Below are 44448 nucleotides of genomic sequence, written 5' to 3' on the forward strand. Positions count from 1 at the left end.
AGGTTCAGTTCATCTGCTGCAGCATGAAAACTCTCCGCACGCGCGGCCGCTTCGAAAACCGAAATTCCACGTAAAACTCAGACATAGTACCTCGCTGTACACCATTCAGCGTATTCAACTTGAGACGCCAAAGATGGTTGAAAGTGGTGGCCTCAGCAAGGCGTGATATGGCTCCAACCACAATGGTCTGATTTACGGCGAGAAGTTTCACCCATCTCGTATCTCCCAAGATTTCTGATCGGCGTGCGGCCGTCCAAGAGCCATACGCCATCAACCAAGTAATCGAAATTATTGTCGGACAAAAACCACAAGGATAGGCATTTCAATGCGTATTGCACGCAATTCGCAAATATTAGTGGATTGACAAGTCAATTTTGGTCCGACAATAATCGTGGCTCTAGGATGACGCCCATGAATAAAGCTCTCCCCTCCGCTACCTCTGTGAAAGCGAGCCCTGCGGGTCTGAATTTGCTTCCTGTCAAGCGCAGCGTTCCGTTGGATACCGCGTTGCTCACTGCCGAACTTGAAGCGCACAACTTGGCGATCGACACCGAATTTACGCCTCGGCAGTTTGCAGGCGGGCTCGCCAATCTGAACTACCTCATCCGGCTAGAGGATGGCTGGGCGGTGCTCCGTCGCCCTCCTAGCGGCCCGCTACCGCCTGGCGCAAACGACATGGCTCGCGAGCACCGGATACTTTCGAACCTTTGGCGCGTGCTACCCTTGGCACCGCGTAGTCTGCATCTTTGCACCGACGCCGCAATAATCGGTGTCCCCTTCCAGATTCTCGAATTCCGTAGCGGCCAGGCCATACGCGGCGATAGGCTGTTATTTCTGCCTGAGACCGCCGATACCGGCCGTGCGCTTTCGGCCCTTCTGATCGACACTCTCGCCCTCATTCATGAGGTAATTCCTGAAGCGGTCGGACTGGAGACGTTGGGACGCCCGGAGGGCTTCTTTATGCGTCAAGTGACCGGCTGGGTGCGCCGCGCCAATTATGTTTGCGGAGACATGCTTCCAACCGCAGCGGCCGAAGTGGCGAACTGGTTGATAGGCAGTGTCCCACCGCCAGAAGACGCAACCGTGCTGCTGCACTGCGATTTCAAGCTGGACAACATCCTGCTCGACTCCGCCACCCTTAAACCCGGCACTATTGTCGACTGGGACATGGGCACGCGAGGTCCGGCGCTCTTTGATTTGGCGACTATGTTGTCTTACTGGACTGAGGTCGGCGATCCAGACTGCATGCATCGCCTCGCCCAGATGCCGACTGCAAAAGCGGGATTTCTATCGCGGGCTGAGGCGGCCCATGCCTACGCGCGGCGCACCGGTCGGTCGATTAGCGCGATACAGTCCTATCGTGTGCTTACGATCTTCAAGCTGGCGGTCGTCTTTTTGCAACTTCACCGACGCCACCTCACCGGCGAAACAAGCGACCCCCGCTACGTCAGCTTCGGCTCGCTTGGCGAGGAACTCTTCATCTTCGCCCTGGATGTCGCGCGCGGCCGCCTGTTTTAAAGGAAACGACAATGGATTTCGCCCTCCCACCTCACCTTTCCGCGCTTGAGATGCGAACACGCAGTTTTATCCAAGAGCGGATCATGCCGTTCGAGAAGGATAAGCGCCGCGGACCGCACGGCCCGGAAGAATCCCTGCGCAACGACCTCATCGCCCTTGCCCGGGATGAAGGACTGCTCAACCCGCAGGTTTCTCGCCACTTCGGCGGGATGGGTCTCAGCCATCTCGGAAAGGCGGTAGTGCTGGAAGCATCGGGCTATTCCATGCTCGGCCCTGTCGCCATGAATTGCGCGGCACCCGACGAGGGCAACATGCATCTTGTGGAGCAGGTCGCCACCGATGCGCAAAAGGAACACTGGCTGCGCCCTATGACCGAGGGGCGCACGCGCTCGTGTTTCTGCATGACTGAGCCTGCTCCAGGCGCCGGCTCAGACCCATCTGCGCTTCGCACAACAGCGCAAAAGCGTGGCGACCATTTCGTGATCAATGGACGGAAATGGCTCATCACAGGCGTCGAAGGTGCTGCTTACGCAATCATCATGGCGAAAACCATCGTCGACGGGGAAGATGTCGGCGCGACGATGTTCCTGGTCGACCTGCCTGCGAAGGGGTTCACCATATCGCGCATACTCGACACCATGGATTCAAGCTTTTCTGGCGGCCACGCGGTTGTCGAAATCGAGGACCTTGAAGTGCCGGAAACCGACGTGCTTGGCACAGTCGGCAAAGGCTTCCAATATGCCCAGGTACGCCTCGTGCCGGCCCGCCTTACCCACTGCATGCGCTGGCTGGGCGCGGCCCACCGCGCGCACGATATCGCCACCGAATATGCTGCCCGGCGCGAGGCTTTCGGCGTGCCGCTTGCCCAGCATGAAGGCGTGGGCTTCATGCTGGCCGACAACGAGATTGACCTGCATATGACGCGGCTCGGCATACGACATTGTGCCTGGCTGCTCGACCAGGGCGAACGTGGTTCGGCAGAAAGCAGCATGATCAAGGTGCAGGCTTCGGAGGCTGTGTTCCGCATCGCCGACAGGGCGGTGCAAATCCTCGGGGGCATGGGCGTGACCCAAGAGACCGAAGTCGAACGCATCTTCCGTGACGTACGGGCATTCAGGATCTACGATGGTCCTTCCGAGGTGCATCGCTGGACAATCGCTCGCAGGCTGGTGAGGAGGTTGTCATGACGTCCTCCCCGCTTCGAAAGGGGCTCGATGCCTTATCGGGCAAGACGGTGATCGTGACCGGGGGCGGACGCGGATTGGGCCAGGCGATCGCCGCCGGCTTCGCCGCTGAAGGTTGCAACGTCGCCATCGTTGGCCGGAATTCTGCCACGCTGGAGAAAGCCGCATCGGCGATGCCTGGCAACGTCCGCGGGTTCACTGCGGATGTTGCCAGCGAGATCGAAATCGAGGCCATGTGTGCCGCCGTGACAGACGCTTTCGGTACAATCGATGTGTTGGTCAACAATGCCGGCATCAATCCGTTCTACAAGCGGCCCGAAGAAACCACGCTCGCCGAATGGCAACAAATCATCGATGTGAACCTGACCGGCGTTTTTCTCGCTTGCAAGCATGCCGGGCGCGTGATGCTGGCCAAGGGCTCGGGCGCCATCATCAATGTCAGTTCGGTCGCAGGACATGTCGGCCTCGCGCGAACCACCGCCTATTGTGCGGCCAAGGCCGGCGTCGAGCTGATTACGCGGCAGCTGGCAATGGACTGGGCACCACGCGGCCTGCGCGTAAACTCAGTAGGCCCCGGCTATTTTTCCACCGAACTGACGGCGGGCCTACGCGCGAACGAAAGGCTTTCAGACCATGTCACGGCACGCACCCCGTTGGGCCGCTTTGGCGCCCCAGACGAATTGGTCGGCGCATGTCTCTTTCTCGCGTCGGACGCGGCCAGCTATGTGACCGGACACTCGTTGATGGTCGATGGAGGATGGACCGCATGCTAGCGCAGCAGATGGCGCTGGACGGCATCAACGTCCTGGATCTGACCCGGCTTTTGCCTGGCGCCTTCGCCACGCAGATTCTGGCGGATATGGGAGCAGACGTCCTCAAGATCGAGCAACCGGATGGCGGCGACTATAACCGGGCCTTTCCACCGATCGCCAAGTCGGAATCGGGCTCCTTCCTGCTCCTGAACCGCAACAAGAAGAGCCTCACCCTCAATCTAAAGACTGCCGAGGGCAAGGAGGTTCTCCGCGCGCTCGCTCGCGACGCGGATGTGCTGATAGAGGGTTTTCGGCCGGGCGTGATGGAGCGTCTGGGTCTCTCCTACCAAAGCCTGGCGAAAGAGAACCCGGGGCTCATCTACTGCGCGATCTCCGGCTACGGCCAGACCGGACCGTGGCGGCTCAAGCCCGGGCACGACATGAATTATCTGGCGGAAGCCGGTGCGCTGCAGCTGTTCGGCAAAGCAGGCGAAGGTCCGATCGTGCCGGGGCTTTCCATCGCCGATGTCGGTGGAGGCTCGCTTATGGCCACGACAGGTATTCTTGCAGCGCTCCTGTCCCGCGCAAGGACCGGAAAAGGCCAGTTCATAGATATTTCCATGCATGACGGAGCCATATCGTGGCTCGCGCTCCATGCAGCAGACGCACTCTTTGCCGGCATCGAGCCCAAAGGTGGCGAGCGTCCCTTTATCGGCCAGGCGCCTTGCTACAATGTTTATACTTGCAGTGATGGCGGGTATGTAGCCCTCGGTGCGATCGAGGAACATTTCTGGCACCGCTTCTGTGACGCTTTCGGAACGCCGCAGTTCCGCAATCGCCAGTGGCCGGAAGGCGAAGAGGCAGAAGTCCAGAAGGCTGCGCTGCAGGAGCGCTTCATGATGCAGACCCGCGATGAGTGGGTTGCCGAGCTGGAAGCTGTCGATATCCCATTCGGACCGGTTCTCGGGATTCGAGAGGCTTTGGAAACGGACCACGCGCAGGCGCGCGGAATGCTCTCCCAGGTCGATCACCCGGTTGAAGGGGCCGTGCCGCAGCTCGGCTTCCCGATCAAGATGTCGGGCACGCCATGTGCCATCCGCTCGGCACCACCGCGACTTGGTGAGCATTCCGAACAGGTCCTCAGGGGCCTCGGCTACGATGACGAAGGAATTCGTGACCTGCGAAAAGCCGGCGCCATCTGAGGCGAATTGGACGGTCGAGGGGAGGAAGACCATGCCACGCAACATGCACGACTACGAAACGACGCGAGCGGCCTTCCGCTGGGCGGTGCCCGAACGGTTCAACTTCGCCACGGACGTGGTCGATCGATTTGCGCGCGATTCCGACGGCCCGGCGCTGATCTGGACGAATGCACAAGGCCTACACGAGACGTACCGCTTCTCGGAAATCTCTATGCTCTCGCGACGTTGCGCATCAGCCCTTGCCGCACGCGGCATCGGCAAGGGCGATATGGTTCTGGTGATGACGCCGCGCATTCCTCAATGGCAGATCGCCATGGTAGCCTGCCTGCGCCTTGGCGCCGTGCCGATACCATGCATCGAGATGCTGACGGCCAAGGATTTGGCCTACAGGATAGATCATGCCGGCGTGAAGGGCGTGATCTGCCGCGGCGAGCACGCTGGAAAGTTCGATCATCTGCTCGCAGGCGTGACAGCGCGGCTTGCCATTGGTGGCGCGCCTGGCTTTGACGATTGGGATGTCGCCTTGGAGGCAGGGGATCCGGATCGTCCTGCGGCGGACGTCATGGCCGAGGACCCGGCGATCCTCTACTACACGTCAGGGTCGACCGGCTTACCGAAGGGGGTTCTGCATGCTTCGCGAGCGCTTTATTCCTGGCGCGGATCTGCGGAGTTCTGGCTCGACCTCGGCCCGGGGGACATCATCTGGTGTACCGCCGATGTTGGTTGGTCGAAGGCCGGCACCTCAATTCTCTTCGGCCCGTGGAGCATGGGAGCCTGTTCATTCTTCTATGACGGTCCCTTTGATCCGATAAAAAGGCTGCGGCTTCTGTCGCAGCATCACGTAACTGTCTACTGCGCGCCTGCAACCGAGCTCTTTCGCGTCTCAGATCAGGACATAGCGGCTTATGATCTCGCCGCTCTACGTCACACCGTTTCCGCCGGAGAAACGCTGAATGCCGCCGTCGCGCAGAAATGGCGAGACAGAACCGGCATTCCAGTTCTTGAAGCCTACGGTCAGACCGAGACGCTGATGACGCTCTTGAACTATCGTTGCACGGAGGTGCGAGATGGTTCGATGGGATTGCCGCTGCCTGGCCTCGACCTTGATGTGATCGATGAAAGCGGACGGCCATTGCCACCCGACACCGAAGGTGACATCGCCTTGCGCGCGCCAGCGCCTCAGCTCATGCTTGGCTACCTCAAGGACCAGGCGCTCACGGACGAGTGCTTTTTGGATAGCCCGGACGGGCGGTGGTTCGTGACGGGCGATCGAGGCGTACGGGATGCGGACGGCTACTTCTACTACAGGGGCCGTCGCGACGACGTCATCAACTCCGCCGGCTATCGCATTGGACCGACCGAGGTCGAGAATGCCCTGCTTGAGCATCCCGCAGTGCTGGAATGCGCGGTGATCGGCAAGCCCGATCGGGAGCGAGGGGAGATCGTTAAGGCGTTCGTGGTCACCCGTGCTGTCGTGGCGGACCCAGCAGTGCTGGCACGCGACATCCAGGATCATGTAAAGAAGGTCACTGCCCCTTACAAATATCCTCGCGAGGTAGAGTTCATTTCCGAGCTGCCCAAGACCCTGACCGGAAAAATCCAACGCAAGTCGTTGCGGGATATGGAACGGGCGCGCCTCACCGAACCCGAAAGTCGATCCAACGATGCAAGTGCAGTTTGAACCTTTACAGACGGAGCCGGCTTTTCGCCTTGTTGCCCGCGCGATCGAGGCGAAAATTCTCAGCCGCGAAATTCAGCCGGGGGACACCCTGCCCTCCGAGGCAAAGCTGGCCGAAAGCCTGGGTGTAAACCGCTCAACCATCAGAGAGGCAATCCGCGCCCTGGAGCAGAACGGCTTTGTGCGGCGTGAGACTGGGCGCAAGAAACTGTTTGCAACGTTTCCCCAGTCAGTCGACATATCTCGACGCCTGAAGGCAGCCATGGTGCTCGACCAGGTGACCTTCGAGGAATTGTGGGAGGCTATGTTTGCCCTGGAGCCCGCGGCCGCGCGCTTGGCTTCCCAACGCCGCACCGATGAAGATCTTGAGGCGTTGGAAGCCAATCTCGCACATACGCGCCTTGCACTGGCCGACTCCCAAGCGCTGACGGAGCTGGATATCGACTTCCACCGCCTCGTCGCGCTTGCAACCGGAAATCGTGCGATCCAGGCGGCCCGCCTGCCCATCAGTGAGCTGTTCTATCCACCTTTTTTAACAGTCATGTCGCGTCTGAACGCCGCCGAACGCCTGCTGCTTGCACATGAGAAAATCGTAGAATCGATCCGAAATCGCGATGACCGCCTGGCCCAGGAGTGGATGGAAAAGCACATCCAGGATTTCCGCCGAGGCTACGAGCTGGCGAATCTCGATATGGGAGCGCCCGCAGCTCTACCGCAGCCGAGGACGTGATGAACAATGCCGTAAATGTACCGCCGATGGCGGGCATGACTGTGTGTCGGACTGACGATCGGCTCATGGGTGCGGCACTCCGCACGTCAAGGTACCTTTAGCTCACTCCGGTCGGCGCGGCATTTCACGCGGCGCGCCTTTCCGTGGCTGGACTGAGCCAAGCCCTGTCCGACGCCCTTGCAGGCGACAGCAAAACCGTTGCACCGAAGCCTTGGACAAACCTCTGATGCGGTGGGAAACCTCGCGTATCGCTGCTGGATAGTGGTCGGCGATGGAATCATCCGGCGCGTTCGCGAGTGCCATCGGGCAAGAAAAACCGGACCTTTAAGATATCATATATTGGACTTTTTTTGCTGGTTATTTTTTAAAAAGTTATGTTATGTTCGAAATCAAGGAACACGGTGAGCAGGCTCGAGACCGAAAATCGGCAGGGTTGCTACAGAACTGGAGAACGCATTGCAGCGCATCGGCAAAACCCCCGAAGAGTATTTCAGGGCGTGGCAGGTGTCGTCGTCGCTCAAACCGTTCGGTTTAGGCAGACGCGTCGCGCTGGTTAATGTCGACCTCCAGCGCCGCTATACGGATACCGCGACTTTCGCCACTGCCTATGAAGGCGACCCGCAGCAACTTCAAAAGGTGAACGCATTGGCGCGGGCCGTTCGCGCGCTCGACATGCCGGTGGTGTGGACCTACGTGGCCTATCGCCCCGACGGTAAAGATTGCGGTCGTTGGGGCCAGCGCAACTCCTCGCCCACAGCAATCCATACTGTTGGCCACGACTCCCCACACGCCGAACTGGATGCCCGGCTCGATGTCAACCGCGAGCTCGATCTCATCCTGCACAAACGCATGGCTTCGGCTTTCTTCGAGACGCATCTCCAGTCCTATCTGGTCTTCCACGGGATCGACAGCGTGATCGTGACGGGCGGTGCCACATCGGGATGCGTCAGGGCGACGGTCGTCGATGCGATGTCGCTGGGCTACCGGGTAACGGTACCGGAGGACTGCGTCGCCGACCGTGAGGAAGAGCCCCACTTCGCCAACCTATACGACATTGCAACCAAGTATGCCGACGTTCGACACGCCTCCGAGGTGATGGAGATGGTGGCCGCGCTCGCCGGCGGGAAAGCCTGACCATGAAGCCAAGCGAACCCTTCAACTATGACTATGCACCCTATGTCGGGCGTCCGAAGATCGTTTGGCCCGATGGCAAGCGCCTTGCGTTCTGGGTCGCTCCCAACATCGAATTCTACGAATACGCGCCGCCGCCGAGCGATGCACGCGCCGTATGGTACCGGCCGGAGCCGGATATCCTCAACTACTCGATGCGCGATTACGGCAACCGCGTCGGCTTCGACCGCATGGCCGACGTGATGTTGCGCTACGGTGTACGTGGCAGTGTCTCGCTCAATGTCGCTTTGTGCGACCATTTCCCGGAAATCATCGAACGCTGCTGCGAACTCGACTGGGAGCTGTTCAGCCACGGTGTCTACAACACCCGCTACCTCTACGATATGACGGAGGACCAGCAGCGCGAGATCATCCGAGACAGCCGAGACACCATCAAACGCGTGTCGGGCCAGAGCCTCGACGGCTGGCTGTCCCCGGCGATTTCCAATGAAGCGACCACGCAGGATCTGCTCGCTGAGGAAGGCCTGCTCTACACGCTCGATCTATTCCACGACGACCAACCGATGCCAGTCAAGACACGCTTGGGCAAGCGTTTCGTCAGTGTGCCTTATATGATGGACGTCAACGACGTTCCGGTGCTCAACTTCCGCAACATCTCGCCACAGGACTACCTGCAACTGATCAAGGATCATTTCGACCAGCTCTACGAGGAGGGCTCGGAAAGCGGGACCGTCATGTGCCTGCCGCTACATCCCTATCTGATCGGCCAGCCGCACCGGCTTTGGCTGCTGGACGAGGCGCTCAAATACATCACCGCTCATGATGGCGTCTGGCTCGCCACCGGCCGTGAAATCGCCACGTGGTATCGCGACAATCACTACGACGAAGCTTCTGCCTTCATCGCCGGCGTGAAGGGCAATGCAGCATGACCATTCAAAACAGCTATTTCGATTATCCGCACCGTGGCCCTGGCATGGACCAGGACCGCTACGGCTATCGACGGCTTGCGAAGTCCGCGCCGGTGGCATGGACAGACGGCTCCAAGCTGCTTTTGTGGGTGATGGTGCATCTCGAGCATTTCCCGATGGATATGCCTGCCAGGCCATTCATCCCCACAGGCGGCATGAACCGTCCGGGCATCAGCGTTTGGGACTATACCCAGCGCGATTACGGCAACCGCGTCGGCATTTTCCGGCTAATGAAGCTGTTCGACAAATACGGCATCGTGCCGACGGTCGCGATGAATTCGCAAGTCGCGGTGCGGTATCCTTTTCTGCTCGACGCGATGATCGAGCGGAACTGGGAGATAGCGGCCAGCGGCGTCGACATGAGCCACCTGCACTATGGCGGCATGCCGGAAGACAAGGAACGCGAACAGGTCGAAAAGTCCTTCGCCGATCTGCGTCGCCTCTCCGGCCAGGCCGTAACCGGCTGGCACTCGCCATCGCATTCCCAGTCGCAGCTGACGCCGGATCTTGTCGAGGAAGCCGGTGGCCGCTATATCGCCGACTGGATCAATGACGACATGCCCTACGCGTTCAAGACGCGGTCGGGCAGCCTGACGCAGATGCCGCTGTCCTACGATCTTTCCGACAAAAAAATCCTTTACCAGCAGTCGCTGCCATCCGCGGTCTATGCGCACCAGACCGATATGGCGCGCCAGTGTCTGCGCGACGAGGCCGATACCAAGGGCGCCCGCATACTGTCGCTCTCGCTTAGCCCCTGGGTGGCCGGCCAACCGGCGCAGATCAAGACTCTCGACCGCGTTCTCGGAGCCGTCATGGAGACGCCCGATACGCGCTCCGCAACCGGCGCCGAGATCGTCGCCCAGTGGAAAGGTCAATCGCAATGATGATGGAGCAGAACATCGCTCAGGCCGCACAGAAGGGCGAGCTGATCCGCGCCAACGGCCTGCGTAAAGTTTACACCACCGACACCGGCGATAAGGTTCTTGCGCTGAAGGAAGTCGATTTCTCGATCCGCGATGGCGAGTTCATCTCCATCGTTGGCCCCAGCGGTTGCGGCAAGTCCACCCTGCTCAAGATCATGGCCGGTCTGCTCGGCTACAGTGCGGGCAACATCTCCATTTCCGGCCGGAGCATCAAGGGACCGCACCACGATGTCGGCGTCGTCTTCCAGGCGCCCGTGCTGCTGCCGTGGCGCACCATTCTGCAGAATGTGCTGCTGCCATCGGAATTCCGCGGCCGCGTTGACAAGAAGGTGCAAGCGCGCGCCCGCGAGCTTCTCGCCCTGGTCGGCTTGTCCGGCTTCGAGAACCGTTATCCGCACGAGCTTTCGGGCGGCATGCAGCAGCGCGCCTCCATCGTGCGTGCGCTGGTGCAGGACCCAAAGCTGCTTTTGATGGACGAGCCCTTCGGCGCGCTCGACGCACTGACCCGCGACCAGATGAATGTCGAACTGCTGAAGCTGTGGAGCCACAGCCCCAAGACGATCATCTTCATCACCCATTCCATCGCGGAAGCCGTCTTCCTCTCAGACCGGGTGTTCGTCATGACCCCGCGTCCGGGCAAGCTCGATGAGATCATCGAGGTCGACCTGCCGCGTCCGCGCGCCCTGTCCATGGTCAACACCGACGCCTTCGGCGTCTACGCCGGGCGCATTCGCAAACTTCTCCACGCCAGCGAGGACATCGCAGGATGACCGAGATCACCAACACCGCAATCGACGCCGACCTGATCCCGACACCGCCCAAAAAGCAGCTTATCAGCACCGAGCGCCTGCTGACCTTCGCCGTTCTCATCGGCCTGCTGCTTGCCTGGCAGGCGACTACGACATGGGGCGGCGTTCCGGAATTCGTGCTGCCGCAGCCGATGTCAGTGCTCAACTGGCTGATCGTCGGGTTCTCCTATCCACCGACCAACCCTGCCAGCCTCTGGTATCATCTTGGCATTACCGCCTATGAAGCCTTCCTCGGCTTCGCCATCGGCACCACGCTCGGCATCATTCTCGGCATGACTCTGGCGCGTTACCGCATGGCCGAACGCGTCTTCTATCCCTTCATCGTCGCTTTCCAGTCGTTGCCGAAGATCGCGATTGCGCCGCTGCTCGTGGTCTGGTTCGGCTTCGGGCTCGAGCCTAAGATCATCATCGTCGTCGTGTTGACCTTCTTCCCGCTGCTGGTCAACTCGATCACCGGCTACCACTCGGTCGATCCCGACCGCATCAATCTCGCCCGCGCCTGCAACGCCTCCGGCGCGCAGATTTTCTGGAAGATCATTCTGCCCAGCGCCCTGCCCTACATCTTCGCAGGCCTGCACATGGCGGTCGTACTCTGCTTCCTTGGCGCGCTCGTCGGCGAATTCGTCGGCGCTCAGGCAGGCCTTGGAATGCTTCTGCTTCAATACAACAACAACATGCAGGTGGCGGGTGTCTTCGCCATTCTGATCGTACTCGGAGTCATCGGTTTTGCTCTCAACATGCTCATGCGTGCGCTGGAGAACTACTTCTGCTTCTGGGCGCGCCGCAGTGCGGTGGCTGCCGACGGCGCGAAGTGAAGACATGGGGACCGGTCTGACCCGGTGTGGCGGACCTACATAAAAACAACATCACCAAAGGGGTAACAAAAATGAAGTCTCTCATCTGCCTGCTGGGTGGCGTGGCCACCTTCGCGCTGGCCAGCACGGCCTCCGCCCAGGAAAAGCCAATTACCATTGTGCTGTCGCACGCCAACATGGCCGTCGGCGAAGAGGTGTTCCTCTACGCCGTGCCGAAGGCGCTCGGCTACTTCAAGGACGAAGGTCTCGACGTCACCATTCAGGGTGCTTCCGGCGGCGTGCAGGCGGGCCAGGTCATGGCCAGCGGCAATGCGCAGTTCATCACCACACTCGCCGAAGGAGTGATGCAGATGCGCGAACAGGGCGCCGACCCGGTCGCGATCCTGTCGCTGAAAAACTATAATGGTTATTCCGTTAGCACCCTGCCGGATTCCGGCATCAAATCGCTCGCCGATCTCACAGGCAAGACGATCGGTTTCCCGGTTGCCGGCGGCGGTACGGTCATGATGCTGGACGAGAGCCTCAAGGCTGCAGGCCTCAAGCCAGAATACACTGCCATCGTCATCGGCACCGGTCCGGGTGCGGCTGCAGCCGTCGAGCAGAAGCGCGTCGAAGCCGCCGTTCTGTGGGACGCCAATTACGGCCTGATCGAAAACCTTGGCTACAAGCTGAACTATATCGACCTGCCGATCCAGAACGAGATCGCCGGCTTCACCCTGTCGACCAGCGACAAGATGGTGAAAGACGACCCGAAGTCAGTCGAAGGCTTCTGCCGCGCAGTGCTCAAGGGCCTGACCTACACGCTCGCCAACAAGGAAGCCGCAGTCGACCTGTTCTTCAAGGAGTTCCCGACCACCAAGGCCGCCAACGTTTCTGACGAGGAAGCTACCAAGGGTGCTGTCAATGTGCTCAACAAGTGGCTCGACAGCGCACTTAAGGGCGTGACTGACGTTTCCAAGCTCGGCTCATTCGACAAGGCAAAGTGGGAGAAGTCCAAGGAACTTTATGCCGCCGCCGGAACGCTGAAAGGCACAATTCCGGTCGATCAGGCGTTCACCAACCAGTTCATTGACGGTTGCAACAACTTCGATCACGAGGCCGTCAAGGCCCAGGCGATGGCAGCCAAGTAAAGGCTGCAATCGCGATCGACACTACGAAGGGCGCCGCATCGTGTGGCGCCCTTTTCATCAAGGGCACCGGAAATGACCGACTTGACGAGGCTGACGGCAAGCGAAGCCGCTGCACGCATCAGGAAGAAGGATCTGACCAGCACCGAGCTGGTCACCGCACTTCTCGACCGCGTCGCCGCACGCGATCACGTCGTCCACGCCTGGACATGGCTTAAGCCCGAAGCAGTGCTGGAAGCAGCCAGGAAAGCGGATGCATCGCCGGCTGTCGGCCCGCTGCATGGTGTGCCGGTCGGCATCAAGGACATCATCTACACTGCCGATATGCCGACGCAGATGAACTCGGCACTTTATGAAGATTTCTTCCCCAGGCTCGATGCGCCCTGTATCTCCGTGCTGCGTTCGGCAGGTGCTATCGTAATGGGCAAGCTCGATACGGTCGAGTTCGCAGTCGACGGACGGCGCGCCAGAACCACCAATCCGCACGAGCCCGAACGCACGCCCGGCGGCTCGTCGAGCGGTTCGGCGGCCGCTGTCGCCGATTTCCAGGTGCCCCTGTCGCTCGGCACGCAGACTGGCGGTTCCGTCATTCGGCCAGCCTCGTTCTGCGGCACGTTTGCCATCAAGCCAACCTGGAACACGGTTTCGCATGAGGGCTTCAAGGTTTGTGCAGCCAGCATGGACACGCTGGGCTGGTATGGCCGCAGCGTCAAAGACCTGATGCTGCTTGCCGACGTTTACCGCCTCAGGCTCGACGGGCGCGCGGCGCCGACTTCGCTGAAGGGGGCAAAGATTGGCATCTGCCGTTCGCCGGTGTGGGAGCAGGCCTTGCCGGAGACGCATAAGGCGTTGAACGATGCCTGCGCCATGCTCAAGGCCGAAGGCGCGGAACTCTCCGATACGGAACTGCCAGGGGACTGCGCCGGCCTGACCGAGGCGCATCGCATCATCATGCAGGCCGAGATGCAGGTATCGTTCCTGGCTGATTCCATCCGCTTCCCCGATCTCTATCCGGCTATGCAGGAAACGGTGAAAAACGCCGCGGGCTATTCGACGGCCGATCTCGCCGCCGCCCATGATCTGGCTGCCCGCTGCCGCGGTATTATGGACAGGCTGTTCGGGGGGTTCGACGCGGTGCTGACGCCGAGTGCGCCCGGTTACGCGCCGATCGGGCCGCAGGACACCGGCAAGGCGGTGTTCAACCGTATCTGGACGCTCACGCACATGCCGTCGGTCAATCTGCCGCTTTATGCCGATCCGTTGCCGGTGGGGCTGACGTTGACGGGGCCGCGCTATTGCGACCGTCGCATTCTCGATATGGCGAAGCTGATCGCGCAGGCCGCCGGAATCTAGAGCTTCGGCGGGCTGATCAGGCCTTGCGCTTCAAGGAGCGGCAAGGTGCCGCCCGCCTGCATCGTCTCAAGCAGATTGGCCGGAACCGCATGCCCTTTCAGGGTTTTTCCGCTCAACAGATTTTCGACGCGGCCGCTTGCCGGATCGGCGCGCAGGACATCGCCTTCGCAGCACAGGTCGAGAATGCCGGGACAGTTCATAGCGACCAGCCCGTAGCTGACACAGCCGCGAAAGAAGAGTGCGTTGAGGCTCTCGGCAATGACCAATGAAACGCCCACATTGACGAAGGACCGAGCCGCCGGACGGCTCGACCCCAACCCGAAATCACGACCGGCCACTACGATGTCGCCCGCTGCCACCTGGTCGACCCAATTCGGTCGCAGATCACGAAACAGGGCCTTGGTCTGGACAGCCTCAGTGCCATAAAGCACGTCGCCCGGCATCATGACGTCGGTGTTGAGGTCGTGGCCGAAGACCCAGGCCCGTCCCTTGATCATAGCCCCGCCTCCATCAATTGCGCAGGTCCGACGATGCGTCCCGCCACAGCCGACGCCGCAACCACGGCCGGGGAGCCGAGCCAGATTCGTGCGGTGGGGTCGCCCATCCTGCCTTTGAAGTTGCGCGTGCTGCTGGCGATGCATCGGTCGCCGGGACCTAGCACACCCATATGCCCACCGGCGCAGGCGCCGCAGGTCGCCGGTGTGACGATAGCGCCGGCGTCTACTAACAATTCGACATAACCGGCCTTGAGTGCGTCGCGATAGATCGCCTGCGTTGCAGGGGTGACGATCAGCCGGACGCCGGGAGCGACGCGGCGACCGCGCAACACATCCGCCGCGATTGCAAGATCGGATAGGCTGCCATTGGCGCAGGAACCGATAAAAGCCTGGTCGATACCACTGTCGGCGTCGCCGAGGTGCACCGTGTTTCCGAGAATTCTGTCCGGCAAGGCGATCATCGGGCGGATGTCGTCGAGCACGACTATCTCACGCCGGACATAATCGGCATCGGCGTCCGGAAAGACGGCATGAAATGGTTGATCTGTGCGCCCGCGAATATGCGCGTCGAGTGTAGCGTCTGCCTCGAAGGTAACGAAATCGGCGTTGAGTTCCGTGCACATTGTGCAGATGGTGCGGCGGGCATCGATACTCAGACTGGCGAGGCCCGGACCGCCGAACTCGATGTTCTGACCGCTATGGCTGCCGAAACGATCGGCCATGCGCAGGATGACGTCCATGGCCGCGACACCTGCAGCCAGGCTTCCCCGAAACTCGTAGCGCACGGTTGGGCCAAGGCTGAGCCAGGTCTCGCCGGTGGCAACGGCGGCGATCAGGTCGAGAATGGTGACCGCGCGTGAAGCGCAGTTCATCACGCCAGCCGCCGCACTGTGGGAATCGCTGCCCACTACCATCATGCCCGGCAAGGCATGGCAGTTTTCAGACAGGAGCACGTGGCTTATACCCTGATCCGCGCCCAGATCGTGAAAGCGCGAAATGCCCCAGCGTCTTGCGAAAGCGCGGCCGGTCGACTGAGCGGCGGCGCTTGTGGCCGATGGTGCGGGAACCTCATGGTCGAAGACTATGACGATGCGGTCAGGATGCGGCACGGCGAGGATGTCTCGGCGCATCTGGTTGAGGAAAAAGAAGGTCGTATCGAGCATAACGGCGCGGTCGACCGCGACTGTGACTATGTCGCCCGGCTTCACATTCGAGCGTTCGGCAGCACGGGCAAGTATCTTTTCGACGATCGTCATGCCCATGCCATGTGTCTCCAGACGTTCAGTCGCGGATGGCGAGGAGCGCCCCGTGCGTCAGCTTCATATCCATCTCGGGCACGGCCTTGGTTCCGTGCAGTTCGGTGGCATAGAGGCCGCCGCCCTTGCGGCCAAGCGGAGCCGCCGGGTCGTCGGCAAAGACGGTGATGCGGTAAGCGCCAGCATCGATGTCCCAGGCGTCGCGGCCTTCATAGCTGGACGCACCAGTAACGGTTCCACCCGAGATGAGGGCCAGCGTAGTGGCCGTGCTATCGGCCGTGGGGCTCGCGATGACCATGCGGGAAATGCCAGTCGCGCCGTTGGCATGCGGCTTGGCTGCCGGAATACGGTTGTTGCGGCCTTCGACGTCCTCGACCACGAAGGGCAGCGCATCGTCGCCACCGGTACCACGACCAGTCATCAAGAGCTTGAGCGACCATTTCGAGCCGTCGGCAATCGTGTTGCCGACATCGACCGGACCGGCGACCCTGGAGCCTTCCTCGGTCAGCTTTGCAGTCAACGCGATGATGTCCGGCTCGGTGAAGGAATAGTCGCCCCAGCCTTCCCCGGCAGCCAGCAATGGTCCCAGACGATGCTTTTTAAGCGCCTCGGGATCGGTAAAGGCAGTGATGAGGATGTAGGAGCCGTCTTCGAAGGAAACGAAACGATAGGCAGCGCTGCCATGCGCGCTGTCGTGGCGCTGCTGTACCGTGAAGCCGAGCGCCGCATAGTCGGCAGCCGCCTGGTCAGGATCGTTGACGAGGACGATGAGATGATCAGGCACGCGGCCCATAGGCAATGGTCTCCGTTGGAATGCTGTCATGCTTTGCAGATGGATGGCGGCAAGAAGCTGCGTATTTCCGGCAGCGGCCCCTTGAAGCGCTCGATATCAATGAGACAGGACTGCGCCGAACAGCCCTGCCCCATGTCGGACGTACCGATGTCGCGAGTCAGCACATTGGGGTTGCTGCTGCGATCAGCCAGGCCGTCGGGATCGTAGGAAGCGCCGGTGGGAAGGACGGCGACGCCCTGCACAAGACCTTCGTCATAGCGGGCGACGGCCAGACAGGATCCGCGACCGTTGAAGAGCCGCACCGGATCACCATTGGCGATGCCGCGCGCGGCCGCGTCGCCGGGATGCAGGTCGACATATTCCAGGCCATTGCTCTTCCCGGCCATCGAATAGGATGACGCATCGAGTTGTCCGTGCAGTTTGCGGCCCGGCTGGGGCGTCAGGAGGTGCAGCGGATAGGTTTTCGCCAGCGGCGCGCCCAGCCATTCCTCAGGATCGAGCCAAACTGGATGGCCGGGTTGGCGCCCTTCATTTTCATCACGGATCGCCTGGGAATAAAGTTCGATCCTGCCCGATGGCGTTTGCAGTGGGTGCGCTTTTGGATCGGCGCGGAAATCCGTCAGCATGACATAGTCGCGCTGTGGTTCTGGCACCTTCAGATAGCCGTCTTCCCAGAAGGTGTCGAAATCGGGTGCGTTGATGCCGCGCGCGGCGAGCTTGGTGGAGATATTCTCCCAGGCCCGTGCCAGCCAGCCACTCTCGTCGAGCCCTTCGGTGAAAGCTTCCTCGGCGCCGAGGCGGCGGGCAAGCCCGGCGAAGATGTCGAAATCGTTGCGCGCTTCGCCCACCGGTTCGACCAGTTTGTGCATGGCCAGAATGTAGGGATCACGCGATGCACCGCCGATGTCGTTGCGCTCGAGCGCCGTCGTTGCCGGCAGGACGATGTCGGCATGGCGCGCGGTCGCCGTCCAGTAGCATTCATGCACGATCACGGTCTCGGGCTTGCGGAAGGCATCGCGCAACCGGTTGAGGTCCTGGTGGTGGTGGAACGGATTGCCGCCGGCCCAGTAGATCAGGCGGATATCGGGATAGGTCGCTGTCCTGCCGTTGAAGCGATATTCGGCGCCGGGGTTGAGCAGAAGATCTGAGACTCGGGCTACGGGGATTGCATGACCCACCGCATTGGTGCCGATGGACGGACCGTAGAGCGGGGTTTCATAGCGTAGGTTGCCCATGCCGTTGGAAGAGCCGTAGCCGAAGGCGAAGCCGCCACCCGGCAGACCGATTTGCCCCAGCACGGCCGCCAGCGCAATCATGGCCCAGTAGGGTTGCTCGCCGTGGCGGGCACGCTGCAGGCTCCAGGTTGCCGTCAGCATAACACGCTTCCCGGGCAGGCTCGCGGCTAGATCCCGGATCTGCGCGGCCGGCACACCGGAAATCGCCGACGCCCAATCGGCATTCTTTACAACGTTATCGCCCTCGCCCATCAAATAGGCGCGCAGGTGCGCGAAGCCGCTGCAATGGCTTTCAAGGAACGACTTGTCCTCCCTGCCTGCGGCAATGATCTCTTGTGTGAGCGCCAGCAGAAGCGCCGCGTCCGTATTCGGGCGGATCGGCAGCCATTCGGAGGGGAATTCGTTTTCTACGTCACCACGGCGGGGCGATACATTGATCAGCCGGAGATCGGAAAGGCCCTGCATGAAGCTGCGGAAGCGATGCTCGCCGGAACCGCCGGATTGGACGATCCAGTTGCGGTTGGGTACGCCGCCGAAAGCCAGCATGATGTCGCAATGCTCGCTGATCGACTTTAGCGAAGTCAAATGCGAACCGACTGCATCCCCGCGCCCGACTACGCGCGGCAGAAAGGCCATTGCCGCGCCGTAGCTGTAGTTAGTCACCTGGTCGGTGAAGCCGCCGATGCAGTTGAGAAAGCGGCGGATCAATGTGCGGGCATGATGAAGCCTGCCGGCGCTCGACCAGCCATAGGAGCCGCCGAAGATCGAGGCATTGCTGAAGTCACTGCGGACGCGATGCAATTCGCCGGCAACGAGCTCAAGCGCCTCGTCCCATTCAATTTCGACGAAACTGTCGTCGCCGCGTCTGGCGCCGCCATCGCCCTCACGCCAGCCCTTGCGCACGACAGGCTTGGCAACGCGAAGCGGCGAGGTCAGCATTTCGGGCCAGACCTCGATCAGCTTGCTCGGCTCAGGATCAAACTCGAAGGGAAGAACACCGGTAAGTTTGCCATCCTTCACTTCCGCACGGAACGCTCCCCAGTGGGAAGCCGATCTCAGAACGGGCATTTCCGCCGCCTTTTTCTGCCGCGCCGGACGACGGCCCGGCATCAGATTTTGGAAAGTTGCGATATAATCTTACTGTAGTCAAGTTGCATTGATTTTCAATAATGTTATAAGTGAAATATGGGAGCAAGGGAGCGGGAGGCATTCTAATGCGCAAGTTCAACGTTCGCCAAGTCGAGGCATTCCGCGCCGTCGTCACCATGGGCAGCATGTCCAAAGCCGCCGAACTGCTGGGCATCTCGCAGCCGGCGGTAAGCCGCCTTATAAGTGATTTTCAGGACGCCGTTGGCTTCAAGCTTTTCCGGCGGCTCAGGAACGGAGCCGAGCCGACAAAAGACGCCAAGCATCTCTTCGAACAGGTCGAGAAACTTTTCGTCGGACTTGAGGAGCTCAACCATGAGGTTGCAGCAATCAAGAATCTGCAGATCGGCCGACTGACTATCGCCGCGACGAGTTCCTATGCCAGCGGCTTCCTTCCCGATCTCATTGCGGGGTTCCGCGCGCAATATCCTGACGTCAACATATCCCTCAAGACGCTGGGCCACGAGCAGGTGGTGGATTGGGTCGCGTCGGGCGCGGCCGATGTTGGCTTCACGACGCAGTCGAACGGAAACACCGCGCTCAATACCCAGACGTTGCGTAAGGGATCTGTCATCTGCGTCATACACAAGGATCATCCGCTGGCGGCGAAAGAGAAGCTTCGACCACAGGACCTGGCAAACGAACCTTTCATCAGTTTCCCGCGCGGCGCACCATTCCGATTCGAGATCGACATGCTGTTCGACCGTTTGGGCGTCGACCGAACGATGACCATCGATGCAACCTCCCACGACAGCGTCTGCGGCCTGGTGGCTGCGGGTCTGGGCATTGGCATGGTCAACCCGTTTTCCCCGAATGTCGGAAGAGCCGACAAGCTGGTCTTCCGGCCGATAAGCCCCAGCGCCCAGATCGAGCTACAGATGATCTGGGCGGATGCATCGGAATCGGCAGCAGCCGACAAGTTCAGAGCCTTCGTTCCCGATTTCCTAAAAGCCCACAAGATGAATGACGCGTAACGGGCCAGCCTGAGGAGGCATCGGACCCGGCGCCAAGCCGATAAACGGATTTTCAGATGAATATGCAGCCTATGATTGCCCGAGAATTCAATGTGGTTCCGCCGGAGGCAGATGTCGTCATCGTCGGCGGCGGCATCATTGGTGTGAGCACGGCGCTGTTTCTCGCCCAAAAGGGCGTTTCGGTCGTGGTCTGCGAAAAGGGCGAACTTGGCGAAGAACAGTCTAACCGGAACTGGGGCTGGGTACGCAAGATGGGCCGCGACCCGCGCGAGATTCCCTTGATGATCCGCTCCATGGATATCTGGAAGACGCTCAACGAGACCATCGGCGGCGAGACAGGTTTCCGCGTCAAGGGCATCACCTATTTCGTCAACGAGGAGAAGGATCTCCAGCGTTACGCCGGCTGGATGAAGGCTGCAGAGCCTTACGGTCTCGACACACGCTACATCTCACCCAGCGAGATCGAGAGCTTCATCCCCGGCTCGACGCGTAAATTCGGCGGCGGCCTGCATACCCCCAGCGACGGCTTCGCCGAGCCGCATATGGCAACGCAGGCCATTGCGCGCGGCGCCGAGCGTTTTGGCGCCACCATCGTCACCGGTTGCGCGGTCCGCGGCCTGGAAACCTCGGGCGGCCGGGTCAGCGAAGTCGTAACCGAAAAGGGCCGTATTCGTTGCAACGCCGTAGTACTGGCGGGCGGATCCTGGTCATCCCTGTTTGCAGCCAATCTCGGCGTGAAGATGCCGCAGCTCAAGCTTTTGTCGCAGGTCATGCGCACCCGCCCACTCACGGGCGGCCCGGAAGGTTGCGGCTCAGGCCCTGGTTTCGGCTTCCGCAAGCGGCTCGACGGCGGCTACAACTTCTCTATGCGTTCGGCGCATCCGGTCGACATCGTTCCGGACAGCTTCCGCTATTTCCGCGACTACATCCCCGCCCTGAAGAATGAGTTCAAGGCGATGAAATTCCGTATCGGCAAGCGCAGCTTCCAGGAACTGATGACGCCGCGCAAATGGGCGCTCGACCAGCGCACCGTTTTCGAGGAAATCCGCATCCTCCGGCCGGTTCCGGCCAACAAGGTGTTGGATCAGGCGCTGACAAACATCAAGCAGATGTTCCCGGCTTTTCGCGATCTTGTGGTCAACGAACGCATGGGCGCATGGATCGACGTAACGCCGGATGCCATCCCCGTCATTTCGGGGGTGAAGGCGATCCCGGGTTTCCACATCGCGACCGGCTTCTCCGGTCATGGCTTCGGCATCGGCCCGGCAGCGGGCGAGATGATGGCCGAGATCGTCATGGGCAACACCCCGACCATCGAGGCATCGGCATTCCGTCACGAACGCTTCATTGACGGCTCGCCGATCAATCACTGGCCGATCGGCTTCTGACCAGTGTAATGACAGTCATAAAAAAGGGCCGCACACGCGGCCCTTTTTCTTCGTGATAAGCGCTCACGCGAGCCTCAGCCTGCCCAGCCCCTCTTCGAGGTCGGCGATGAGATCCGACACATCCTCAAGCCCTATATGGAAGCGCACCACCGATCCACGCTCCTTCCACGAGGTAATGACCCGCGAGGTTTCGGGATGCATGGGCAGCACGAGGCTCTCGTAACCGCCCCAGCTGAAACCGATCTTGAAATGCTGCAACCCGTCGATCATTGCAGCCATCGAGCCTTCGGCAAGCGGTTTGAACTCCACCGAAAACAACCCCGAAGCACCGGAAAAATCGCGCTTCCAAATCGCGTGGCCCGGACAATCCGGCAAGGCCGGGTGGAACACCTTCATCACCTCCGGCCGGGTTGCGAGCCAGCGTGCGACCTCGATACCGGACTGGTGGTGCTGCCTGAGCCGAACTCCCATGGTGCGCAGCCCGCGCAGCCCGAGATTGGCTTCTTCAGAGCCGGCGCAGGCGCCGGTATCCTGAAGCGCTACACGCACCGGCAAGAAGGCATCCTCCGACGTGGTGACCACGCCCAGCATCGCATCCGAATGGCCGACGATGTATTTCGTCGCCGCGTGGATGACCGCATCGACGCCCAGCTTTGCCGGCTTGAAAAACAGCGGCGTCGCCCAGGTGTTGTCGATGGCCGTGCGAATGCCCCTTTCCTTGGCGATTTTGGCGATCGCCGGCACATCTTGCACCTCGAACGTGCCGGAACCGGGCGATTCCAGATAGATCAGCTTCGTGTTGGGCTTGATGAGTTCGACGATGCCGGCCCCGATCATCGGATCGTAATAGCTGGTCTCGATATCCATACGTGCCAGGGTGCGTGTACACAGGCGCCGCACCGGATCGTAGACGCTGTCGGGCACGAGAACATGGTCGCCCTGGCTGAGGAAGGCCAGGAAAACACCGGTGATCGCCGCAAGACCTGAGGATGCGGAAATCGCTGCATGACCCTCTTCCAACTCGGCGACCGCTTTCTCGAAGGCCAGGCTGACCGGCGTGCCAACCCGGCCATAGAACGGCGTCGAATAAGGCGTCTTGCCCGCCGTCTGAAAGTCGCCGAGCGACTTGAAGACGAATGTCGACGCCCGCACCACCGGCGGATTGACAGACACACCGGATGCCTTGAGTTCGCGTCCGGCCTGGACGAGCAGCGTGTCCTGGGCAGCCTTCGTCATCATACACTCTCCTTGGGAAGGTCTTCGCACTGGCCCCATTCGTGCCAGGATGCGTCGTAGAGCCGCCAGTCGTGCTTACCGATGCGTTCGAGCTGGAAGGCGATGATTGCGGCGGTGACGCCCGAGCCACAGGTAGCGATGGCCGGTCGGGACAGGTCGACGCCCGTCGCCTCGAATAGCTCGCGCGCCTTCATGGGCGACACGAAGGTGAAAGGTTCCTTCTGTTCGATCAGCGCGTTCCACGAGACATTGATGGCGCCCGGCATATGGCCGCCCGCGACGCCCGGATAGCCGGAGCTCATCTCGCCGGTGAAACGGCCGGGCGTGCGCGCATCGAGAAGGGTTGCAGATTTATCGTTGACGGCACCAAGCACTTCAGGCCAAGCGGCCACTTCATCGCGCGGCGGTCTTGCGGTGAAGATCGCAGGCGCTACAGCCGCAGGGCCGCCGGTCTCGACCGCGCGGCCTTCGCTTGTCCAGCGGCGCATGCCACCATTGAGGATGCGGACCTTGTCGTGGCCGAACAGGCGGAACATCCACCACAGCCGGGCCGAGACATAGCTGGAGTCGTAGACGACGACCATCGTGTTATCGCCGATGCCGAGCCGGCCGACTTCGGCAGCGAACTGTTCGGCCGGCGGCAGCATATTGACGAAGGGCGACCTGGCATCCGAAACCGCGTTGAGATCGATATATTGCGCCGTTGGAATATGCCCCTGGCGGTATTCGTCCAAGCCGGACTTGCCCGCTTCCGGCACGTACCAGATACAGTCAAGCACGACGACGCTCGGGTCGCCGAGATGGTCGGAGAGCCATGCGGGTTCAACGAGATAGTCATCCATTTTCGTTTCCTTCCTTCGAGTTTCTTATTGTCACTGGTTGGTATTGCGTGACTGCGGCCGCATGAGGTGCCAGTCCGTGTCGCGCTGCAAGGCGTCGGCCAAGCGCAATAGCAGCGCTTCGGAAAACGGCTGGCCGACGAGTTGCAGCCCGGCAGGCAAGCCCTGACTGTCCAGTCCAATCGGAACGGTGATTGCCGGCAGACCGAGATAGTTGAAGGGCCGGGTGTTCGCGGACAGGCTGAGGAATTTCGCCACAGCACCTTCCGCTCCCGCATCGACATCGGTCTCGGCGATCGTCGGCGCTGTGATGCGCAGCGTCGGCATGGCAAGTACGTCGATCTTTGAAAAGACGCCCTCCACGAAGGCTTTCAGGATTGCGCCGCGCCGACGCATCGCCTCCACGTAGAAGGTAGCCGGGATGGCATAGCCGGGATACATCCGACCGCTGACGTGGACGGCATATTCCCCGGCACGCGAACGCATCCAGTCAGCATGAAGCGTTGCGACTTCGACCTTGCTGACAATGGAAGAGTAGACTGCAATACGGTCCATCTCAGGCAGTCTGAGGCGACACTGTATTCCCCCGCGTCCAAGCAAAACCTCCAATGCCGCATCGAAGCGCGTCTGGATCGAGGGATCGACCCCATCGAAGAACCAGTTTTCCGGCAGGCCGATGCGGACGCCCTGGACATCGCCGTCGAGCGCCTGCTCGTAGCGTGGCACGGGCACGTCACTCGCCGTTCCATCCAGTTCGTCCGCTCCAGCGATGACGGTGAGAAGCCGCGCACAGTCGCGTGCGCTGCGGGCTAGCGGACCGATGCAATCCAGCGACGGAGCCAGCGGCATGACACCATAGCGGCTGACGCGCGACCATGTCGGCTTGAGGCCAGTCACGCCGCACAGGGATGCCGGGATGCGTACGGACCCCCCCGTATCGCTGCCGAGCGAAGCGAGCACCATGCCGGATGAGACGGCTGCACCCGAGCCTGACGATGAGCCACCGCTGACACGTTCGACGTTCCAGGGATTGCGGACCGGGCCGAAGTGACGGTTGTGGCCCGTCGGCCCCTGTGCGAACTCGGACATGTTGAGTGCTGTAATCTGCAGAGCGCCGGCACTGTCCAGACATTCAAGCACGGTCGCGGTGCGGTCGGAAACGAAGCTCTCGCGGATGACCGAGCCGCAGGATACGGGCTGCCCGCGCCGGTAGAACATGTCCTTATGCGCCAGCGGCATGCCGTGCAACGGGCCGAGCGGGCCACCGCGCATGCGGCTCGTATCGGACGCCCGCGCCTGTTCAAGTGCTGTTTCCGGCTCATGACGTATGACGGCGTTGATCGTCGGGTTTTCAGCCGCTATCGTTTCCAGACAGTATCGCGTGACGTCTTCAGCAGCGAGGTCGCCGCGTGCAACGGCGTCGGCCGTCTCGCAGAGGCCCGGACCCGTTGCATCTCCCTTTCGCTGGCGATCGTCATGCCATGTCACGCTTTCAAGCACTGAGACATGGTGCGCCACCTCGTCTTCCATCGGCCCGGCATCGATAGCGTGATAGGCGTCGATAAGGCGTTCGAGATCGGCTGAAAATTCCGCTGTCGCGTCGTTGGGTGGTTCGATGCGGTGCCAGAGGCGGGTCGTTTCGACGAAAAGCGACATGGTTCAGCCAGCGAAATGACAGGCGACGGAATGCAGCCGACCGGCGGCCGACAATTCGGGCCGCGCCTCGGCGCAGACCGGCTGCGATAGCGGGCAACGCGTCCGGAAGGCGCAACCCGAGGGCGGGTTGACCGGACTTGGCACATCTCCCGTCAGCAGACTGACGCCGCGTTTGGCGCGTTCATCTGGGATCGAGGCGATCAATGCGCGCGTATAAGGATGCTGCGCGTTCTGCCAAACAGATTCGGAATCGCCGATCTCCACGATCCGGCCGAGATACATTACCGCGATGCGGTTGGAGATGTAGCGGATCACGGCGAGGTCGTGAGAGATGAACAGGAACGCCACGCCAAGCCGCTTCTGCAAATCGGTCAGAAGGTTCAACACCTGCGCCTGCACCGACACGTCGAGCGCCGACACCGCCTCGTCGCAGACGATCAGATCGGGCTCCAGCGTCAGTGCCCTGGCGATGCTGACGCGCTGCCGCTGACCGCCGGAAAGCTCGTGCGGGAAGTGCTCCAGATGATGTTCGCCAAGCCCGACCTGCCGCATCAGCATCTCGACACGCTTGCGGCGGTCGGCAGGTGTGCCTTCGCCATGCACCTTGAGCGGCTGTTCGATGATCTGGCGGATGGTCAGCCGCGGATTGAGCGCACTCATCGGATCCTGGAAAACCATCTGTACGCGCTTGGCGCGCTCCAGCCGTTCAGCCCGGGCGGTCCCCGCCACCTTGCCGCCTAGACGCACAACGCCCCGCGTTGGCGTGTTCAGCCCGACAACGCAACGCGCGAGCGTCGACTTTCCGCAACCCGATTCTCCCACCAGTCCCAGCGTCTCGCCAGTTTCGACGGCAAAATCAACGCCGTCGACGGCGCGCAGAAGACCGGCCGGCGTGGGGTGGTGCATGACCAGATCGACCAATTCCAGTGCGTGCGCCATGGCTCAGGTGACCTCCAAAATCGGGTAAAAGCAGCGATGCGCGCGGCCGTCCGCCGTCGCCGTCAGCGGCGGACGCGCAGTCAGGCAGTCTTCTGCGGCCCGCGCGCATCGCGGTCCGAACAGGCAGCCTTGCGGGCGGGCGTCGGGCGCGGGAACGGCACCGGAAATATCGCTGAGCAGCTTTCCGTCATGCTTGAAGCTACCCCTGGGACGCGCTGCCATCAGCCCCGCGGTATACGGATGACGCGGCGAAGACATGATGTCCTCAACTGATCCGGCCTCGACCACGACGCCGGCATACATGACGATCATGCGCTCGGCGATCTGCCGGACCACGCCGAGATCGTGTGTGATCAGAACGAGGCTCTGACCAGACCGCTCACGGATTTCGCGCAGCAGATCAAGTATCTGCGCCTGCACCGTCACGTCGAGAGCCGTCGTGGGCTCATCGGCGATTATGAGCGACGGTTCGCAGGCCATGGCCATGGCGATTGTCACGCGCTGGCGCATGCCGCCCGAAAGACGGTGCGGATAGTCGTCCAGCCGCGCCTCGGGATCGGGCACGCGCACCTGCCTGAGCAGATCCGTTGCCCGCTCGCGCGCCTCGACCTTGCCCATCTTGCGATGCTTGCGCAGCACTTCGACGATCTGCGCGCCGACCGTCATTACCGGATTCAGCGCTGTGAGCGGCTCCTGGAAGATCATCGCCATGCGGTTGCCGCGGATTGATTGCATATCTCGCAGCGGCAATGCGGTAAGGTCGCGGCCTTCGAAAGAGATGGCGCCACGCTTGTGCCTGTCCAGACTGTCGGGCAGCAGGCCCATGATTGCCAGCGATGTCAACGACTTGCCGCAGCCGGATTCACCGACGATCGCCACCGCCTCGCCACGGCCGACCTCGAACGACAGGTCCTCGACCAGCGGCGTGTCGGCGGCCGCCGAGATGGACAGCCCAGCGACCTTGAGCAACGCATCAGCGGACACGAAGGCGTGGGTTGAGGACGTCATTCAATGCGTCTCCAATGAGGTTGAGGGCAAGGACGGTCACCACAACGGCAGCCGAAGGCACCACGGTGATGTACCAGGCCGTACGCATGGCTGATCGCCCAGCGCCGATGATTGCACCCCAGCTCATCATGTTGGGGTCACCGAGGCCAAGGAATGACAGGCCGGCCTCGACGATAATCGCGGTGGCGACCAGCACGGAAGCGGCGACCACGATTGGGCTCAGGCAGTTTGGCAGGATCTGGGTGAACATGATGCGCGTATCCGCCATGCCCATGATGCGGCAGGCCAGCACGAAATCCTGGCCGCGCAGCCGCATGAATTCAGCACGCACCAGGCGCGCCACCATAGGCCAGGACACAACGCTGATCGACACAACGATCGTGGTGAGCGAAGGGCCGATGATGCCGACGATGACGATGGCAGCCAGGAACGACGGGATGGTCTGCACCGCATCGGTGATGCGCATCAGCACATCGTCGACGCGGCCGCCATAGAATCCGGCGAGGGCGCCGACTAAGGAGCCGACAAAGACAGCGGCGAGAGCCGCACTCATGCCGACCAGGATCGACACACGCGAGCCGTGCATGACGCCGGCAAGAATGTCGCGTCCCATGCCATCGGTACCGAATATGTAGGATGGGTTCTGCCCCGGCCACAGCATCGGACGCGCCACCATGCGCCAAGGTCCGTCTGGATAGATGACGCCGGCGAGCAGCGCCATGACCAGGACCGTGAACAGTATGACGGCGCCGGCAAGGCCGCTGGGGTGGCGCAGGAAGCGCCGCAATTTGCCTTGGCGCCTGGTCATTTCAACTCCACCCTTGGGTCGATGATGACATAGAGGATGTCCACCACCAGGCTGACGACAACGACCGACAACGAACTGATGAACATCACTCCGAGAAGAAGATTGGCGTCACGCTCGAACACAGCGTCGAAGGCCGTACGACCCATTCCCGGCAGGCCGAAGACGGTCTCGACCAGCACCGCACCACCGATCAGCGAACTGACCTGAAGGCCAGCCATGGTAACAAGCGGCATCAGCGCGTTGCGCAGTGCATGACCATAGATGACTCGGCGCTCGCTCATGCCCTTGGCGCGAGCGGTGCGAACGAAGTCCTGACTCATCACCTCCAGCATGGTGGCGCGCGCCAAGCGGCCGTAAATGGCGATGTAGAAAGTGCAGAGCGCCGTCACCGGCATGACCAAATGCGCCACCACGTCGAGCACATGGCGCATGCCCGTATAGTTGGCGCCAACGCTGGTCAGTCCGGCGATGGGCAGCCAGCCCAGCTTCACCGAGAAGATCAGGATCAGCGAGATCGCCACAATAAAGGATGGGGTTGCGTAGAACAACAGCGCGACAGTGGAGATGATCGCATCGGCTGGTTTGCCCGCACGTCGTGCGGCAACGACACCCAGAACGGTACCGACCGTCAGTGAGATGATGACCGACAGCACAACGAGCATCGCCGTCGTCGGCAGCCGCAGCATGATGATGTCCAGCACTGGTGCCGCATTGCGGAAGGAATAGCCGAGATTGAAAGTCAGCAACTGCCCGAGATATTTGCCGAGCTGGATGAGGATCGGCTGATCGAGCCCATACATCGTGCGCAATCCGGCGATCTGCTCTGCCGTCATGTCGGAATTGCCACTCAGCACGTCGACCATGTCGCCGGGGGCTAGCTTGATGATGACGAAGTTGGCGATCACCACCATCAGCATGACAATCAGTGCCTGAACCAACCGCCGCCCGAGAAAACGAAGGGCGACCGGGTTGAAAAAACGCGAGTAAAGCCGGGGGGCCTTGCCCCCCGGCGTTGCCCGGCTTTGAGTGACGCTCATGCGTCCAGCCAGACTTGCGAGAAGGTGCCGAACGGCCCGATGGCGCCGACGGTGTGATCCTTGACCCGCGTGTTGGCGATGGTCACGCGGGCGGTCGAACAAAGCGGTAGCGTCGGCACGTCTTCCATGACCTTGCGCTGGAATTCGGCATAAAGCTGCTTGCGCTTGGCCGGGTCCATTTCGATCTGGGCGGCTTCGAGCAGCGCGTCGACATCTGGATTGGAATAGCCGGAGCCATTCGAGAAGGCGACACCATCCTTGATGTTTTTGGACCAGTAGAAACGGTGAACGCCGATGGTGGGATCGGCACCGGCGCTGCCGGTAAACGTACTCATGTCAAAGTCGCGGTCAGTATAGACGCGTTTGACGAAGCCGCCGGAGTCCGTCGACCGCACCGTCAGGTCGATTCCGATCTGACGAAGCTGCTCGCGTACATATTCCGACGCACGCAGGGGTTCCTCACCATAGTTGAGCGCGTCGATGGTAAGAGCGAAACGGTTGCCGCCATCCTTGCGTGGGTAGCCCGCCTCGTCGAGCAGCTTTTCCGCCGCCTCCAGATCGAGCGCATAGGCCGGAACATTCTCGGTCGTGTAGAAATCTGTCTGGTTGAAATGGATCGGGCCGGTGCCCGCATGACCGAAACCGAACCACACGTTCTCTGTGATCCAGGCGAAATCGATGGCATGCGCGATAGCCTGGCGAACTTTGACGTTGGCCAGGATCGGATTGCGCAGGTTGAAGTCGAGCAGATGCATCGACGACGAGATTTCGTAACCGTGCTCGGTGATCTCGAATCCGTCGGTGTCACCGAGACGAATGATTTCGAGGGGCGGGATCAGGCTCGATGCGACCAGATCTGCTTCGCCGGCTTCCAGCATCGCGCCGCGCGTCGCGCCGTCGGCGACGTAGCGGATTACGAGCCGGTCGAGATAGGGCCTGCCCTTGTCCCAATGGTTGGGGTTCCGGTCCATCACCAGGCTTTCGCCGCGAACATATTCAGCCAACCTGAACGGCCCGGTGCCGACAGGCGCGGTATTGACCGGATTGTTCATGACGTCGGTGCCGGAATAGAGGTGTGCCGGCATAATCGGCGACTCAGACGCGTTGAGGGCTTTCATCAGCGCCGGCTGTGGCTTGGTCAGCACGAAGACAGCGGTGTTTTCGTCTGGCGTTTGCACTTCCGTCAGATTGGCGAAGGTCGAGCGGCCGCGGCCGTGGTGGACCTTGAGGATTTCCATCACGCTGACCGCCACGTCTCTAGAACTGAACGGCTTGCCATCGTGCCAGGTAACGCCCTTTCGCAGGTTGAAAGTGATCTTCAGCCCGTCCGAAGCGACTTCCCAGGATTCCGCCAGCTGTGGCTGCGGCACCATGCCGTCGGCATAGTCGAGTAGGCCTTCATAGAACTTGCCACTAAGCAGGGTTTCAGGCCCCGCGGTGGTGATGGCGGCGTTGAGATAGGTTGGTGCCGGCCAGGTAACGATTGTCAGCGTGCCCCCGGATTTGGGTGCGGACTGCGCCCAGGCGGGCACGAAAGGCAAAGCGGTGCCGAGGGCAAGCCCGGCAAGAAATTGGCGGCGATCAGGACGGTAGGAAAAGCTTGTCATGTCGAAGACCCCTCGATGCTGGAAGCGCGATGTGGAGCGAACTGAAGTGCATGCAGCCGCCTCAATTAGCCGAGTCCATCTTTTGAGAGTCAACAAAAATATATATTACGTGAGAATTTTTTGTCTTTCTATTATATCTTGAGGTAGAAAATTTACCCTCTCCGTCGACGTTGCCCAAGAAACCGCCAGACATTGCAAAATTATTGAGCGCTTCTAACTCGTATAGACAGATAGGCTTGGGTTCATTTCGGCGGAACGGCAATACCTATGAAGTTACCGACAATTCTCCACCCGAAGTCTGGCCCTTCATGCCAATACCGGTGACGTTTCCAACCGGGTCGGTTCCTTTGGCGCGACCATCACAGCATAGAGACATTTACGGATTGGGTGGCACAATCGCCTCTGCCGGTGTCATCGAAGCGCTGGCACGGGCGGAACCACGGATCATGCTGGGCTCCGGTCCGAATTTGACTTCCACTACAGTCCGGGAATTAAGCCCGGCTGCGGAGATCATGCGCGGTATTGCGCGCGCCGGATCAAACCGTGTCGATTTGCGGCGTGGCCGGTGTGTCTCACGCAAGGCGGCGTCGCACGCTGGTCACGATTGGCGCTTGAATACCTGCTTACTGGCGACAGCGAAAGCGCGGAGCCGGACCTTGGTCGATAGGGCTGCTCCGGTTTACCAATTCAGTCGTCTTGGATTGACCAATCCGTTGCCCACCGTGAGCAGGTTAACCAGTTCCTATATTCGACGCAAATGCAATCACTTAATGCCAATCCAGAATAAACTGTCATTGAGGCCATTGGTAAACTCGGTCTTGGGATCGGAAACCCCTACCCTCAGCCAGAAAACTCTCCTGTTTTCAATCGCATAGGCCAGCCACCAGCGACCCAAAATTCCGGACTGGTAAACCCCGTGAGATGCCAAATATTTCCGGACATCACACAATGAGCTATGAGCCAGCCGATCACTTACCGGCGGCCTTAATTAAGATAGAGATGGAGCGCGCACCACGTCTCGCGCCAGCTGAGTAGTCGTTCCGCTTTTCTCCATCGCCGGTCAGTCCGGAAGAGGAATGTGCTCATCCCGGTCATCGACGGGAAGATCGAAACGTCCCTTGCCCCAGTTCTCAGCGCGCCATTCGGTTTTGGCCTCTTCGATGCGTTCCTGCGAAGACGCGACGAAGTTCCACCAGATATAGCGCGGTCTGCTGAGCGTTGCGCCACCGAGGATCATCAGGCGCGCGCCTCTGTCGCCTGCCGCGACAGTGATCCTGTCGCCGGGGCGGAAGATCATCATTCGACCTGCCTCAAAATCCTGGCCGGCGATCGAGATCGAGCCTTCGACGATGTAGATGCCCCTGTCCTCGTGATCGTGCGGCATCGGCAAGCGGCTTCGCGCGTCACGTCGGCGTAGAACGTCTCGGAAAACATCGTCGCGGGTGCCTTCTGGCCATAGGCGCCCCCGAGGATGAGCCGGACCGCAACGCCGCGATCCTCAATCATAGGCAGCGTCTCCTTGCCGTGGTGCTCGAACATGGGGGACTTGGCTCCGGCTGGCGCGCATCGGCCATGGGCCTCTGTTTCGGCGTGTCACAGGACAGGGCAAAACAGTTGGCGCCGAGCGATTGAACGATCAGGAGGTAGCCCGCCTGGTCAAGCGTGCGGCGCTGGCCGCCGGCGTGGGTGGCGACCTGTCGGAGAGCGAACGCGGGCAAAAATTCTCCGGCCGTTCACTACGCGCCGGGCTCGCCTCCTCCGCCGAGGTCGACGAACGCTATGTGCAAAAGCAACTCGGTCATGCCTCGGCCGAAATGACCAGAAAATATCAACGTCGCGGTGACCGCTTCCGCGTCAATCTTACCAAGGCGTCCGGATTGTAGAAGCTAAAATCCCTCCCCCTACGCTGTTGTATCGGTATGCATTGCGGACTATATGGTCACTATGGTCACTATGGTTATGGAGGGTGGTATGCTGCCTGTATCGAAAGACGATCCCAACTGGACAGTTGCTCGGGCAAAAGCGCGTCTCTCGGAGGTCATCGAGCGCGCGCAATCGGCGCCGCAGACGATTACGCGCAACGGAAAGCCAAGCGTCGTTGTCGTCTCAGCTGAGGAATGGCAGCGCAAGTCCGCTCGCAAGGGAACGCTCGCGGAGTTCCTGCTGGCTTCACCGTTGCGTGGCGCCGAGCTTGATCTCGAGCGTCAACGCGATGAGCCGCGTGATCTCTCGCTGTGAGACTTCTTCTCGACACCAACGTCCTGTCGGAAGTGACAAAACCGAACCCTGATGCGCATGTCCTGGAATGGCTGGATAGCCTAGACGAGGATCGTTCGTTCATCAGCGTGGTGTCGATTGCCGAGATACGGCGTGGCGTGGCGCTCATGGTCAACGGTCGGAAGCGCGATTCGCTGGCTGAGTGGCTGGCGGAGGATCTGCCGCAACGCTTCGAACATCGCGTCCTTGCAGTAGATGAACCCGTTGCATTGGCCTGGGGCGATCTGATGGGCTTAGCAAAGCGCCGCGGTCGCGGGCTGTCGTCGATGGACGGCCTGATCGCTGCGACTGCAATTGCGCAAAAACTCGTCCTGGCGACGCGCAACATAAAAGATTTTGAGGGTTTCGGCATCGAGCTCTTCAACCCTTGGGACCGATGACAACGCTCATTCGAGTGGGTTGGCGTGCCAAGAATGGAAAATTACGCCCCTCCTCGCAATTATGCTCCAAAAAGACGCCTGTCCCGGAAAACGGGCTGATTAAGACTTTCCTGGATCGCTGAGAACTCTGGATGGGTCGGATTGATCAGCACATCGCGATCGACGCGCGCGATCACACTCGGGACCAGCAGGATGACGCTACGCCGTTCAAGACACCATGCTTCACCAAATTCCTTGCTTACGGTCGCTGCCATCGTGTCCCATCCCGGGAGGGATGGTTGAGAAAAAACCTCGTAGGTCAGCCCGCGCGGGACAGTAATTTCAACAGTGCTGGTTGGGCGGCAGCCGGCCACTGCCATGCACCAGCTTCTCCAGCAAAGCTGTCGAATAATGCTCGCTGATATAGATCACCAGACTTCCCGGCGTATTCCAACGACCAGGAGCGATTGTCGAGCCCGTCGCGTCGAAGATCGGATAAGTGCCGGCCGGATCGCCAATGGGAAAGCACAGCAGTGTGCGATCGAGAATTTGCACCGTCACGCAGCGCTGCCGTACTTCAGACCTGCAAGGATATCGAGTACCAATTCGGCGCTGATCTCATTTTGGATAACCACATCGATCGGACGCCGATCTTCCAGCATGGCATGAGGACGAAACAGAAAGTCTCGCGCTCCTCGCTCTGCCAGACATCGAGTGCCAGATTCCAGACCCGGGCTACACGTGCCACCCTTGTGCCCTCATCCCAAGACAGTCTAAGTGCGCCTCTCTTACGGCGCTCATAGGTGGCCTTCGGAACGAGTCGATTTGAAGTGAGCATCGCTCGGGGCCAGCAATTGCGCGATACGTTCGAGTGCTGCCATGGGCAATCCGTTTTCAATCGAGGATATCAGCCCAAATGGGGATCGTGCAGCTATTTCCTTAACCCGCAGACCAAGTACGTCGACGACGTTCCCAAATGCCAGCATTACCATTCTCCATTATCATATGAAGCATAGTATAGCTTCATATGAGGCATACTGCAAGCCATCCCATTGGAAACAAAGGATAAATTCCTGTCTTCTATAGTATCTCAAAGCCATGAGACAGCAGACATCGGCAAGCGAGGCACCCTCGAGTTCGAGCTGCGTGATCAATGCGGGATGCTGGACAAAGCCCTGATTGTATTCAGCCCATTCGGTCGAAAGTTCGCGTGCGGCGTAAATGTTCGGCGCGCCGATCGGGTTCCAACGACCGCCAAATTGCGCCGCTCCGTCGCCTGACAGCGGCACATGCGCCCAGCGTGGCACGTAGGCCCGCCAAAGGATTTGTGTCTCCAGACGCGCTTCAGGCATAAACGCCGGAGCGCACCGCCTCCAAGTAGGACAAAACCTTGTCGGACTTGCCCTCGCCGACCAGATCGTAGGCGGTTTTGCCGGCCCAGCCTGGGATTGGCTGATGCTTGAACCATATAACTGCCCGGTTCTCGTCGCCGGCCATCTCAGTAGCCATGGCCAGAATCCGAACAACCGGACTCAACGCTAGATCAACCTTGCGTGCGCCTGATTTCGCCACCAGCGTATTTCTGGCCACACCTACCAATTTAGCCAATTCCGATTGCGTCACACCCAAGAGTTCAGAAACCCGCCGTGCCGACAGGAAGGGCGAACGAGCTTCGCCGAAGTGGGCTGCCGTGATTTCGAGACTTTGTGCCGACATGTCAATGCCAGGCTCTATCCGCTATTTAGACGCTTCCGCCAAAATGATCGACCAGTGATCTTGCAGTTTCAAAGACGCCAGGAGGTCATCCTGGCGAGCCAACGGCATCGCATGTTGAAGCGGCCCTTTCGACAGCAAATTTTTTACCACTGAGACGGTCGACTGACCTTCCTGCTTGCCGTCTCCGTTTTGGGAAACGAGTCTTTTCAGCACACCAAACATCGCTACATTCCCGCGCCGAAGCCTCTCTTCGCTAGCCCCCGGCAGCCTGAGTGGCTGCCTTGCGCGCTCGCGCTGTCGTGGTTGCTGCAGCAGCGACTGCAGACTTCTCGTCGTTGCCCACCTGGACGGTAGGCTGGGCAAACTCGATCCCGTTGGCAAAGAACGTATCGCGGATCATGGTATAGGCTCGCCGCCTCACGCCTGTTTGATAGCCCGGTTTCGTCGTGATGGAAAAACTCAGCTCCATGCCGAAATCACCGAACTGTTCGACACCCTTCATCTTCACGGTTTCTATGATTTGAGGCGCCAGTTCGGGATCTTCGAGCATTTCGGAGCCAACGACCTTCACCAGTTTCTTGACCTTCCTGATGTCGGTATCGAAAGGAACGCGGATCAGGAATTTGTCGATCGCCCAGTCGCGGCTCATATTTTCCACCGCACCCAGCTCGCCGAAAGGAACGGTGAAGACCGGGCCGCGATGGTGCCGCAACCTGACGGACCTAAGGCTGAAGGATTCGACGGTGCCCTTGTAGCTGCGGCTCTGGATGTATTCCCCGACTCGGAACGCATCGTCCAGCATGTAGAAGACGCCGCTGATCACATCCTTGACCAGCGTCTGCGACCCAAACCCGATGGCGACGCCGAATATGCCGGCACCAGCGATCAATGGAGCTATCTGCACGCCAAGCTCCGACAGCACCATGAGGACGGCTACCGCCGCAATCAGAACCGCGAGCATATTGCGGAAGATCGGTAGCAGCGTGCGCAGGCGGCCCCTGCGCGCTGCTTCGGCCGCATCGATCGGCTCGTCGGACGATGCAACTTCCAGTTTCCGCGCGATATAAGCTTTCGACAGTTGCCAGAGCAGGTCTGCAACAAGCAGCGTTATGACCCCACGTAATAACCCGCGCATAAGTTGGGTCGTGACGGCATCGTTCTGCATCAGCGTGCCGGGGCTCAGTCGCAGGATCGCCCCAAGCCACAGCACAGCAAGCAGAATGACCAGCGCCCGCGCGCCCCGAACGATCAGCACGGTCATCACCGAATTCGCAGAACCGGAACTCGCGCGCGACTCGGCAAGTGCTCCCGCAACTTGCCCCGTTATGGTCAACGCCTTCGGCAGCAATAGTGCATAGATGCCGAGCCATAGCAGACCGTTCAGGCCTGCGACCCATAAACCCCAAAGCAGCACGAGATAGACAGTGAGAAGCCAGTTCGTCATGACGGCAGGCGCCGCTTCGGGATCAGCGGGGCGGCGCCAGACCATTTCGATTGCAAGCGCCAGCAGCCCTACCCCGAGGAGATAGGCGATCAACCGGACGACACCTGGTGAAAACCCGAGCCCCGGGAGCAGGTTGATCGTCGCCCAGGCAGCCATCAAATAGCTGGCGAAAATGGTCAGCCGCCGATACCAGAAATTTGCCTTGGCATCACTGACCGGGATCAGCCGGAACTGGCTTTCCTCTCCCGTTGAAACCAGACTGACCTTTGGCGAAAGCAGCGCCGAACTGAACGCCCTGACCAGCCGGACGACGATGAAAGCCACCAGATAGGTCAGGATGATCCTGCGCAGCAATGCAGGCCAGTCGAACGCCAGAAAGGCCCCGGCGCTGACGAGCGAAAATACGACAATCGGCGCGACCACCGAAAGCAGGTGAAGAGCTCGACTTTCTCCCAGCGTCGTCGCTCCATATCGACCGGACCCATTGTCCCGCACGCGGTGGATCGCCCGCTTGAAAAGCCACTCCGCTCCGAAACCGAGCGCAAGCAGAGCCGCAAAGAGTATGATTATCGTTGCAAAACCGCGATTGTTTATCTCCGTCCTCACAGTCCGGACGGCATTTGCAGCCTCGGCTGGAATCTGCGGCAAAGCATTGCGCATCGCGGCAAGGTGGTCGCGGATGCCCTGGTCCCAACTGGAGATCTGTTCAGCCGTCGGCGCGCCGGCGGCGTCGTCAACAGGTGCAGGCTTGGTCGCAAGCCAGGCACGGACATCGGGATCGTCGAGCAGCTTGACGAGTTCCCGAACCTTTTCGTCCGGCGGCGGCACCGTTGCAGTTTGTCCCGTCTGCGCAAGGGCAAAATTGCCGAACGGCAACGGGGCAAATGCCAGCAATGCCGCAAAGCAGACTGCCAGCAGTGAGGCTTGTGGGCGCGATGCAATGGTCATTGTCACACCAATCTCATGAGGACGTTCGGGTTCGTCGTTTCAAGCTTTTCATCGACAGGGCACCTATCGGCCTATCGCGAACTGGAAATTGACGCCGGCAAATATCTGCCATTTCGGATTGCCGATGCCTTCGCTGGCGACCGTGTATTGCGGCTCGATAAAGGCGTTCATCGTGACCTTGTCGTTGATCTGGAAAACCTTGCCGACGCCGAACCCGACGGGGATGTAATAGTCCCCGTTTTCGAGATTGAAGCTCCAGGTCGCGCTCGAGCGGAGGTAAAAGCCGTTCGCAAGGTTGTAGTTCACGATCGGCTGGAACGTCGCCAGCGAGACGTCCTCGCGATCGCCGGCGCCGGCGAAAGACGCCTGATAGGTGACGAGGCCGCCGATCAGGCCCCATTTCTGTGGAGCGATAGCCAGGCCGACCACGCCGGCCTGCCATTTCCCGGCGCCGAGCAGATCGTCCGTCGCGGTCGGCAGCACGACGAGCGGCCCGACACCGAACGAGATCTGCTTGCCGGGAAACACGAAGATATCCATCAGCGTCAGGTCGCCCAGCCCCGTTACATAGCCATCGGGAAACTCAGGCGCCGTGGCGATCGGCAGGGTGAAGCGGAACAGCTGCGGTTTGCCGAAGAGGTCTGAAGGGATGAGGCCGCGAAGCAGGAACTGGTTTGCGTAGCGGCCATCGAGCCCATCGAGTTCGGGAACATAATAGTCATGAAGATTGATCGTGATCTTCGGCGTCAGCGGGTTGTTCGCCGCGTTGACGTCTTCATGCTCCTGCCCGATCGAAGGCGCACTCCAGGCCACCGCGGCAAGGCCCGTCAGGAGCGTCGCAATCCGTTTCAGCATTTGCCTTCTCCTATCCGCAGATAGCCGGGAAGCTCATTGCTTTTCGGCGGGGTAGATCACCTTCCAGTCCGTCTTCATGTCCACGACGAGCCAGCCACGTTTCGGTGCCTCGTCCAGCGCCTTGTCGAGCTTGCCGATGTGCGATTGCCGGTCGTATGCCCATTCGCGCTCGGCGTCGGTGTGATGCACGATCAACCCAAACCGCGGGCCGTTATTGAGGGTCGTCCACTGCAGCATCTGCACGTCGCCGTCAGAATTTCCGGCAGCAAAGACCGGACGGCGGCCGATGAAGCGGTTGATCCCGACAGGCTTGCCCGGACCGTCATCGACGAACTCGATCTTCGCTTCCTTCTTCAGGACTGGCTTGTCGTCAGGCCCGAGTTCGTAGGTCACGACGCCGGACGAGCCGACGACCTGGCCCGGCGGGATGCCATAGGCTTGCTCGACCCATGGCCGCATGAATTCCACGCCGCCGCCCGAGACGATGAAGGTCTTGAAACCGTTGGCGTGTAGATAGGCCAGCAGTTCCACCATCGGCTGGTAGATGAGTTCGTTGTAGGGACGGTTGAACCGTGGATGACGCGCCGTCGCGATCCATTCCCTGACCGTGCTTGCAAACTCTTCGGTGGTCATCCCGGTGTGAGTTACCGCAATGATTTCGCCGAGGCCTTTTTCTCCCGAAGCCAGAACGCCTTTGACGTCGTCGGCCAGCAGCGACCTGAACGGCTCGGTGTCCTTCCATTCGGGATGCTGGGGTGCCATCGCCTTGACCCGGTCCAGGGCAAAGGCAAGCTGGAAATAGATCGGCTGCTCGCTCCAGAGCGTGCCGTCATTGTCAAACACCGCAATACGCTCGGCAGGCTTCAGGTAGTCGGCGCCGCCCTCCTGCGTGGTCCGCGAGACAAAACCGGTGATAGCAGTCTTTGCAGCCCCCTCGTTCCAGGAAGGCAGCGCGTCGGTCTGCGCGCCTGCATGATTGGCTGTGGCCAGAAACAGGAATGAAAGAACCGCTATGGCCGCATTCAACATCACCTTCGTCATGCCGCCCTCTCCTTTTCTTCAGTCCCGTCACCCTGGCGACCCCTGACTTCGGCAAGATCCCGTTCCAAAAAATAGTTCAGGAATGTCCTGACGACTGCGATTGCGGCCAGCCGCCCGATGCCGTCCCAGCTCGGCGTCATCGACGTTTCGATGATGTCGGCCGCCAGCTGGAAGGTCAGGCCCGCGACGAGCCAGCGAGCGAACCGCAGCCAGATTTCACGACGCCGATGGCCGTCCCCGTGCGAGAAATGGAACCAGATCGCGGCAACGAAGCTTTCGATCGCGCCATACAGAATGACGACCAGCGCCATGGCGTTGATCAGCATGACGCTGTATTCGGTCGTAGCTCTCAGCCATTCTTCCACTTGGCGAACCTGCCCCGCTAGGTTTCAGGAAATACAGTCTTCCAGTCGTTCTTCATGCTGACAACGGTGATGCCGTAATCGGTAGCCCTGTCGAGCGCTTCAGCAAGAGGACTCAGCTTGAATTCACGATCGTAAGCGACTTCGCGCTGTGCATCGTCATGATGAACAAGCAGCGCCAGTCGCGCGCCCTGCCCCGATTTGGTGTAGCGCAGCATGGCGAGATCACCGTCGGAATTACCGAAGGCGAGGATCGGCCGACGGCCGATATGCAGTCCTATGTTGGCGGGCTTCACCTCACGGTCGTCGAAGCTGTTCAGCTCGGCAGCCTTCATCAGCACGGGGCGGCCGCCTTGCAACTCGTAGTGCAATCGCGCGGAGGAGCCGATCACCTGCTCGCGCGGAATGCCGTAGGCACCCTCGGCAAAAGCGCGGATGAGGTCGATGCCACCGCCCGACACGATAAAGGTCTTGAAGCCATTGGCACGCAGGTAAGCGAGAAGCTCAACCTGCGGCTGGTAGATCAGTTGCGTAAAGAGCCGACCGAACTTGGGATGTCTTGCCGAAGCGAACCAGGTCCTTGCGATCTCGTCGAATTCTTCCTCGGTCATGCCTGCGTGCGCGGCGAAGGCCAGCTCCATCAGGCCCTGCTTGCCCTGTGCATGCAGTGCCTTGATGTCATGGTCGAGCAGCGCCCTGAATGGCTGGCGCGTACTCATTGAAGCATCCTTGGCAGCGAGCTGTTTCACCCGATCGATCAGGAAAAAGACCTGCACCTGCATGGGCTGTTCGCACCACAACGTTCCGTCATTGTCGAAGGTTGCGATACGTTCGGATGGCGGCACATAGTCCGGTTCCCCCCCTGTCGTCACGCGTGCGACGAAGTCGAGGATGACGGATTTCGCCGGACCATCGTTCCAGGAAGGCAGAAGATCAGAGGACATGCTATTCGACCCTTTGTAACGCGGGGAGCCAGCAGGAGCCGTCAAGGATCGGTGTCTGCGGGCCATTGAGCCGCGTCGTCAGATTGAAGGATCCGTTCGGCGCAAGCTGGATGACATATTTTCCTCCTGTACAATCAGCAGAACCGGATTTTTGACGTGACAGCGGGATTGTTCCCGCTGCCATCATTGTGTTCATCGAGTTATTCGCGCGGCTGCCTCCAAGCGCACTGGGAAACACGTCACCCCCCTGCGACCGTCGCGTGCAGCTTGTCGATTGCCTGATCGGCGGTAAAGGTGTTTGGCTTCTGGATCTTCGGAAACTCGACGAACGTCTCGTTGAACTTCATCATCAGCGCGATCGCCCCATAGATGATGAAATCGTGATGGAGGAACCAGTCGTAGTATGAGTTGGACGTGACATCGGCGAACTCATAAGGGTCGGTGCGCAGGTTGAACAGTTTGGCCATGCGCAGCGGGACAAATGGATCGGCCCAAACGGCCATTGTGCCCTCGGTGCGCTGCTCCATGAAGACGATCTTCCAATTGTCGTAGCGGATACCAAGCGTGTCGCCATCGTCCGAGATGTACATGAACATCTTCCGTGGCGACTTGTCCGTCTTGCCGGTCAGGTAGCTCAGGAGGCTAACCCCGTCGATGTGGTTCTTGTAGGTGCGGCCGATCGCTTTCACGCCCTTCTTCAAGTCTTCGACGACGGTCTTGTTACCGGCCAGTTCCAGGAACGTCGGCAGCCAGTCGTGATGCTGGACGATCTCGTTCGAGACGGAGTCTGGTTTGATCTTGCCCGGGTAGCGCACAATCAGTGGAATGCGAAATGCTCCTTCCCAGTTCGTGTTCTTCTCGCTACGGAAGGGCGTCATCCCGCCGTCAGGCCACGAATTGCGGTGTGGACCGTTGTCGGTCGAGTACATGACGAAGGTGTCGTCGGCGATGCCGAGTTCGTCGAGATAGTCCAGCATCTCGCCGACGTTCTTGTCGTGATCTATCATTGTGTCATGGTAAGGCGACTGCCAGCGTCCTGCCTGTCCCAGGCTTTCCTTCTTGGTGTGTGTGAACAGGTGCATGTGGGTGAAATTGACCCAGACAAAGAAGGGCTTGTCGTCATCCACGGCCCTCTTGATGAATCCCTTTGCCTTGTCGGCAAAGTCATCATCGCACGTCAGCATGCGCTCTTTGTTGAGCGGCCCTGTATCCTCTATCTTCTGTTTGCCGACTTTACCCCAGCGTGGCTGAACCGTCGGATCGTCGATATCGGTCGCGAAGCTGTGGATGACGCCGCGCGGCTTGACGGTTTCGATGAAGTCGCCAAACTCTTCCTTGGGGAAGTAATCATACATCTCCGGCTCTTCCTCTGCGTTGAGATGGTAGAGGTTGCCGTAGAACTCGTCGAAGCCGTGATTGGTGGGCAGCATGTGATTTAGATCGCCAAGGTGGTTCTTCCCGAACTGACCGGTCGTGTAGCCCTCATTCTTCAAAAGCGCCGGAATCGTCACAATCTTTTCGTTCATGCCGATCGGCGCGCCAGGAATTCCTACCTTTGACAGACCCGTGCGCATCACGCTTTGGCCTGTGATGAACGATGATCTCCCCGCAGTGCAAGACTGCTCACCGTAGGAATCCGTGAACATCATTCCTTCCTTGGCCAATCTATCTATGTTGGGCGTCTGGTAACCCATCAGTCCGCGCGTGTAGCAACTCAGATTCGCGATACCGATGTCGTCGCCCCAGATCACCAGGATGTTGGGCTTCTTCTTGCCTGCCATTTCCGTATCCTTTCCTCGCTCTGTTTTGTCTTTTCTGACTTGAAGCCTATTGCTGGTCGTCCTTTCTGCTAGAAAAACGGGCCTATCTGGAAAACCATGCTGAGAATGGCCGCTATGCCGACCAGCAGCAGGATGAAGGCAGTGATCAGCGTCATCGAGGGCGGGAACCCGCTTTCGGCATGGATGAGACCGGCAGCAGCCATGGCATGGCGTTCGCGGCGCAGGCCGATCATGAATTGCGAGTGGTAGATGATGCCAAGCACCAGCATGGCGATGCCGAGCCCGACCAGGGTGATGCCGAAATTGCGAGGTGCCGCGGCGTGGGCCAGCGTGCCAGCGTCGCGAAGCTTCTCGAACACCTGGAAGATGGTAAAGCCGAAGCTGATCAAGGACAGCGACGTGCGTATCACCGACATCAGGGTCCGGTCGGCGCTCATGCGCGTGCGCTGGAACGACATGCCGGTGCGGCGCATCGACATTTCGGTGCGCTCGGTCGACAGGTCGGTACGATGCGTCGAAAGGTCGGTTCTGAATTCGGAAAGTGAGGTTCGGTGTTCGGACAGACCCGTTCGATGGTTGGACAGGCCCGTGCGGTAGGCCGAGTATTGCACCGATGCCATGTCGGACTTCGTTTCGTCGACCTTTGGGATCGGAGGCACCGGGGTCTCTGGCAATCTTGCAGGCCGTTGCAGAACCGTCTTCGGCAGTTTGCCCATCTCTTTCACCGCGATGTGGGGCCGGAGGACTTGCGCGCCGTCCACCAGCGCGCCAGGCGCGCGAAGGGTCCGCGCAGCAGGAGGTAAGGGACGAAGGCGAGCAGGATCGCGATGACCACCATTTCGCCCGGATAGAAGGTCTTGAGGACGGTATACTGGTAGACAGCGTCCATCCCGATGCCCAACAGGATGATGCGGCCGGTGGAGATCACACCTTCGCGCAGGCGTTCGCCGCGGTCCGCCGAACTGGTCAGCAGCGTCCATAGATAGGCGCTGCGCCCAGCACGTGCGTCCTTGGCCCCATCGTGCAGGGCGGCAATCGCAGCCATCACCGGCTGAAGAACAAACCGAAACGTCATCGGCCCGCCGGGACGATCGAAAATATCGCGCCAGATGCGCTCGTGAACCTCGACGGTGAAGCCGTAGCGCAGAAACCCGATAACGCTCAGCGCGATGAGCAGCAATATGGCGATCCGCGCGATCCAGAGCTGCGTCGTGGTTGCACCCTCGGTCATGAGTTCGCCCCCCCGGTGCGCATGATGCAGCGGAACCCGACATGGCTCATCGACGTGTCGACTGGCTGGGCGTGGCGCGCGGCTGGACGGTAGCGCCGGCAGTAGTTCGGCGCGCAAAGGTGCGACCCGCCCTTCACCACTTTCCGCGGAATGAGGATCGAGGGCTGGCGCTCGTCATAACTCGCAGCCTCGGACCCTCCCCGCGGATTCTGCGGGATACAGCAGGATTTTGCTTCCTTCTCGGGATGCCGCGACGACCACCAGTCGGTCGTCCACTCCCAGACATTGCCGATCATGTCCTGCAGGCCGTAGCCATTGACCGGATAGGTGCCGACCGGGGAGGTTCGCTCAAAACCGTCAGTCAAAAGATTCTGGTGCGGAAATTCCCCTTGCCATGTGTTGGCCATCTGCTTGCCGCCGGGCGCAAATTCTGCGCCCCAGGCATATTCGGCATCCTCGACGCCGCCCCAGGCGGCATATTCCCACTCGGCCTCGGTCGGCAATTCCCTGCCGGCCCAATCCGCATAGGCCAGCGCATCGGCATAGGCGATGTGGACGACCGGATGATTGTCCTTCTTGAACAGGCCGCTGTTGGCGCCGAGCGGATGCTTCCAGCTCGCATCCTTGACGAAATCCCACCACGCGCTCGGGTTCCTGAGATCGACCGGGCCGGCAGCCTTCTGGAACACCAGCGACCCGGCGTAGAGCATCTCTGGGAGCGCGCCGGGATAATCCCTAGGATCAGGAATCCTTTCGGCAACGGTCACATAGCCTGTTACCTTGATAAACTGCTTGAACTGGCGGTTCGTCACCGGCGTCTTGTCGATGAAGAAGCCGTCGACCTTCACCCGGTGTGCGGGAGCCTCTTCCCTGTAGTGATC

40 protein-coding genes and 5 pseudogenes are annotated in these 44448 nt (G+C 60.4%); 18 read left to right on the forward strand and 27 right to left on the reverse strand.

Features of this window, described 5'->3' with window-relative positions; all coding sequences use genetic code 11:
- Window positions 1-411: 411 nt before the first annotated feature.
- The 13 genes from BM413_RS29525 to BM413_RS29585 all read left to right on the forward strand — a co-directional run bounded on the left by BM413_RS29525 (window position 412) and on the right by BM413_RS29585 (window position 14190).
- Complete coding sequence (locus BM413_RS29525; RefSeq protein ID WP_091918426.1) at window positions 412-1518, forward strand: phosphotransferase family protein; 1107 nt, start codon at window positions 412-414, stop codon at window positions 1516-1518.
- Window positions 1519-1568: 50 nt separating this feature from the next.
- Window positions 1569-2705, forward strand: coding sequence for an acyl-CoA dehydrogenase family protein (locus BM413_RS29530; protein WP_210189004.1), 1137 nt, complete (start codon window positions 1569-1571; stop codon window positions 2703-2705).
- The gene (locus BM413_RS29535; protein ID WP_091918428.1) at window positions 2702-3475 is read left to right on the forward strand and encodes an SDR family NAD(P)-dependent oxidoreductase; all 774 of its coding nucleotides are present in this window, start codon (window positions 2702-2704) and stop codon (window positions 3473-3475) included. Before BM413_RS29530 ends, BM413_RS29535 begins: the two co-directional genes overlap by 4 nt.
- Window positions 3469-4656, forward strand: coding sequence for a CaiB/BaiF CoA transferase family protein (locus tag BM413_RS29540; protein WP_210189002.1), 1188 nt, complete (start codon window positions 3469-3471; stop codon window positions 4654-4656). Before BM413_RS29535 ends, BM413_RS29540 begins: the two co-directional genes overlap by 7 nt.
- A gap of 31 nt (window positions 4657-4687) precedes the next feature.
- Window positions 4688-6337, forward strand: a complete 1650-nt coding sequence (locus BM413_RS29545) for an acetate--CoA ligase (protein WP_091918429.1) — start codon at window positions 4688-4690, stop codon at window positions 6335-6337.
- Window positions 6321-7064 (forward strand): FadR/GntR family transcriptional regulator, encoded by a 744-nt coding sequence (locus tag BM413_RS29550; protein ID WP_091918430.1) that lies wholly within the window; start codon window positions 6321-6323, stop codon window positions 7062-7064. Before BM413_RS29545 ends, BM413_RS29550 begins: the two co-directional genes overlap by 17 nt.
- A gap of 456 nt (window positions 7065-7520) precedes the next feature.
- Window positions 7521-8198, forward strand: coding sequence for an isochorismatase family protein (locus BM413_RS29555; RefSeq protein ID WP_091918431.1), 678 nt, complete (start codon window positions 7521-7523; stop codon window positions 8196-8198).
- Between the two features lie 2 nt (window positions 8199-8200).
- A complete protein-coding gene (locus BM413_RS29560) occupies window positions 8201-9124 on the forward strand; it encodes a polysaccharide deacetylase family protein (RefSeq protein WP_091918432.1) in 924 nt (307 codons plus the stop codon).
- Window positions 9121-10047, forward strand: coding sequence for a polysaccharide deacetylase family protein (locus BM413_RS29565; RefSeq protein ID WP_091918433.1), 927 nt, complete (start codon window positions 9121-9123; stop codon window positions 10045-10047). Before BM413_RS29560 ends, BM413_RS29565 begins: the two co-directional genes overlap by 4 nt.
- Complete coding sequence (locus BM413_RS29570; RefSeq protein WP_244538100.1) at window positions 10044-10856, forward strand: ABC transporter ATP-binding protein; 813 nt, start codon at window positions 10044-10046, stop codon at window positions 10854-10856. The genes BM413_RS29565 and BM413_RS29570 overlap by 4 nt, the downstream gene beginning before the upstream one ends.
- Window positions 10853-11710 (forward strand): ABC transporter permease, encoded by an 858-nt coding sequence (locus tag BM413_RS29575; RefSeq protein ID WP_091918434.1) that lies wholly within the window; start codon window positions 10853-10855, stop codon window positions 11708-11710. The genes BM413_RS29570 and BM413_RS29575 overlap by 4 nt, the downstream gene beginning before the upstream one ends.
- Before the next feature lie 71 nt (window positions 11711-11781).
- The gene (locus BM413_RS29580; RefSeq protein WP_091918435.1) at window positions 11782-12840 is read left to right on the forward strand and encodes an ABC transporter substrate-binding protein; all 1059 of its coding nucleotides are present in this window, start codon (window positions 11782-11784) and stop codon (window positions 12838-12840) included.
- A gap of 72 nt (window positions 12841-12912) precedes the next feature.
- Entirely contained in the window at window positions 12913-14190 is a 1278-nt protein-coding gene (locus BM413_RS29585) for an amidase (protein WP_091918436.1), read from the forward strand.
- Here the strand turns inward: BM413_RS29585 and BM413_RS29590 are convergent.
- Genes BM413_RS29590 through BM413_RS29605 form a run of 4 tightly spaced genes read right to left on the reverse strand, consistent with a single transcriptional unit; the run spans window position 14187 to window position 19039 of the window.
- Entirely contained in the window at window positions 14187-14687 is a 501-nt protein-coding gene (locus BM413_RS29590) for a 3-isopropylmalate dehydratase small subunit (protein WP_091918437.1), read from the reverse strand. The genes BM413_RS29585 and BM413_RS29590 overlap by 4 nt on opposite strands.
- Window positions 14684-15949: a 3-isopropylmalate dehydratase large subunit gene (locus tag BM413_RS29595; RefSeq protein WP_091918438.1), complete on the reverse strand. Its 1266-nt coding sequence runs from the start codon at window positions 15947-15949 to the stop codon at window positions 14684-14686. Before BM413_RS29595 ends, BM413_RS29590 begins: the two co-directional genes overlap by 4 nt.
- 19 nt (window positions 15950-15968) lie before the next feature.
- Window positions 15969-16736, reverse strand: a complete 768-nt coding sequence (locus BM413_RS29600; protein WP_175544492.1) for a VOC family protein — start codon at window positions 16734-16736, stop codon at window positions 15969-15971.
- Between the two features lie 26 nt (window positions 16737-16762).
- Window positions 16763-19039, reverse strand: a complete 2277-nt coding sequence (locus BM413_RS29605) for a molybdopterin-dependent oxidoreductase (protein WP_091918462.1) — start codon at window positions 19037-19039, stop codon at window positions 16763-16765.
- A 146-nt stretch (window positions 19040-19185) separates the two neighbouring features.
- Between BM413_RS29605 and BM413_RS29610 the strand changes: the two genes are divergently transcribed.
- Window positions 19186-20091 carry a LysR substrate-binding domain-containing protein gene (locus BM413_RS29610; protein WP_091918440.1) on the forward strand — a complete coding sequence of 302 codons (906 nt, stop codon included), beginning with the start codon at window positions 19186-19188 and terminating at the stop codon, window positions 20089-20091.
- A 56-nt stretch (window positions 20092-20147) separates the two neighbouring features.
- Window positions 20148-21479, forward strand: coding sequence for an NAD(P)/FAD-dependent oxidoreductase (locus BM413_RS29615; protein WP_091918441.1), 1332 nt, complete (start codon window positions 20148-20150; stop codon window positions 21477-21479).
- 63 nt (window positions 21480-21542) lie between these two features.
- On the opposite strand, the gene metC is transcribed toward BM413_RS29615, so the two are convergent.
- From metC to BM413_RS29660, 9 genes and pseudogenes are all read right to left on the reverse strand, one after another.
- A complete protein-coding gene (gene metC, locus BM413_RS29620; protein WP_091918463.1) occupies window positions 21543-22715 on the reverse strand; it encodes a cystathionine beta-lyase in 1173 nt (390 codons plus the stop codon).
- Complete coding sequence (locus BM413_RS29625) at window positions 22715-23557, reverse strand: sulfurtransferase (protein ID WP_091918442.1); 843 nt, start codon at window positions 23555-23557, stop codon at window positions 22715-22717. Before BM413_RS29625 ends, metC begins: the two co-directional genes overlap by 1 nt.
- Window positions 23558-23587: 30 nt before the next feature.
- Window positions 23588-25210 carry an amidase gene (locus BM413_RS29630; protein WP_210189003.1) on the reverse strand — a complete coding sequence of 541 codons (1623 nt, stop codon included), beginning with the start codon at window positions 25208-25210 and terminating at the stop codon, window positions 23588-23590.
- A 3-nt stretch (window positions 25211-25213) separates the two neighbouring features.
- Complete coding sequence (locus BM413_RS29635) at window positions 25214-26149, reverse strand: ABC transporter ATP-binding protein (RefSeq protein ID WP_091918443.1); 936 nt, start codon at window positions 26147-26149, stop codon at window positions 25214-25216.
- Between the two features lie 3 nt (window positions 26150-26152).
- Window positions 26153-27157: an ABC transporter ATP-binding protein gene (locus BM413_RS29640; RefSeq protein WP_091918444.1), complete on the reverse strand. Its 1005-nt coding sequence runs from the start codon at window positions 27155-27157 to the stop codon at window positions 26153-26155.
- Window positions 27123-27965, reverse strand: a complete 843-nt coding sequence (locus tag BM413_RS29645) for an ABC transporter permease (protein ID WP_091918445.1) — start codon at window positions 27963-27965, stop codon at window positions 27123-27125. The genes BM413_RS29640 and BM413_RS29645 overlap by 35 nt, the downstream gene beginning before the upstream one ends.
- Window positions 27962-29002, reverse strand: a complete 1041-nt coding sequence (locus tag BM413_RS29650; protein ID WP_091918446.1) for an ABC transporter permease — start codon at window positions 29000-29002, stop codon at window positions 27962-27964. Before BM413_RS29650 ends, BM413_RS29645 begins: the two co-directional genes overlap by 4 nt.
- Complete coding sequence (locus tag BM413_RS29655) at window positions 28999-30609, reverse strand: ABC transporter substrate-binding protein (RefSeq protein WP_091918447.1); 1611 nt, start codon at window positions 30607-30609, stop codon at window positions 28999-29001. Before BM413_RS29655 ends, BM413_RS29650 begins: the two co-directional genes overlap by 4 nt.
- A 1060-nt stretch (window positions 30610-31669) precedes the next feature.
- Window positions 31670-32154, reverse strand: a pseudogene (locus BM413_RS29660) (pirin-like C-terminal cupin domain-containing protein); the annotation flags it as partial.
- On the opposite strand from BM413_RS29660, the pseudogene BM413_RS29665 reads away from it, so the two are divergent.
- The 3 genes and pseudogenes from BM413_RS29665 to BM413_RS29675 form a co-directional block, all read left to right on the forward strand.
- Window positions 32154-32492, forward strand: a pseudogene (locus BM413_RS29665) (tyrosine-type recombinase/integrase); the annotation flags it as partial. The pseudogenes BM413_RS29660 and BM413_RS29665 sit on opposite strands and share 1 nt — an antisense overlap.
- A gap of 88 nt (window positions 32493-32580) precedes the next feature.
- Window positions 32581-32847: a type II toxin-antitoxin system prevent-host-death family antitoxin gene (locus BM413_RS29670; RefSeq protein ID WP_091918448.1), complete on the forward strand. Its 267-nt coding sequence runs from the start codon at window positions 32581-32583 to the stop codon at window positions 32845-32847.
- On the forward strand, window positions 32844-33266 hold the full coding sequence (locus BM413_RS29675) for a type II toxin-antitoxin system VapC family toxin (RefSeq protein ID WP_091918449.1): 423 nt from the start codon (window positions 32844-32846) through the stop codon (window positions 33264-33266). The genes BM413_RS29670 and BM413_RS29675 overlap by 4 nt, the downstream gene beginning before the upstream one ends.
- A 59-nt stretch (window positions 33267-33325) precedes the next feature.
- On the opposite strand, the pseudogene BM413_RS29680 reads toward BM413_RS29675, so the two are convergent.
- The 14 genes and pseudogenes from BM413_RS29680 to BM413_RS29745 all read right to left on the reverse strand — a co-directional run.
- Window positions 33326-33806 (reverse strand): annotated as a pseudogene (locus BM413_RS29680) (RES family NAD+ phosphorylase).
- A pseudogene (locus tag BM413_RS29685) lies at window positions 33803-34231 on the reverse strand (antitoxin Xre-like helix-turn-helix domain-containing protein). The pseudogenes BM413_RS29680 and BM413_RS29685 overlap by 4 nt, the downstream one beginning before the upstream one ends.
- A gap of 123 nt (window positions 34232-34354) precedes the next feature.
- Window positions 34355-34597: pseudogene (locus BM413_RS29690) on the reverse strand (RES domain-containing protein); the annotation flags it as partial.
- The gene (locus BM413_RS29695; protein WP_091918451.1) at window positions 34590-34961 is read right to left on the reverse strand and encodes an antitoxin Xre/MbcA/ParS toxin-binding domain-containing protein; all 372 of its coding nucleotides are present in this window, start codon (window positions 34959-34961) and stop codon (window positions 34590-34592) included. The pseudogene BM413_RS29690 and the gene BM413_RS29695, both read right to left, overlap by 8 nt.
- 21 nt (window positions 34962-34982) lie before the next feature.
- Window positions 34983-35183, reverse strand: a complete 201-nt coding sequence (locus tag BM413_RS29700; RefSeq protein WP_091918452.1) for a hypothetical protein — start codon at window positions 35181-35183, stop codon at window positions 34983-34985.
- Window positions 35184-35214: 31 nt separating this feature from the next.
- On the reverse strand, window positions 35215-37353 hold the full coding sequence (locus BM413_RS29705) for a mechanosensitive ion channel family protein (RefSeq protein ID WP_091918453.1): 2139 nt from the start codon (window positions 37351-37353) through the stop codon (window positions 35215-35217).
- A 63-nt stretch (window positions 37354-37416) separates the two neighbouring features.
- On the reverse strand, window positions 37417-38208 hold the full coding sequence (locus tag BM413_RS29710; protein ID WP_091918454.1) for a hypothetical protein: 792 nt from the start codon (window positions 38206-38208) through the stop codon (window positions 37417-37419).
- A 33-nt stretch (window positions 38209-38241) separates the two neighbouring features.
- Window positions 38242-39237 (reverse strand): HAD family hydrolase, encoded by a 996-nt coding sequence (locus BM413_RS29715; protein WP_244538103.1) that lies wholly within the window; start codon window positions 39235-39237, stop codon window positions 38242-38244.
- Between the two features lie 8 nt (window positions 39238-39245).
- The gene (locus BM413_RS29720) at window positions 39246-39560 is read right to left on the reverse strand and encodes a DUF1622 domain-containing protein (protein ID WP_244538101.1); all 315 of its coding nucleotides are present in this window, start codon (window positions 39558-39560) and stop codon (window positions 39246-39248) included.
- A 71-nt stretch (window positions 39561-39631) separates the two neighbouring features.
- Window positions 39632-40555 (reverse strand): HAD family hydrolase, encoded by a 924-nt coding sequence (locus BM413_RS29725; RefSeq protein ID WP_091918457.1) that lies wholly within the window; start codon window positions 40553-40555, stop codon window positions 39632-39634.
- Window positions 40556-40794: 239 nt separating this feature from the next.
- Window positions 40795-42336: an arylsulfatase gene (locus tag BM413_RS29730; RefSeq protein WP_091918458.1), complete on the reverse strand. Its 1542-nt coding sequence runs from the start codon at window positions 42334-42336 to the stop codon at window positions 40795-40797.
- Window positions 42337-42404: 68 nt separating this feature from the next.
- Window positions 42405-43052 (reverse strand): YidH family protein, encoded by a 648-nt coding sequence (locus BM413_RS33900; protein ID WP_091918459.1) that lies wholly within the window; start codon window positions 43050-43052, stop codon window positions 42405-42407.
- A gap of 5 nt (window positions 43053-43057) precedes the next feature.
- A complete protein-coding gene (locus BM413_RS33905) occupies window positions 43058-43567 on the reverse strand; it encodes a hypothetical protein (RefSeq protein ID WP_244538102.1) in 510 nt (169 codons plus the stop codon).
- On the reverse strand, window positions 43564-44448 hold an 885-nt coding region (locus tag BM413_RS29745; RefSeq protein WP_091918466.1), incomplete at its 5' end, for a formylglycine-generating enzyme family protein. The genes BM413_RS29745 and BM413_RS33905, both read right to left, overlap by 4 nt.

It is taken from the genome of Mesorhizobium sp. YR577, from assembly GCF_900116595.1.
Classification (GTDB): Bacteria; Pseudomonadota; Alphaproteobacteria; order Rhizobiales; family Rhizobiaceae; genus Mesorhizobium_M.

What these genes read in the sequence shown, in the direction of transcription:
- BM413_RS29525 (WP_091918426.1), top strand. Translation starts at nt 412, where the DNA reads ATGAATAAAGCTCTCCCCTCCGCTACCTCTGTGAAAGCGAGCCCTGCG.
- BM413_RS29710 (WP_091918454.1), bottom strand. Translation starts at nt 38,208, where the DNA reads ATGCTGAAACGGATTGCGACGCTCCTGACGGGCCTTGCCGCGGTGGCC.
- BM413_RS29530 (WP_210189004.1), top strand. Translation starts at nt 1,569, where the DNA reads ATGCGAACACGCAGTTTTATCCAAGAGCGGATCATGCCGTTCGAGAAG.
- BM413_RS29535 (WP_091918428.1), top strand. Translation starts at nt 2,702, where the DNA reads ATGACGTCCTCCCCGCTTCGAAAGGGGCTCGATGCCTTATCGGGCAAG.
- BM413_RS29720 (WP_244538101.1), bottom strand. Translation starts at nt 39,560, where the DNA reads ATGGCGCTGGTCGTCATTCTGTATGGCGCGATCGAAAGCTTCGTTGCC.
- BM413_RS29550 (WP_091918430.1), top strand. Translation starts at nt 6,321, where the DNA reads ATGCAAGTGCAGTTTGAACCTTTACAGACGGAGCCGGCTTTTCGCCTT.
- BM413_RS29635 (WP_091918443.1), bottom strand. Translation starts at nt 26,149, where the DNA reads ATGGCGCACGCACTGGAATTGGTCGATCTGGTCATGCACCACCCCACG.
- BM413_RS29565 (WP_091918433.1), top strand. Translation starts at nt 9,121, where the DNA reads ATGACCATTCAAAACAGCTATTTCGATTATCCGCACCGTGGCCCTGGC.
- BM413_RS29610 (WP_091918440.1), top strand. Translation starts at nt 19,186, where the DNA reads ATGCGCAAGTTCAACGTTCGCCAAGTCGAGGCATTCCGCGCCGTCGTC.
- BM413_RS29545 (WP_091918429.1), top strand. Translation starts at nt 4,688, where the DNA reads ATGCCACGCAACATGCACGACTACGAAACGACGCGAGCGGCCTTCCGC.
- BM413_RS29650 (WP_091918446.1), bottom strand. Translation starts at nt 29,002, where the DNA reads ATGAGCGTCACTCAAAGCCGGGCAACGCCGGGGGGCAAGGCCCCCCGG.
- BM413_RS29700 (WP_091918452.1), bottom strand. Translation starts at nt 35,183, where the DNA reads ATGTTTGGTGTGCTGAAAAGACTCGTTTCCCAAAACGGAGACGGCAAG.
- BM413_RS29575 (WP_091918434.1), top strand. Translation starts at nt 10,853, where the DNA reads ATGACCGAGATCACCAACACCGCAATCGACGCCGACCTGATCCCGACA.
- BM413_RS29730 (WP_091918458.1), bottom strand. Translation starts at nt 42,336, where the DNA reads ATGGCAGGCAAGAAGAAGCCCAACATCCTGGTGATCTGGGGCGACGAC.
- metC (WP_091918463.1), bottom strand. Translation starts at nt 22,715, where the DNA reads ATGACGAAGGCTGCCCAGGACACGCTGCTCGTCCAGGCCGGACGCGAA.
- BM413_RS29715 (WP_244538103.1), bottom strand. Translation starts at nt 39,237, where the DNA reads ATGTTGAATGCGGCCATAGCGGTTCTTTCATTCCTGTTTCTGGCCACA.
- BM413_RS33900 (WP_091918459.1), bottom strand. Translation starts at nt 43,052, where the DNA reads ATGGGCAAACTGCCGAAGACGGTTCTGCAACGGCCTGCAAGATTGCCA.
- BM413_RS29585 (WP_091918436.1), top strand. Translation starts at nt 12,913, where the DNA reads ATGACCGACTTGACGAGGCTGACGGCAAGCGAAGCCGCTGCACGCATC.
- BM413_RS29725 (WP_091918457.1), bottom strand. Translation starts at nt 40,555, where the DNA reads ATGTCCTCTGATCTTCTGCCTTCCTGGAACGATGGTCCGGCGAAATCC.
- BM413_RS29640 (WP_091918444.1), bottom strand. Translation starts at nt 27,157, where the DNA reads ATGACGTCCTCAACCCACGCCTTCGTGTCCGCTGATGCGTTGCTCAAG.
- BM413_RS29595 (WP_091918438.1), bottom strand. Translation starts at nt 15,949, where the DNA reads ATGGGCATGACGATCGTCGAAAAGATACTTGCCCGTGCTGCCGAACGC.
- BM413_RS29670 (WP_091918448.1), top strand. Translation starts at nt 32,581, where the DNA reads ATGCTGCCTGTATCGAAAGACGATCCCAACTGGACAGTTGCTCGGGCA.
- BM413_RS29630 (WP_210189003.1), bottom strand. Translation starts at nt 25,210, where the DNA reads ATGTCGCTTTTCGTCGAAACGACCCGCCTCTGGCACCGCATCGAACCA.
- BM413_RS29645 (WP_091918445.1), bottom strand. Translation starts at nt 27,965, where the DNA reads ATGACCAGGCGCCAAGGCAAATTGCGGCGCTTCCTGCGCCACCCCAGC.
- BM413_RS29560 (WP_091918432.1), top strand. Translation starts at nt 8,201, where the DNA reads ATGAAGCCAAGCGAACCCTTCAACTATGACTATGCACCCTATGTCGGG.
- BM413_RS33905 (WP_244538102.1), bottom strand. Translation starts at nt 43,567, where the DNA reads ATGACCGAGGGTGCAACCACGACGCAGCTCTGGATCGCGCGGATCGCC.
- BM413_RS29600 (WP_175544492.1), bottom strand. Translation starts at nt 16,736, where the DNA reads ATGGGCCGCGTGCCTGATCATCTCATCGTCCTCGTCAACGATCCTGAC.
- BM413_RS29705 (WP_091918453.1), bottom strand. Translation starts at nt 37,353, where the DNA reads ATGACCATTGCATCGCGCCCACAAGCCTCACTGCTGGCAGTCTGCTTT.
- BM413_RS29615 (WP_091918441.1), top strand. Translation starts at nt 20,148, where the DNA reads ATGAATATGCAGCCTATGATTGCCCGAGAATTCAATGTGGTTCCGCCG.
- BM413_RS29655 (WP_091918447.1), bottom strand. Translation starts at nt 30,609, where the DNA reads ATGACAAGCTTTTCCTACCGTCCTGATCGCCGCCAATTTCTTGCCGGG.
- BM413_RS29625 (WP_091918442.1), bottom strand. Translation starts at nt 23,557, where the DNA reads ATGGATGACTATCTCGTTGAACCCGCATGGCTCTCCGACCATCTCGGC.
- BM413_RS29540 (WP_210189002.1), top strand. Translation starts at nt 3,469, where the DNA reads ATGCTAGCGCAGCAGATGGCGCTGGACGGCATCAACGTCCTGGATCTG.
- BM413_RS29590 (WP_091918437.1), bottom strand. Translation starts at nt 14,687, where the DNA reads ATGATCAAGGGACGGGCCTGGGTCTTCGGCCACGACCTCAACACCGAC.
- BM413_RS29605 (WP_091918462.1), bottom strand. Translation starts at nt 19,039, where the DNA reads ATGCCCGTTCTGAGATCGGCTTCCCACTGGGGAGCGTTCCGTGCGGAA.
- BM413_RS29570 (WP_244538100.1), top strand. Translation starts at nt 10,044, where the DNA reads ATGATGATGGAGCAGAACATCGCTCAGGCCGCACAGAAGGGCGAGCTG.
- BM413_RS29695 (WP_091918451.1), bottom strand. Translation starts at nt 34,961, where the DNA reads ATGTCGGCACAAAGTCTCGAAATCACGGCAGCCCACTTCGGCGAAGCT.
- BM413_RS29580 (WP_091918435.1), top strand. Translation starts at nt 11,782, where the DNA reads ATGAAGTCTCTCATCTGCCTGCTGGGTGGCGTGGCCACCTTCGCGCTG.